General features: G+C 54.5%; 59 protein-coding genes and 4 tRNA genes. 55 read left to right on the top strand and 8 right to left on the bottom strand.

What is annotated here, in order from left to right; all coding sequences use genetic code 11:
• Positions 1–287 precede the first annotated feature (287 nt).
• From birA to bfr, 49 genes are all read left to right on the top strand, one after another.
• Entirely contained in the window at positions 288–1250 is a 963-nt protein-coding gene (birA, locus tag ACYASS_RS04120) for a bifunctional biotin--[acetyl-CoA-carboxylase] ligase/biotin operon repressor BirA (RefSeq protein ID WP_463585201.1), read from the top strand.
• Positions 1240–1989 carry a pantothenate kinase gene (locus ACYASS_RS04125; RefSeq protein WP_463585202.1) on the top strand — a complete coding sequence of 250 codons (750 nt, stop codon included), beginning with the start codon at positions 1240–1242 and terminating at the stop codon, positions 1987–1989. The genes birA and ACYASS_RS04125 overlap by 11 nt, the downstream gene beginning before the upstream one ends.
• A 7-nt stretch (positions 1990–1996) precedes the next feature.
• Positions 1997–2434, top strand: coding sequence for a hypothetical protein (locus tag ACYASS_RS04130; RefSeq protein WP_463585203.1), 438 nt, complete (start codon positions 1997–1999; stop codon positions 2432–2434).
• 143 nt (positions 2435–2577) lie between these two features.
• A tRNA-Tyr gene (locus ACYASS_RS04135) sits at positions 2578–2662 on the top strand.
• A gap of 25 nt (positions 2663–2687) precedes the next feature.
• A tRNA-Gly gene (locus tag ACYASS_RS04140) sits at positions 2688–2761 on the top strand.
• Between the two features lie 25 nt (positions 2762–2786).
• A tRNA-Thr gene (locus ACYASS_RS04145) sits at positions 2787–2862 on the top strand.
• 187 nt (positions 2863–3049) lie between these two features.
• A tRNA-Trp gene (locus tag ACYASS_RS04150) sits at positions 3050–3125 on the top strand.
• A 46-nt stretch (positions 3126–3171) separates the two neighbouring features.
• The gene (gene secE, locus ACYASS_RS04155; RefSeq protein ID WP_032626526.1) at positions 3172–3540 is read left to right on the top strand and encodes a preprotein translocase subunit SecE; all 369 of its coding nucleotides are present in this window, start codon (positions 3172–3174) and stop codon (positions 3538–3540) included.
• A 9-nt stretch (positions 3541–3549) separates the two neighbouring features.
• A complete protein-coding gene (gene nusG, locus ACYASS_RS04160; protein ID WP_020290714.1) occupies positions 3550–4083 on the top strand; it encodes a transcription termination/antitermination protein NusG in 534 nt (177 codons plus the stop codon).
• Positions 4084–4201: 118 nt separating this feature from the next.
• Positions 4202–4633 carry a 50S ribosomal protein L11 gene (gene rplK / locus ACYASS_RS04165; RefSeq protein ID WP_020290713.1) on the top strand — a complete coding sequence of 144 codons (432 nt, stop codon included), beginning with the start codon at positions 4202–4204 and terminating at the stop codon, positions 4631–4633.
• Positions 4633–5328 (top strand): 50S ribosomal protein L1, encoded by a 696-nt coding sequence (gene rplA, locus ACYASS_RS04170; RefSeq protein ID WP_032626524.1) that lies wholly within the window; start codon positions 4633–4635, stop codon positions 5326–5328. The genes rplK and rplA overlap by 1 nt, the downstream gene beginning before the upstream one ends.
• 195 nt (positions 5329–5523) lie before the next feature.
• Positions 5524–6024, top strand: coding sequence for a 50S ribosomal protein L10 (rplJ, locus tag ACYASS_RS04175; RefSeq protein ID WP_122662257.1), 501 nt, complete (start codon positions 5524–5526; stop codon positions 6022–6024).
• Between the two features lie 78 nt (positions 6025–6102).
• Entirely contained in the window at positions 6103–6468 is a 366-nt protein-coding gene (gene rplL / locus ACYASS_RS04180) for a 50S ribosomal protein L7/L12 (protein ID WP_122662259.1), read from the top strand.
• Positions 6469–6688: 220 nt separating this feature from the next.
• Positions 6689–10762: a DNA-directed RNA polymerase subunit beta gene (rpoB, locus tag ACYASS_RS04185; RefSeq protein ID WP_463585204.1), complete on the top strand. Its 4074-nt coding sequence runs from the start codon at positions 6689–6691 to the stop codon at positions 10760–10762.
• Positions 10763–10825: 63 nt separating this feature from the next.
• Positions 10826–15025, top strand: coding sequence for a DNA-directed RNA polymerase subunit beta' (gene rpoC / locus ACYASS_RS04190; RefSeq protein WP_122662263.1), 4200 nt, complete (start codon positions 10826–10828; stop codon positions 15023–15025).
• A 201-nt stretch (positions 15026–15226) separates the two neighbouring features.
• Positions 15227–15598: a 30S ribosomal protein S12 gene (rpsL, locus tag ACYASS_RS04195; RefSeq protein ID WP_002555494.1), complete on the top strand. Its 372-nt coding sequence runs from the start codon at positions 15227–15229 to the stop codon at positions 15596–15598.
• Positions 15599–15720: 122 nt separating this feature from the next.
• Positions 15721–16191: a 30S ribosomal protein S7 gene (gene rpsG / locus ACYASS_RS04200; RefSeq protein WP_002555493.1), complete on the top strand. Its 471-nt coding sequence runs from the start codon at positions 15721–15723 to the stop codon at positions 16189–16191.
• 30 nt (positions 16192–16221) lie between these two features.
• On the top strand, positions 16222–18324 hold the full coding sequence (fusA, locus tag ACYASS_RS04205; protein WP_122662265.1) for an elongation factor G: 2103 nt from the start codon (positions 16222–16224) through the stop codon (positions 18322–18324).
• Between the two features lie 32 nt (positions 18325–18356).
• Positions 18357–19550, top strand: coding sequence for an elongation factor Tu (gene tuf, locus ACYASS_RS04210; RefSeq protein WP_463585205.1), 1194 nt, complete (start codon positions 18357–18359; stop codon positions 19548–19550).
• A gap of 139 nt (positions 19551–19689) precedes the next feature.
• On the top strand, positions 19690–20001 hold the full coding sequence (rpsJ, locus tag ACYASS_RS04215) for a 30S ribosomal protein S10 (RefSeq protein WP_003186070.1): 312 nt from the start codon (positions 19690–19692) through the stop codon (positions 19999–20001).
• Between the two features lie 81 nt (positions 20002–20082).
• Positions 20083–20718: a 50S ribosomal protein L3 gene (rplC, locus tag ACYASS_RS04220; RefSeq protein ID WP_027898301.1), complete on the top strand. Its 636-nt coding sequence runs from the start codon at positions 20083–20085 to the stop codon at positions 20716–20718.
• Positions 20719–20730: 12 nt separating this feature from the next.
• Positions 20731–21333, top strand: a complete 603-nt coding sequence (gene rplD / locus ACYASS_RS04225) for a 50S ribosomal protein L4 (protein WP_020290705.1) — start codon at positions 20731–20733, stop codon at positions 21331–21333.
• The gene (gene rplW, locus ACYASS_RS04230) at positions 21330–21629 is read left to right on the top strand and encodes a 50S ribosomal protein L23 (protein WP_002555488.1); all 300 of its coding nucleotides are present in this window, start codon (positions 21330–21332) and stop codon (positions 21627–21629) included. The genes rplD and rplW overlap by 4 nt, the downstream gene beginning before the upstream one ends.
• 14 nt (positions 21630–21643) lie before the next feature.
• Positions 21644–22468, top strand: a complete 825-nt coding sequence (rplB, locus tag ACYASS_RS04235) for a 50S ribosomal protein L2 (RefSeq protein WP_003317104.1) — start codon at positions 21644–21646, stop codon at positions 22466–22468.
• Positions 22469–22484: 16 nt separating this feature from the next.
• On the top strand, positions 22485–22760 hold the full coding sequence (gene rpsS / locus ACYASS_RS04240) for a 30S ribosomal protein S19 (protein WP_002555486.1): 276 nt from the start codon (positions 22485–22487) through the stop codon (positions 22758–22760).
• A gap of 13 nt (positions 22761–22773) precedes the next feature.
• Positions 22774–23106, top strand: a complete 333-nt coding sequence (gene rplV / locus ACYASS_RS04245) for a 50S ribosomal protein L22 (protein ID WP_027898302.1) — start codon at positions 22774–22776, stop codon at positions 23104–23106.
• Between the two features lie 13 nt (positions 23107–23119).
• The gene (gene rpsC, locus ACYASS_RS04250) at positions 23120–23806 is read left to right on the top strand and encodes a 30S ribosomal protein S3 (RefSeq protein WP_003176422.1); all 687 of its coding nucleotides are present in this window, start codon (positions 23120–23122) and stop codon (positions 23804–23806) included.
• A 12-nt stretch (positions 23807–23818) separates the two neighbouring features.
• Entirely contained in the window at positions 23819–24232 is a 414-nt protein-coding gene (gene rplP / locus ACYASS_RS04255) for a 50S ribosomal protein L16 (protein WP_003186052.1), read from the top strand.
• Complete coding sequence (gene rpmC, locus ACYASS_RS04260) at positions 24232–24423, top strand: 50S ribosomal protein L29 (RefSeq protein ID WP_002555481.1); 192 nt, start codon at positions 24232–24234, stop codon at positions 24421–24423. Before rplP ends, rpmC begins: the two co-directional genes overlap by 1 nt.
• Before the next feature lie 2 nt (positions 24424–24425).
• Positions 24426–24692, top strand: coding sequence for a 30S ribosomal protein S17 (gene rpsQ / locus ACYASS_RS04265; RefSeq protein WP_002555480.1), 267 nt, complete (start codon positions 24426–24428; stop codon positions 24690–24692).
• Positions 24693–24715: 23 nt separating this feature from the next.
• Positions 24716–25084, top strand: coding sequence for a 50S ribosomal protein L14 (gene rplN, locus ACYASS_RS04270; protein ID WP_002555479.1), 369 nt, complete (start codon positions 24716–24718; stop codon positions 25082–25084).
• Between the two features lie 11 nt (positions 25085–25095).
• Positions 25096–25410: a 50S ribosomal protein L24 gene (gene rplX, locus ACYASS_RS04275; protein WP_002555478.1), complete on the top strand. Its 315-nt coding sequence runs from the start codon at positions 25096–25098 to the stop codon at positions 25408–25410.
• Between the two features lie 20 nt (positions 25411–25430).
• A complete protein-coding gene (gene rplE, locus ACYASS_RS04280) occupies positions 25431–25970 on the top strand; it encodes a 50S ribosomal protein L5 (RefSeq protein ID WP_003210069.1) in 540 nt (179 codons plus the stop codon).
• 13 nt (positions 25971–25983) lie between these two features.
• Positions 25984–26289 (top strand): 30S ribosomal protein S14, encoded by a 306-nt coding sequence (gene rpsN, locus ACYASS_RS04285; protein WP_027898304.1) that lies wholly within the window; start codon positions 25984–25986, stop codon positions 26287–26289.
• A gap of 214 nt (positions 26290–26503) precedes the next feature.
• On the top strand, positions 26504–26896 hold the full coding sequence (gene rpsH, locus ACYASS_RS04290) for a 30S ribosomal protein S8 (RefSeq protein WP_020290698.1): 393 nt from the start codon (positions 26504–26506) through the stop codon (positions 26894–26896).
• Positions 26897–26908: 12 nt separating this feature from the next.
• A complete protein-coding gene (gene rplF / locus ACYASS_RS04295; protein WP_020290697.1) occupies positions 26909–27442 on the top strand; it encodes a 50S ribosomal protein L6 in 534 nt (177 codons plus the stop codon).
• Positions 27443–27452: 10 nt separating this feature from the next.
• Positions 27453–27803: a 50S ribosomal protein L18 gene (rplR, locus tag ACYASS_RS04300; protein WP_087267435.1), complete on the top strand. Its 351-nt coding sequence runs from the start codon at positions 27453–27455 to the stop codon at positions 27801–27803.
• Between the two features lie 3 nt (positions 27804–27806).
• Positions 27807–28307, top strand: a complete 501-nt coding sequence (gene rpsE, locus ACYASS_RS04305) for a 30S ribosomal protein S5 (protein ID WP_003186035.1) — start codon at positions 27807–27809, stop codon at positions 28305–28307.
• A 2-nt stretch (positions 28308–28309) separates the two neighbouring features.
• A complete protein-coding gene (gene rpmD, locus ACYASS_RS04310) occupies positions 28310–28486 on the top strand; it encodes a 50S ribosomal protein L30 (protein ID WP_003186033.1) in 177 nt (58 codons plus the stop codon).
• 3 nt (positions 28487–28489) lie between these two features.
• Positions 28490–28924, top strand: coding sequence for a 50S ribosomal protein L15 (gene rplO / locus ACYASS_RS04315; RefSeq protein ID WP_027898308.1), 435 nt, complete (start codon positions 28490–28492; stop codon positions 28922–28924).
• The gene (gene secY, locus ACYASS_RS04320; RefSeq protein ID WP_027898309.1) at positions 28925–30253 is read left to right on the top strand and encodes a preprotein translocase subunit SecY; all 1329 of its coding nucleotides are present in this window, start codon (positions 28925–28927) and stop codon (positions 30251–30253) included.
• Between the two features lie 28 nt (positions 30254–30281).
• Positions 30282–30398 (top strand): 50S ribosomal protein L36, encoded by a 117-nt coding sequence (gene rpmJ, locus ACYASS_RS04325; RefSeq protein ID WP_002555468.1) that lies wholly within the window; start codon positions 30282–30284, stop codon positions 30396–30398.
• 130 nt (positions 30399–30528) lie between these two features.
• A complete protein-coding gene (gene rpsM, locus ACYASS_RS04330) occupies positions 30529–30885 on the top strand; it encodes a 30S ribosomal protein S13 (RefSeq protein ID WP_004883692.1) in 357 nt (118 codons plus the stop codon).
• A 30-nt stretch (positions 30886–30915) separates the two neighbouring features.
• On the top strand, positions 30916–31305 hold the full coding sequence (gene rpsK / locus ACYASS_RS04335; RefSeq protein WP_002555466.1) for a 30S ribosomal protein S11: 390 nt from the start codon (positions 30916–30918) through the stop codon (positions 31303–31305).
• Between the two features lie 18 nt (positions 31306–31323).
• On the top strand, positions 31324–31944 hold the full coding sequence (gene rpsD / locus ACYASS_RS04340; protein WP_025262045.1) for a 30S ribosomal protein S4: 621 nt from the start codon (positions 31324–31326) through the stop codon (positions 31942–31944).
• Positions 31945–31966: 22 nt separating this feature from the next.
• Complete coding sequence (locus ACYASS_RS04345; protein WP_003176403.1) at positions 31967–32968, top strand: DNA-directed RNA polymerase subunit alpha; 1002 nt, start codon at positions 31967–31969, stop codon at positions 32966–32968.
• Between the two features lie 42 nt (positions 32969–33010).
• A complete protein-coding gene (gene rplQ, locus ACYASS_RS04350) occupies positions 33011–33397 on the top strand; it encodes a 50S ribosomal protein L17 (protein ID WP_008145500.1) in 387 nt (128 codons plus the stop codon).
• Positions 33398–33578: 181 nt separating this feature from the next.
• Positions 33579–35027, top strand: a complete 1449-nt coding sequence (locus ACYASS_RS04355; RefSeq protein ID WP_463585206.1) for a catalase — start codon at positions 33579–33581, stop codon at positions 35025–35027.
• A gap of 154 nt (positions 35028–35181) precedes the next feature.
• Positions 35182–35646 (top strand): bacterioferritin, encoded by a 465-nt coding sequence (gene bfr / locus ACYASS_RS04360; RefSeq protein WP_122662271.1) that lies wholly within the window; start codon positions 35182–35184, stop codon positions 35644–35646.
• Between the two features lie 75 nt (positions 35647–35721).
• Here the strand turns inward: bfr and uvrA are convergent, their stop codons facing one another.
• On the bottom strand, positions 35722–38556 hold the full coding sequence (gene uvrA / locus ACYASS_RS04365; RefSeq protein ID WP_243248904.1) for an excinuclease ABC subunit UvrA: 2835 nt from the start codon (positions 38554–38556) through the stop codon (positions 35722–35724).
• Positions 38557–38746: 190 nt separating this feature from the next.
• Here uvrA and ACYASS_RS04370 point away from each other — a divergent pair, with 190 nt between their 5' ends.
• The 4 genes from ACYASS_RS04370 (at position 38747) to ACYASS_RS04385 (ending at position 42904) form a co-directional block, all read left to right on the top strand.
• Entirely contained in the window at positions 38747–40141 is a 1395-nt protein-coding gene (locus tag ACYASS_RS04370; RefSeq protein ID WP_463585207.1) for an MFS transporter, read from the top strand.
• 9 nt (positions 40142–40150) lie between these two features.
• Positions 40151–40684 carry a single-stranded DNA-binding protein gene (locus ACYASS_RS04375; RefSeq protein ID WP_463585208.1) on the top strand — a complete coding sequence of 178 codons (534 nt, stop codon included), beginning with the start codon at positions 40151–40153 and terminating at the stop codon, positions 40682–40684.
• A gap of 784 nt (positions 40685–41468) precedes the next feature.
• Positions 41469–41741 carry a hypothetical protein gene (locus ACYASS_RS04380; RefSeq protein ID WP_463585209.1) on the top strand — a complete coding sequence of 91 codons (273 nt, stop codon included), beginning with the start codon at positions 41469–41471 and terminating at the stop codon, positions 41739–41741.
• A 476-nt stretch (positions 41742–42217) separates the two neighbouring features.
• The gene (locus tag ACYASS_RS04385) at positions 42218–42904 is read left to right on the top strand and encodes a DNA adenine methylase (protein ID WP_463585210.1); all 687 of its coding nucleotides are present in this window, start codon (positions 42218–42220) and stop codon (positions 42902–42904) included.
• Here ACYASS_RS04385 and ACYASS_RS04390 read toward each other — a convergent pair.
• From ACYASS_RS04390 to ACYASS_RS04405, 4 genes are all read right to left on the bottom strand, one after another.
• Positions 42901–43569 (bottom strand): hypothetical protein, encoded by a 669-nt coding sequence (locus ACYASS_RS04390; protein WP_463585211.1) that lies wholly within the window; start codon positions 43567–43569, stop codon positions 42901–42903. The two genes, ACYASS_RS04385 and ACYASS_RS04390, sit on opposite strands and share 4 nt — an antisense overlap.
• The gene (locus ACYASS_RS04395) at positions 43550–43792 is read right to left on the bottom strand and encodes a helix-turn-helix domain-containing protein (RefSeq protein ID WP_463585212.1); all 243 of its coding nucleotides are present in this window, start codon (positions 43790–43792) and stop codon (positions 43550–43552) included. The genes ACYASS_RS04390 and ACYASS_RS04395 overlap by 20 nt, the downstream gene beginning before the upstream one ends.
• Positions 43793–44487: 695 nt before the next feature.
• A complete protein-coding gene (locus tag ACYASS_RS04400; RefSeq protein WP_463585213.1) occupies positions 44488–45852 on the bottom strand; it encodes an NTP/NDP exchange transporter in 1365 nt (454 codons plus the stop codon).
• A gap of 55 nt (positions 45853–45907) precedes the next feature.
• A complete protein-coding gene (locus ACYASS_RS04405; RefSeq protein WP_463585314.1) occupies positions 45908–46900 on the bottom strand; it encodes an SDR family oxidoreductase in 993 nt (330 codons plus the stop codon).
• A gap of 223 nt (positions 46901–47123) precedes the next feature.
• Between ACYASS_RS04405 and ACYASS_RS04410 the strand changes: the two genes are divergently transcribed.
• Positions 47124–48050 carry a LysR family transcriptional regulator gene (locus ACYASS_RS04410; RefSeq protein WP_463585214.1) on the top strand — a complete coding sequence of 309 codons (927 nt, stop codon included), beginning with the start codon at positions 47124–47126 and terminating at the stop codon, positions 48048–48050.
• Here ACYASS_RS04410 and ACYASS_RS04415 read toward each other — a convergent pair whose 3' ends face one another.
• Positions 48051–48530, bottom strand: coding sequence for a nuclear transport factor 2 family protein (locus tag ACYASS_RS04415; RefSeq protein WP_463585215.1), 480 nt, complete (start codon positions 48528–48530; stop codon positions 48051–48053).
• A 29-nt stretch (positions 48531–48559) separates the two neighbouring features.
• Positions 48560–49153: a TetR/AcrR family transcriptional regulator gene (locus ACYASS_RS04420; RefSeq protein ID WP_463585216.1), complete on the bottom strand. Its 594-nt coding sequence runs from the start codon at positions 49151–49153 to the stop codon at positions 48560–48562.
• A gap of 126 nt (positions 49154–49279) precedes the next feature.
• On the opposite strand from ACYASS_RS04420, the gene ACYASS_RS04425 reads away from it, so the two are divergent.
• A complete protein-coding gene (locus ACYASS_RS04425) occupies positions 49280–51454 on the top strand; it encodes a mechanosensitive ion channel family protein (RefSeq protein ID WP_463585217.1) in 2175 nt (724 codons plus the stop codon).
• 195 nt (positions 51455–51649) lie between these two features.
• On the opposite strand, the gene ACYASS_RS04430 is transcribed toward ACYASS_RS04425, so the two are convergent.
• Positions 51650–55972: a DNA glycosylase AlkZ-like family protein gene (locus tag ACYASS_RS04430; protein WP_463585218.1), complete on the bottom strand. Its 4323-nt coding sequence runs from the start codon at positions 55970–55972 to the stop codon at positions 51650–51652.
• Between the last annotated feature and the right edge of the window lie 108 nt (positions 55973–56080).

A 56080-nucleotide genomic window follows, 5' to 3' on the forward strand; every position in this document is an offset into this window, starting at 1 on the left:
CATCGTCAAGATTAAATTCCAGAACCCCTGATCGCTTACGCGTTCAGGGGTTTTGTTTATGCGCGAAGAAAAAAGAATTAGCGGTGGGAGCGCGCTTGCCCGCGATGGACGGTCACGCTTTTAGCCTGACACACCGCCTCGCAGCCTTCGGCAGCTCCTACCGTCCAGCGTGGACTCCGTTATCCCCATATGTCGCTTCTGCTATCGCTGAATTAACGATCAGTCGTTTCTATGCATCTTCGCCTTGCGTGGCTATGATGCGAGCCTTATTGCATGGCGATCTCTAAATGCTGACGTTGTTGAAGCTCCTTGAGGATGGAAAATTCCATTCGGGGCAGGCTCTGGGTGAGGCTCTCGGAGTTAGTCGTACCTCTGTGTGGAAGCAGCTGCAGTTGTTGGAGTCTGAGCTGCATATTGGCGTCCATAAAGTCAGGGGGCGTGGATATAAACTCGAGAGTCCTCTATCTCTTCTGCAGGCTGGCGAAATATCTGCGGCAGCAGGGGAGGCTAGCGGCTGGCCGGTTGTTGTCTACGACTCTATAGGGTCAACCAATGCGGCTGCTGTAAAGCTGATCGGCGACAACTCTCCTACGCCTTTTGTGGTAACTGCAGAGCGTCAGACTGCTGGGCGTGGTCGCAGGGGGAGAAAGTGGGTCAGTCCCTTTGGTGAAAACATCTATTACAGCCTGGCCCTTCGTATTGATGGTGGGATGCGTCAGCTTGAAGGTATGAGTCTTTTGATTGGGCTCGCCGTCCTGAAGACTTTGCGAGAAATGGGTGTGCAGAGTGCTGGATTGAAGTGGCCAAATGACGTCCTTGTGGGGCAGCGCAAAATCGCCGGAATACTCCTGGAGCTGGTTGGTGATCCCGCTGATGTCTGTCACGTGGTCATTGGGGTTGGAATAAACGTGAATATGCGCGCGACAGAGGAAGTCGATCAGTTATGGACCTCGCTGAGATTGGAAACTGGTGCTCTGTCCAGTCGTAATGTATTGGCTGGCAAATTAACCAGTAATATCCAAGAGTATTTATCTGCTCATCAAGCCTCCGGTTTTGCTGCGTTCAGGTCTGAGTGGGAGCGTAATCACCTATGGCAGGGATGTGCTGTCAGTTTACTTGCTGGTGTTCAGATGATTGAGGGCACTGTGTTGGGTATTGATTCGCAAGGAGCGCTGCGATTGCAGGTTGGAGATGAAGAGAAGGTGTTTAGCGGTGGAGAGCTCAGCTTGAGGTTGCGTGATGATACTTGAGCTGGATTGTGGGAATAGCTTCATAAAATGGCGTGTTATTCGCCAGGGGTTGCCAGGGCTTGTATTGGGGGGCGTCGTTGACTCCGATGAGAAGCTTATTGAGGTTCTTGCGGCTACCTCTGGTTTAAGTCTCCGTCATAGCCGGATGGTTAGCGTGCGTAGTGCCGAGGAGACCCAGAAGCTGGTTGCGCTGATCGCTGAAGAGTTCGGCGTTGAAACTCAGTGTGCGAGCTCGGCCAGAATATTGGCTGGCGTAGCGAATGGTTACGAGGCTTATGAGCGCCTGGGGCTTGATCGTTGGCTGGCTTTGGTGGGGGCCTATGCAACTGTTGGTAAGGCGTGTCTGGTGCTTGATTTGGGTACCGCGATTACCTCGGATTTTGTTAGCGCAAAGGGGGAGCACCTGGGTGGCTACATATGCCCAGGAATGCCGTTGATGCGCGGCCAGCTGCGCACTCATACCCGACGTATTCGATACGATGATGCGGCTGCTGAGGAGGCGCAATCCAGCTTCGCTCCGGGGCGGTCGACCGCTGAGGCTGTTGAGCGTGGATGCACGCTGATGCTAAGGGGGTTTGCAGCTTCTCAGTTAACGCTTGCGCAGCAGTATCTCGGGGATGATTTCATCGTGTTTGTGACGGGTGGAGATGCTGAGTTGATCAGGGATGTCACGCCGGGTGCGAGGCACATGCCTGATCTGGTATTCGTCGGTCTCGCGTTAGCCTGTCCTTTGGCTTGAGGTTTTTATGCGGTGGTTATTTCTTTTGCTGCTTATGCTCAATGGTCTCTATTACGTGTGGCATCAGCAAGAGGCTCCGTTAAGGGCAAAAGAAGTTTTGCCGCTGTCTCTTTATCGGGCTGAGCAGCAAAACATACATCTCCTCAGTGAGACCGAGGGTAGTGCGGAGTCGTTGGATGAGCGCGAAGCTCCGGGCAGATGTCTCTACCTGGGCGGTTTTGCGCGACAGGAGGAGGCGCGCACGGTTGAGCAGCGTCTAATGAGTCTTGATGTGCAGACTCAATTCCGTGAGATCCATCTTGATGGTGCCAGTGCGTACTGGATTAAAATAGAACCTGCCAGCCGTCGTCTTGTCGGAGATGCTCTTTTGAGAGGGTTGGCTCAGGATTTCCCCGATCTGAAAAATAAAATAATGTTGTGCGAAGGCATTGCAACCGCGCAGTAGTTTGCATAGAATGGCGCCCGCTTCGCAGTGCTTGATAATTTTTAAAAGGCTCTGCAGCTGCGGTCAACGTTTGTAACCTCAGGTTTTTACTGAGAAAAAGGTTGACAGAAGGGTGGCATGAGTTGAGAATGCTGCCTCGTTCAGGAGGGGTTCCCGAGCGGCCAAAGGGATCAGACTGTAAATCTGACGTCTACGACTTCGAAGGTTCGAATCCTTCTCCCTCCACCATATTTAAGGCTGTGCAGCAAGTTAGGCGGGTATAGTTTAGTGGTAGAACCTCAGCCTTCCAAGCTGATGATGCGGGTTCGATTCCCGCTACCCGCTCCAGGTTTGCTGTATGTCCGAAGAGTTTGCTCTTGTAGCTCAGTTGGTAGAGCACACCCTTGGTAAGGGTGAGGTCAGCGGTTCAAATCCGCTCAAGAGCTCCATTATAAAGGCAGATATGAAAATATCTGCCTTTGCTTTACTAGTCATTTCGGTGTCGTTTGGAGTGGCTTGCTTCTAGTCTTTTTGCCTTAGCGTTTCCTTATCTTGGGTCTCGTAGGTTGGTTGGGTTGGAAGGCTGTTGAAAAAATATTGTTGGGCTGGCATATTGGTCGGCCTGATTTTGCTTTTAGGTCAGTAGCTCAATTGGCAGAGCGACGGTCTCCAAAACCGTAGGTTGGGGGTTCGATTCCCTCCTGACCTGCCAGATTCACTAGATTGTATCTGGCTTTCTTTTCACAGGATTATCGTAGATGACTCTCAAGGCTGAAGCCCAAGAATCTCGCTTCGATCTGCTCAAGTGGCTGGTTGTGGTCGCTCTGGTAGTGGTTGGGGTTGTCGGTAATCAATACTACTCAGCTCAGCCTATTTTGTATCGCGTCCTGGTCCTGCTTGTGCTGGCTGGGGTTGCTGCGTTTGTGGGCTTGCAGACTGGTAGGGGCAAGGCTTTCTTTGTTCTGGCTAAGGAAGCTCGTGCTGAAATTCGCAAAGTCGTTTGGCCGACTCGCCAAGAAACCACACAGACCACTTTGATTGTTGTGGCTGTTGTTCTGGTTATGGCGTTGCTGTTGTGGGGGCTTGATTCCCTCCTCGGCTGGCTTGTTTCCTTGATTGTTGGCTAAGGGTGTCCCGTGGCTAAGCGTTGGTACGTAGTGCATGCTTATTCGGGTTACGAAAAGCATGTAATGCGCTCGTTGATCGAGCGTGTGAAGCTGGCTGGCATGGAAGATGGCTTCGGCGAAATTCTGGTTCCCACTGAAGAAGTGGTGGAAATGCGTAACGGCCAGAAGCGCAAAAGTGAGCGTAAATTCTTCCCTGGCTATGTGTTGGTCCAAATGGACATGAATGAAGGGACTTGGCACTTGGTCAAGGATACCCCTCGTGTCATGGGCTTTATTGGTGGTACGGCCGACAAGCCTGCACCGATCACAGATAAAGAAGCCGATGCGATTCTTCGTCGCGTTGCTGATGGTAGCGATAAGCCCAAGCCTAAGACTCTGTTCGAGCCGGGTGAAGTGGTTCGCGTCACTGATGGTCCATTTGCAGATTTTAATGGCACTGTCGAAGAAGTTAACTACGAGAAGAGCCGCATTCAAGTTGCAGTGCTCATTTTCGGTCGTTCCACTCCGGTGGAGCTGGAGTTCAGTCAGGTCGAAAAGGTCTAGCTGGGCGAGAATCCCATACCCCGTAGCCGTAGGCTGTGGGGTTTTTTCGTCACTGGGATAAACGTGCAAGTAACCGGGGAGCCTTTATTGGCGTTTGAACCCGTAATTGGAGTGCCTCATGGCCAAGAAAATTACCGCTTACATCAAGCTGCAAGTGAAAGCTGCTCAAGCTAACCCAAGCCCGCCAGTTGGTCCGGCCCTGGGTCAGCACGGCGTGAACATCATGGAATTCTGCAAGGCTTTCAACGCCCGTACTCAGGGGCTTGAGCCAGGTCTGCCGACTCCAGTGATCATTACTGTCTACAGCGACCGTAGCTTCACTTTCGAAACAAAGAGCACCCCTGCTTCGGTTCTGCTGAAGAAAGCTGCTGGTCTGACTAGCGGCTCGGCACGTCCGAACACCGTTAAAGTTGGCACCGTGACTCGTGCACAGCTGGAAGATATCGCTAAAGCAAAAAATGCGGATCTGACTGCTGCTGACATGGAAGCGGCCGTGCGTACTATCGCCGGTTCCGCTCGTAGCATGGGCCTTAACGTGGAGGGTGTGTAATGGCTAAGCTGACTAAGCGCCAAAAAGCTATCGCGGCTAAAATCGAGCCGGGCAAATCTTACAGCTTCACCGACGCAGCTACGCTGCTGGCCGAGCTGTCGACCGTTAAGTTCAGTGAGTCTGTAGACGTTGCTGTAAACCTCGGTGTTGACCCGCGTAAATCTGACCAGGTTGTTCGTAGCGCTACTGTGCTGCCGCACGGCACTGGCAAGACTGTTCGCGTTGCTGTGTTCACCCAGGGTCCTGCTGCAGAAGCCGCTCTGGCTGCTGGCGCTGATCGTGTTGGTATGGACGATCTGGCTGCCGAAATGAAAGGCGGCGACCTGAACTACGACGTAGTTATCGCTTCCCCGGACGCGATGCGTGTTGTTGGTCAGTTGGGTCAGATTCTCGGTCCTCGCGGCCTGATGCCTAACCCTAAAGTCGGCACTGTTACTCCTGACGTGGCTAACGCCGTCAAGAATGCCAAGGCTGGTCAGGTTCGTTATCGCACCGACAAAAACGGCATCATCCACACTTCAGTTGGCAAGGTCGGTTTCGACGCAGTCAAGCTGAAAGAAAACGTTGAAGCCCTGATCGCTGATCTTAAGCGTATCAAGCCAGCTTCTTCGAAAGGCATCTACGTTAAGCGCGTAACCTTGAGCACCACTATGGGCCCAGGCTTGGTGATCGACCAGGGTTCCCTGGACGCGTAAGACGTGTTGGTGCGCTTGTCGCACCAGCAAAAAAATTGGGGTCCCTGCCTGGCGGGGGCTATCCAAGACCGTAGGCGGCGCGAGTCTTAAAACACAAGCCTACGCAGATGGTGCTCCCGGTTCCTTACCGAATCAGACACCAAAACGACATCCGGCTTAGGTCAGATGAAACGGTAACAAGCAGGAGTTAAACCCGTGGCAATTAAACTCGAAGACAAGAAGGCCATCGTCGCTGAAGTCAACGAGGCTGCCAAAGTCGCTCTGTCTGCTGTCGTGGCTGATGCCCGTGGCGTGACAGTTGGCGCAATGACCGGACTCCGTAAAGAGGCTCGTGAAGCTGGCGTTTATGTACGCGTTGTACGTAACACTCTGCTCAAGCGCGCTGTTGAAGGAACTGATTACAGTGTCCTCAACGACGCGTTCACTGGCCCGACCCTGATCGCTTTCTCTAACGAACATCCTGGCGCTGCTGCCCGTTTGTTCAAAGAGTTTGCCAAGGGTCAGGATAAGTTCGAGATCAAGGCAGCTGCGTTCGAGGGCAAGTTCCTCGCAGCTAATCAGATCGACGTGCTGGCAACCTTGCCGACCCGTGACGAAGCAATCTCCCAGCTGATGAGCGTGATTCAAGGCGCTACCAGCAAATTGGCTCGTACTCTGGCGGCTATTCGCGACCAAAAAGAAGCTACCGCAGCCTAAGGCTCCGTACCTCCTTTCGCGTATTTTTGTTTATTTCGATGGTCGCGTAGGCCGTCCCCCAATTCAGGAATTAGATTCATGTCTATCTCTCAAGACGATATCCTCAACGCAGTTGGCGAAATGTCCGTTCTGCAGGTTGTTGAGCTGATCAAAGCATTCGAAGAAAAGTTCGGCGTAACTGCTGCAGCTGCTTCGGCTGGTCCAGCTGCTGCTGCCGCTGTTGTTGAAGAGCAAACTGAATTCAACGTCATGCTGCTGGAAGCTGGCGAGAAGAAAGTTAACGTGATCAAGGCTGTACGTGAACTGACTGGTCTGGGCTTGAAAGAAGCCAAGGCTGTAGTTGACGGCGCCCCAGCACTGGTTCTGGAAGCAGTTGCGAAAGACGCTGCTGACAAAGCCAAAGCTGCGCTGGAAGAAGCAGGCGCTAAAGTCGAGCTGAAATAAGTATCGACTTTGAGTGTCCAGCCCAAGCGTTAAGCGAAAGGCTGATGGCTGGTGGCTCTTGCCACCGGCCTTTTTCCGTTATAGATGACTGGCTCGGCCGGTATCCATAGCGCGTAAAAACCACCGGTGATGGTGGCGCAAACCAAGGGGTTTGCACGATTTTCTGGCTGTTCCCGTCGGGAGGAGCCAAACAAGCAGGTGACCAAGCTGGGGAACGCTGATGGCTTACTCATATACTGAGAAAAAACGTATCCGCAAGGACTTTAGCAAGTTGCCGGACGTAATGGATGTGCCGTATCTCCTGGCCATCCAGCTGGATTCGTATCGCGAATTCCTGCAAGCGGGAGCGACCAAAGATCAGTTCCGCGACGTCGGTCTGCATGCAGCCTTCAAATCCGTTTTCCCGATCATCAGCTACTCCGGCAATGCTGCGCTGGAGTATGTAGGTTATCGCTTGGGCGAACCGGCATTTGATGTCAAAGAGTGTGTGCTGCGCGGTGTGACTTACGCTGTACCTCTGCGAGTAAAAGTCCGTCTGATCATTTTCGACAAAGAGTCGTCGAACAAAGCGATCAAGGACATCAAAGAGCAAGAAGTCTACATGGGTGAAATCCCCCTGATGACTGAAAACGGTACCTTCGTTATCAATGGTACCGAGCGCGTTATCGTTTCCCAGCTGCACCGTTCCCCGGGCGTGTTCTTTGACCACGACCGCGGTAAGACGCACAGCTCCGGCAAGCTGCTTTACTCCGCTCGTATCATTCCTTACCGCGGTTCGTGGCTGGACTTCGAGTTCGATCCAAAGGACTGTGTATTCGTCCGTATCGACCGTCGTCGCAAGCTGCCTGCGTCAGTATTGCTGCGCGCGCTGGGTTATACGACCGAACAGGTTCTGGATGCGTTCTACACCACCAACGTTTTCCATGTGCAGGGTGAAAACCTTAGCCTGGAACTGGTGCCTCAGCGCCTGCGCGGTGAAATTGCAGTCCTGGACATCCTGGATGACAAGGGCAAGGTTATTGTTGAACAGGGCCGCCGTATCACGGCTCGTCACATTAATCAGCTGGAAAAAGCCGGCATCAAACAGCTGGAAGTTCCTTTGGACTACGTCCTGGGTCGCACCACTGCCAAAGTCGTTGTGCATCCAGCCACTGGTGAAATCATTGCCGAGTGCAACACCGAGCTGAACACTGAAATCCTGGCCAAAATCGCCAAGGCTCAGGTTGTTCGCATCGAAACGTTGTACACCAACGATATCGACTGTGGTCCGTTCGTATCCGACACGCTGAAGATCGATTCCACCAGCAATCAACTCGAAGCGCTGGTTGAGATCTACCGCATGATGCGTCCAGGCGAGCCGCCTACCAAGGACGCAGCAGAGACTCTGTTCAACAACCTGTTCTTCAGTCCAGAGCGCTATGACCTCTCTGCTGTTGGCCGGATGAAGTTCAACCGTCGTATCGGTCGTACCGAGATCGAAGGTTCTGGTGTCCTGTGCAAAGAGGATATCGTTGCCGTTCTCAAGACGCTGGTTGATATCCGTAACGGTAAAGGCATCGTCGACGACATCGACCACTTGGGTAACCGTCGTGTTCGTTGTGTTGGCGAGATGGCTGAAAACCAGTTCCGCGTTGGCTTGGTGCGTGTTGAACGTGCGGTCAAAGAGCGTCTGTCGATGGCAGAAAGCGAAGGCCTGATGCCTCAGGACCTGATCAATGCCAAACCAGTTGCTGCCGCAGTCAAAGAGTTCTTCGGCTCCAGCCAGCTTTCCCAGTTCATGGACCAGAACAACCCGCTTTCCGAGATCACTCACAAGCGTCGTGTCTCCGCACTCGGCCCTGGTGGTTTGACTCGTGAGCGTGCTGGCTTTGAAGTGCGTGACGTACACCCGACTCACTACGGTCGTGTATGCCCGATTGAAACGCCGGAAGGTCCGAACATCGGTCTGATCAACTCCTTGGCGGCTTATGCGCGCACCAACCAGTACGGCTTCCTGGAAAGCCCGTACCGTGTTGTTAAAGACGCGTTGGTCACTGACGAGATCGTGTTCCTGTCGGCTATTGAAGAAGCGGATCACGTCATCGCCCAGGCATCTGCGGCAATGAACGACAAGAAGATCCTGATCGACGAACTGGTTGCTGTACGTCACTTGAACGAGTTCACCGTCAAGGCTCCAGAAGACGTGACGCTGATGGACGTATCGCCGAAGCAGGTAGTTTCGGTCGCGGCTTCGCTGATCCCGTTCCTCGAGCACGACGACGCCAACCGTGCGTTGATGGGTTCGAACATGCAGCGTCAAGCTGTGCCAACCCTGCGTGCTGACAAGCCGCTGGTAGGTACTGGCATGGAGCGCAACGTGGCTCGCGACTCCGGCGTTTGCGTCGTGGCTCGTCGTGGCGGCGTGATCGACTCTGTTGATGCAAGCCGTATCGTGGTTCGTGTTGCTGATGACGAAGTTGAAACCGGTGAAGCTGGTGTCGACATCTACAACCTGACCAAGTACACCCGTTCCAACCAGAACACCTGCATCAACCAGCGTCCGCTGGTGAGCAAAGGCGATCGGGTTGAACGTAGCGACATCATGGCTGACGGCCCGTCCACCGATATGGGTGAGCTGGCTCTGGGTCAGAACATGCGCATCGCGTTCATGGCGTGGAACGGCTTCAACTTCGAAGACTCCATCTGCCTTTCCGAGCGTGTGGTTCAGGAAGATCGTTTCACCACGATCCACATTCAGGAACTGACCTGTGTGGCGCGTGACACCAAGCTTGGGCCTGAAGAGATCACTGCAGACATCCCTAACGTGGGTGAAGCTGCACTGAACAAGCTGGACGAAGCCGGTATCGTTTACGTAGGTGCTGAAGTTGGCGCTGGCGACATTCTGGTAGGTAAGGTCACTCCAAAAGGCGAGACCCAGCTCACTCCAGAAGAAAAACTGCTGCGCGCTATCTTCGGTGAGAAGGCAAGCGACGTTAAAGACACCTCCCTGCGCGTACCTACCGGTACCAAGGGTACTGTCATCGACGTTCAGGTCTTCACTCGTGATGGTGTAGAGCGTGACGCCCGTGCACTTTCCATCGAGAAAACTCAGCTCGACGAGATCCGTAAGGACTTGAACGAAGAGTTCCGTATCGTTGAAGGCGCTACTTTTGAGCGTCTGCGTTCCGCTTTGGTTGGCCGTAAGGTCGAAGGCGGCGCTGGCTTGAAGAAAGGTCAGGACATCACCGACGAAGTTCTCGACGGTCTTGAACATGGTCAGTGGTTCAAACTGCGCATGGCTGAAGATGCTCTGAACGAGCAGCTCGAGAAGGCTCAGGCTTACATCGTTGATCGTCGCCGTCTTCTGGATGACAAGTTCGAAGATAAGAAGCGCAAGCTGCAGCAAGGCGATGACCTGGCTCCAGGCGTTCTGAAGATCGTTAAGGTTTACCTGGCAATCCGTCGTCGCATCCAGCCGGGCGACAAGATGGCCGGTCGTCACGGTAACAAAGGTGTGGTCTCCGTGATCATGCCGGTTGAAGATATGCCGCACGATGCCAACGGCACGCCGGTCGATATCGTGCTCAACCCGTTGGGCGTACCTTCGCGTATGAACGTTGGTCAGATTCTCGAAACTCACCTGGGTCTAGCGGCCAAAGGTTTGGGCGAGAAGATCAACCGCATGCTCGAAGAGCAGCGTAAAGTTGTTGAACTGCGCAAGTTCCTGACCGAAATCTACAACGAGATCGGCGGCCGTCAAGAAAGCCTGGAAGACTTTAGCGATAAAGAAATCCTGGATCTGGCGAAGAACCTGCGTAACGGCGTGCCGATGGCCACCCCGGTGTTCGACGGTGCCAAAGAAGTTGAAATCAAGGCAATGCTCAAACTGGCAGATATGCCAGAAAGCGGCCAGATGCAGCTGTTCGATGGTCGTACCGGCAACAAGTTCGAGCGTCCGGTTACCGTTGGCTACATGTACATGCTGAAGCTGAACCACTTGGTGGACGACAAGATGCATGCGCGTTCCACTGGTTCTTACAGCCTGGTTACCCAGCAGCCGCTGGGTGGTAAGGCTCAGTTCGGTGGTCAGCGTTTCGGGGAGATGGAGGTGTGGGCGCTGGAAGCATACGGCGCGGCCTACACTCTGCAGGAAATGCTCACAGTGAAGTCGGACGATGTGAACGGCCGTACCAAGATGTACAAAAACATCGTGGATGGCGATCACCGCATGGAGCCGGGCATGCCCGAGTCTTTCAACGTGTTGATCAAAGAAATCCGTTCGCTCGGCATCGATATCGATCTGGAAACCGAATAACACGTGACGCGAATCGAGGGTGGGTCGTTATGACCGCCCTCTGCTCCGCCAGGAGGAAAGGCCTTGAAAGACCTACTGAATTTGCTGAAAAACCAGGGTCAAGTCGAAGAGTTCGACGCCATCCGTATTGGATTGGCATCGCCTGAGATGATCCGTTCGTGGTCGTTCGGTGAAGTTAAAAAGCCGGAAACCATCAACTACCGTACGTTCAAACCTGAACGTGACGGCTTGTTCTGCGCCAAGATCTTTGGCCCGGTCAAGGATTACGAGTGCCTGTGCGGTAAGTACAAGCGCCTGAAGCACCGTGGTGTGATCTGTGAAAAGTGCGGCGTTGAAGTTGCGCTGGCCAAAGTCCGTCGTGAGCGTATGGCTCACATCGAACTGGCATCGCCTGTCGCCCACATCTGGTTCCTGAAGTCCCTGCCGTCCCGTATCGGCTTGCTGATGGACATGACCCTGCGTGATATCGAACGCGTTCTCTACTTCGAGAGCTACGTCGTTATCGATCCAGGTATGACCACCCTTGAAAAAGGTCAGCTGCTGAACGATGAGCAGTACTTCGAAGCTTTGGAAGAGTTCGGTGATGACTTCGACGCCCGTATGGGTGCTGAAGCCGTCCGTGAGCTCCTGCACGCTATCGATCTGGAACACGAGATTGGCCGTCTGCGTGAAGAAATTCCGCAAACCAACTCCGAAACCAAAATCAAGAAGCTGTCCAAGCGTCTGAAGCTGATGGAAGCCTTCCAGGGTTCGGGCAACCTGCCTGAGTGGATGGTTCTGACCGTTCTGCCGGTTCTGCCGCCAGATCTGCGTCCATTGGTTCCGCTGGATGGTGGTCGCTTCGCGACTTCTGACCTCAACGATCTGTATCGTCGAGTGATCAACCGTAACAACCGTTTGAAGCGCCTGCTTGATCTGTCCGCTCCGGACATCATCGTGCGCAACGAAAAGCGTATGTTGCAGGAAGCTGTCGATGCTCTGCTCGACAACGGCCGTCGCGGTCGCGCCATTACCGGTTCGAACAAGCGTCCTCTGAAATCCCTGGCTGACATGATCAAGGGTAAGCAGGGTCGTTTCCGTCAGAACTTGCTCGGTAAGCGTGTTGACTACTCGGGTCGTTCGGTAATTACCGTTGGTCCGACCCTGCGTCTGCACCAGTGCGGTCTGCCGAAGAAAATGGCTCTCGAGCTGTTCAAACCGTTCATTTTTGGCAAGCTGGAAATGCGTGGCCTCGCCACGACCATCAAAGCTGCCAAGAAAATGGTTGAGCGCGAATTGCCAGAGGTTTGGGACGTTCTCGCGGAAGTTATCCGTGAACACCCAGTGCTTCTTAACCGTGCACCAACCCTTCACCGTCTGGGTATTCAGGCTTTTGAACCGGTACTGATCGAAGGTAAGGCTATTCAGCTGCACCCTCTGGTCTGTGCTGCGTACAACGCCGACTTCGACGGCGACCAGATGGCTGTACACGTACCGTTGACGCTGGAAGCCCAGCTCGAAGCGCGTGCGTTGATGATGTCGACCAACAACATTCTGTCGCCAGCCAACGGTGAGCCAATCATCGTTCCTTCGCAGGACGTTGTATTGGGTCTGTACTACATGACTCGTGAAGCGATCAACGCCAAGGGCGAAGGTCGTGTGTTTGCGGATCTGCAGGAAGTTGACCGTGTATTCCGTGCCGGCGAAGCCGCGCTGCATGCCAAGGTTAAAGTCCGCATCCACGAAACGATCAACGATCGTGATGGTGGCAGCGTCAAGAACACCCGTATCGTCGACACCACTGTCGGCCGTGCGCTGTTGTTCCAGGTGGTTCCGGCCGGCCTGTCGTATGACGTGGTCAACCAGCCAATGAAGAAAAAGGCGATCTCCAAGCTGATCAACCAGTGCTACCGCGTGGTTGGTTTGAAAGAGACCGTTATCTTCGCTGACCAGTTGATGTACACCGGTTTTGCTTACTCAACGATTTCGGGTGTTTCCATCGGTGTTAACGACTTCGTTATCCCTGATGAAAAAGCTCGCATCATTGACGCGGCTACCGAAGAAGTTAAAGAGATCGAGAGTCAGTACGCCTCGGGCCTGGTAACTCAGGGCGAGAAGTACAACAAGGTAATCGACCTTTGGTCCAAGGCGAACGACGAAGTCTCGAAAGCGATGATGTCGAACCTGTCCAAAGAGCGCGTTATCGACCGTCACGGCGTCGAAGTTGATCAAGAGTCCTTCAACTCGATGTACATGATGGCTGACTCCGGCGCACGGGGTTCGGCTGCACAGATTCGTCAGCTGGCGGGTATGCGTGGTCTGATGGCCAAGCCAGACGGCTCGATCATCGAGACGCCGATCACTGCGAACTTCCGTGAAGGTTTGAGCGTACTTCAGTACTTCATCTCTACTCACGGTGCTCGTAAGGGTCTTGCGGATACCGCGTTGAAAACCGCTAACTCCGGTTATCTGACCCGTCGTCTGGTTGACGTCGCTCAGGATCTGGTCGTTACCGAAGTTGACTGCGGTACCGAGCACGGTCTGCTGATGACGCCGCACATTGAGGGCGGCGACGTTGTTGAGCCATTGGGTGAGCGCGTACTGGGTCGAGTTATCGCCCGTGACGTATTCAAGCCTGGCACCGACGAAGTCATCGTGCCTGCCGGTACTCTGGTAGACGAGAAGTGGGTTGAGTTCATCGAGCTGAACAGCATCGACGAAGTAATCGTTCGCTCGCCAATCAGCTGCGAAACCCGTTACGGCATCTGCGCCAAGTGCTACGGCCGTGATCTGGCTCGTGGTCACCAGGTAAACATCGGTGAAGCGGTCGGCGTAATTGCTGCCCAATCCATCGGTGAGCCGGGTACCCAGTTGACCATGCGTACGTTCCACATCGGTGGTGCGGCAAGCCGGACATCCGCTGCGGACAGCGTTCAGGTGAAGAATGGCGGTACTGTCCGTCTGCACAACCTGAAGCACGTTGAGCGAGTAGATGGCCACCTGGTTGCTGTATCGCGTTCCGGTGAGCTGGCGATCGCTGATGACTACGGTCGTGAGCGTGAGCGTTACAAGCTGCCTTACGGTGCAGTGATTTCGGTGAAGGAAGGCGACAAGGTCGACGCTGGTTCAATCGTGGCCAAGTGGGATCCGCACACTCACCCAATCGTTACCGAAATGAAAGGTACCGTGACCTACGTGGGCATGGAAGAAGGCATCACGATCAAGCGTCAGACAGACGAATTGACCGGTATGACCAACATTGAAGTTCTGGATGCCAAAGACCGTCCTGCTGCCGGTAAGGACATCCGTCCAGCCGTGAAGATGGTAGGTCTGGATGGCAAGGATCTGCTGTTGCCAGGTACCGATGTGCCTGCACAGTATTTCCTGCCAGCTAACGCCTTGGTTGGTGTGGCTGACGGTGCTCAGATCGCGATCGGTGATGTTATCGCCCGTATCCCGCAAGAAACTTCGAAAACTCGAGACATCACCGGTGGTCTGCCGCGTGTTGCCGACTTGTTCGAAGCTCGTCGTCCGAAAGAGGCGTCGATCCTTGCAGAGGTCAGCGGTACCATTGCTTTCGGTAAAGAAACCAAAGGCAAGCGTCGTCTGGTTATCACGCCTAACGACGGTAGCGATCCATACGAAGAGCTGATTCCGAAGTGGCGTCACCTGAACGTTTTCGAAGGCGAACAGGTTAACCGCGGCGAAGTTATCTCTGACGGTCCTAGCGATCCACACGACATCCTGCGTCTGCTGGGTGTGAGTGCGCTGGCCAAGTACATCGTGAACGAGATTCAAGACGTTTACCGTCTGCAGGGCGTGAAGATCAACGATAAGCACATCGAGACCATTCTGCGTCAGATGCTGCGTAAAGTTGAAATCTCCGAATCTGGCGATTCCACCTTCATCAAAGGTGATCAGATGGAGTTGACTCACGTTCTCGTAGAAAACGAGCGCTTGAACACCGACGAGAAGTTTGTCGCCAAGTTCACCCGTGTACTGCTGGGTATCACCAAGGCTTCGTTGTCCACTGAGTCGTTCATCTCCGCGGCGTCTTTCCAAGAGACAACTCGCGTACTGACCGAAGCAGCAGTTACAGGCAAGCGCGATTATCTGCGCGGCTTGAAAGAGAACGTGGTTGTAGGTCGTCTGATCCCTGCCGGTACCGGTCTGGCTTATCACAGCGAGCGCAAGCGTCGTCGTGATGTTGACAAGCCGTTGCGTGTCAGCGCTAGCGAAGTCGAAGCAGCATTGACTGAAGCGTTGAACTCCAGCGGTAATTAAAGAGTAAGGCCTCGGTCTCCTTTCTCACCGAACGACAGGTAAATCCTGTTGTTCGGCGAGAAAGGAGGTCGGGGCTTTGTCTTGACTGGGGGCAAGATCCTCTTTAGACTCTTGTACCCCTAAATTTGGCGGGACTCGCGTCCTGCCATTTTGCTTTTCTTGCAAGACAATAGCGTCGCAAGACAACAGTGGAGCTAGTAGATGGCAACTATCAACCAGCTGGTACGTCAGCCGCGTAAGCGTATCGTCGAGAAATCCGACGTGCCTGCGCTGCAGAACTGCCCGCAACGTCGTGGCGTATGCACTCGTGTGTATACCACCACGCCGAAAAAACCTAACTCGGCACTGCGTAAAGTATGCCGTGTGCGCCTGACCAACGGTTTCGAGGTTTCCTCGTACATCGGTGGTGAAGGTCACAACCTGCAAGAGCACAGCGTGGTACTGATCCGTGGCGGTCGTGTAAAAGACTTGCCAGGTGTTCGTTATCACACCGTTCGCGGTTCTTTGGATACTTCCGGCGTTAAAGGTCGTAACCAGGGTCGTTCGAAATACGGTACCAAGAAGCCTAAGTAGTATTTGGCTTCCTGTGACAAATTGCAGATTTCTATTTTTCTGAGTCGATAAGAGTAAGGTCGGGCGCGCCCCTGATGGGTGATGGTCCCGAGCTAACCTGAAGACCGTTTGAGGGCTTATCCATGCCAAGAAGACGCGTAGCAGCCAAGCGCGAAGTGCTTGACGATCCAAAATACGGAAGCCAAATTCTGGCCAAGTTCATGAACCACGTGATGGAAAGCGGTAAAAAAGCCGTTGCCGAGCGTATCGTTTATGGCGCGCTGGAAAAGGTTAAAGAACGCAAGAACAGCGATCCCCTGGAAATCTTCGAGAAAGCTCTCGACGCCATCGCTCCGCTGGTCGAAGTGAAGTCGCGCCGTGTAGGTGGTGCTACTTACCAGGTTCCGGTCGAAGTTCGTCCGTCCCGTCGTAATGCGTTGGCAATGCGCTGGCTGGTAGACTTCGCGCGCAAGCGCGGTGAGAAGTCTATGGCTCTGCGTTTGGCTGGCGAACTGTTGGACGCCGCCGAAGGTAAAGGTGCTGCAGTTAAGAAGCGTGAAGACGTGCACCGTATGGCTGAAGCTAACAAAGCTTTCTCGCACTACCGCTTCTAATTTCAGCGTCACTAATTTTGCGAGGGCTTTATGGCTCGTACTACTCCGATTAACCGCTACCGTAACATCGGTATTGTTGCTCACGTGGATGCTGGTAAAACCACTACCACGGAGCGCGTCCTTTTTTACACTGGCGTAAACCACAAAATGGGCGAGGTGCATGATGGCGCCGCGACCATGGACTGGATGGTGCAAGAGCAGGAGCGGGGTATTACCATTACTTCCGCTGCTACGACTGCATTCTGGGCTGGCTCCGTTAAGCAGTTCGAGAAGCACCGCTTCAATATCATCGATACTCCGGGTCACGTTGACTTCACTATTGAAGTAGAGCGCTCTTTGCGCGTACTCGATGGCGCGGTCGTTGTGTTCTGTGGTACTTCGGGTGTTGAGCCTCAGTCCGAAACCGTATGGCGTCAAGCCAACAAGTACGGTGTTCCGCGTCTTGTTTATGTAAACAAGATGGACCGGGCTGGTGCAAACTTCCTGCGCGTGATCGGTCAGATCAAGCAGCGCCTGGGCCACACTCCGGTGCCAATCCAGTTGGCTATCGGCTCTGAAGACAACTTCCAGGGTCAGATCGATCTGATGACCATGGAAGCGGTTTATTGGGATGACGCCGACAAGGGCATGGCCCCTCGTCGCGAAGCTATTCCTGCTGAGCTGCAAGAGTTGGCTGATGAGTGGCGTAGCAACATGGTTGAAGCTGCTGCTGAAGCCAGTGAAGAGCTGATGAACAAGTATCTCGAGGGTGAAGAGCTCACCAACGAGGAAATCGAAGGCGCTCTGCGTCAGCGTACTATCGCTGGTGAAATCGTTCTCGCTGTTTGCGGTTCTTCCTTCAAGAACAAGGGTGTTCCCCTGGTTCTCGATGCTGTGATCAAGTACCTGCCTGCGCCTGTGGACATTCCTGCCATCAAGGGTTCCGATCCGGATGACGAGACTGTCGAAATGGAGCGTCATGCAGACGACAACGAGCCGTTCTCGGCTCTGGCGTTCAAGATCGCTACCGACCCATTCGTGGGTACTTTGACCTTTGCTCGCGTTTATTCGGGTGTGTTGAGCTCCGGCGACGGCGTGATCAACTCGGTAAAAGGCAAGAAAGAGCGCGTTGGTCGTATGGTGCAAATGCATGCGAACACCCGTGAAGAGATCAAAGAGGTTCGCGCTGGTGACATCGCGGCTCTGATCGGTATGAAGGACGTCACTACTGGTGACACCCTCTGCTCGGCTGACAAGCCAATCATCCTGGTTCGCATGGACTTCCCGGAGCCGGTTATTTCGGTTGCCGTTGAGCCGAAAACCAAGGATGACCAGGAAAAAATGGGTATCGCTCTGGGCAAACTTGCTCAGGAAGACCCTTCTTTCCGCGTTAAGACTGATGAAGAGACTGGTCAAACGATCATCTCTGGCATGGGCGAATTGCACCTGGACATCCTGGTTGACCGGATGCGCCGTGAGTTCAACGTCGAAGCCAACATCGGCAAGCCACAGGTTTCCTATCGTGAGAAAATCACGAAGGCTTGTGAGATCGAAGGCAAGTTCGTTCGTCAGTCCGGCGGTCGTGGCCAGTTCGGTCATTGCTGGATCCGTTTTGCTCCTGCTGACGAAGGTCAGGAAGGTCTGCAGTTCGTGAACGAAGTGGTTGGTGGTGTTGTTCCTAAGGAATACATCCCGGCTATCCAGAAGGGTATCGAAGAGCAGATGAAGAACGGTGTTGTTGCCGGCTATCCGCTGATCGGCCTGAAGGCTACCGTTTTCGATGGTTCTTACCACGACGTCGACTCCAACGAGATGGCGTTTAAGGTGGCAGCCTCCATGGCGACCAAGCAACTCGCTACCAAAGGTGGTGGTGTTGTTCTTGAGCCGATCATGAAGGTTGAAGTTGTTACACCTGAGGACTACATGGGTGACGTGATGGGTGACCTGAACCGTCGTCGTGGTCTGATCCAGGGTATGGAAGATACGGTTTCTGGCAAAGTGATTCGCGCCGAAGTACCGTTGGGTGAGATGTTCGGTTATGCGACCGACGTTCGCTCCATGTCTCAGGGTCGCGCGAGCTACTCCATGGAATTCTCCAAATACTCCGAAGCTCCGTCGAATGTCGTCGAAGCTATCGTTAAAAAACAAGGCTGATTTCAGCCCCTTTAGGCTAGGAGTTCACTGTCGTGGCTAAAGAAAAATTTGAACGTAACAAACCGCACGTCAACGTTGGCACTATCGGTCACGTTGACCACGGTAAAACCACTCTGACTGCTGCTCTGACTCGCGTCTGCTCCGAAGTTTTCGGTTCGGCTAAAGTCGACTTCGATAAAATCGATAGCGCACCAGAAGAAAAAGCTCGCGGTATCACCATCAACACCGCTCACGTTGAATATGATTCGGCCGTTCGCCACTACGCGCACGTTGACTGCCCAGGTCACGCCGACTACGTAAAAAACATGATCACCGGTGCTGCTCAGATGGACGGCGCTATCCTGGTTTGTTCCGCTGCTGACGGTCCGATGCCTCAGACTCGTGAGCACATCCTGCTGTCCCGTCAGGTAGGCGTTCCGTACATCGTTGTCTTCCTGAACAAGGCTGACATGGTTGACGACGCAGAGCTGCTGGAACTGGTTGAAATGGAAGTTCGTGATCTGCTGAGCACTTACGAGTTCCCAGGTGATGACACTCCGATCATCATCGGTTCTGCTCTGATGGCTCTGAACGGCCAAGACGACAACGAAATGGGCACCACTGCCGTTAAGAGACTGGTTGAGACTCTGGACAGCTACATCCCAGAACCAGTTCGTGCTATCGACAAGCCGTTCCTGATGCCTATCGAAGACGTATTCTCGATCTCTGGTCGCGGTACTGTTGTAACTGGCCGTGTTGAGCGTGGCATCATCAAGATCCAGGAAGAAGTAGAGATCGTGGGTCTGCGTGACACCACTAAAACTACTTGCACTGGCGTTGAGATGTTCCGCAAGCTGCTGGACGAAGGTCGTGCTGGTGAGAACTGTGGCGTTCTGCTGCGTGGCACCAAGCGTGACGACGTTGAGCGTGGTCAGGTTCTGGTTAAGCCAGGTACCGTTAAGCCGCACACTCAGTTCGAAGCTGAAATCTACGTTCTGAGCAAAGAAGAAGGTGGTCGTCACACTCCTTTCTTCAAGGGTTATCGTCCACAGTTCTACTTCCGTACTACCGACGTAACTGGTAGCTGCGAACTGCCGGAAGGCACCGAAATGGTTATGCCAGGTGATAACGTTAAAGTTTCCGTTACCCTGATCAAGCCAATCGCAATGGAAGATGGTCTGCGTTTCGCAATTCGTGAAGGCGGTCGTACCGTCGGCGCTGGCGTCGTAGCCAAAATCATCGCGTAAGCAATGATTTGATAAAAAGCCTCCGCTTGCGGGGGCTTTTTTATTGGGTTGACACCCTGTCAGCCCATCTATAGAATTGCGCCTCCTTTTAACGGGCGTATTGCGCTCGGTGGGAACAGCAATCTGGAGTCTGAATCCAATGCAAAACCAGCAAATCCGTATCAGGTTGAAGGCTTTTGACCATCGCCTGATCGACCAATCCACCCAGGAAATCGTGGAAACCGCGAAACGTACTGGTGCTCAGGTGCGTGGTCCAATTCCACTGCCGACCCGTAAAGAGCGGTTCACTGTTCTGGTTTCTCCGCACGTCAACAAAGACGCGCGCGACCAGTACGAGATCCGTACTCATAAACGCGTTCTGGACATCGTTCAGCCAACGGATAAAACCGTTGATGCGCTTATGAAGCTTGATCTTGCGGCCGGTGTGGAAGTGCAGATCAGCCTCGGCTAAGACTTGGGTCTTAGTCGTGTAACGCTCTGAAATGGGCGGCCATAGCGGGTGAAAGCCCCGTACACTCATGAGGTTTACAACATGACTATTGGTGTAGTCGGTCGTAAATGCGGTATGACCCGTATTTTCACCGAAGAAGGTGTCTCCATTCCGGTTACGGTCATTGAGATCGAGCCGAATCGCGTCACCCAGTTCAAAACTGAAGAAACCGATGGCTATCGTGCAGTGCAAGTCACTGTCGGCGAGCGTCGTGCTTCGCGTGTTACAGCTGCTCAAGCTGGCCACTTCGCTAAAGCGAATGTTGCCGCTGGTCGTGCCGTGATGGAGTTCCGCCTTGAAGAAGGCGAATACCAAGCAGGCGATCTGATCAACGCTGAAATCTTCGCTGCTGGTCAACTGGTTGATGTAACCGGTCAGTCCAAAGGTAAAGGCTTCCAGGGTACGATCAAGCGTTGGAATTTCCGCGGGCAAGATAACACCCACGGTAACTCCGTATCCCACCGCGTCCCAGGCTCTATCGGCCAGTGCCAGACTCCTGGTCGTGTATTCAAGGGCAAAAAAATGTCCGGTCATATGGGCGCTGAGCGCGTGACCGTGCAGTCCCTGGAAGTAGTGCGCGTGGACGCTGAACGCAATCTGTTGTTGGTCAAGGGCGCTGTTCCTGGCGCTACTGGCGGCAACCTGGTTGTACGTCCAGCAGCCAAGGCTCGCGGTTAAGGGGAAGCTGACATGCAATTAAATGTAAATGACGCTCAGGCAATCGAAGTTTCCGAACTGACATTTGGCGGCGAGTTCAACGAGACACTGGTTCACCAGGCAGTCGTGGCCTACATGGCTGGCGGTCGTCAGGGTACCAAGCAGCAAAAGACCCGTTCTGATGTCCGTGGTGGCGGTAAGCGCCCTTGGCGTCAAAAGGGTACTGGCCGTGCTCGTGCCGGTACAATCCGTAGCCCAATCTGGCGTGGCGGTGGTACCACTTTCGCAGCACGTCCACAGGATCACTCTCAGAAGCTCAACAAGAAGATGTATCGCGCAGCTCTGCGCTCCATCCTTGCTGAACTGGTTCGTACTGATCGTCTGGTCGTGGTTCAGGACTTCGCTGTTGAAGCACCGAAAACCAAAGATCTGCTGAACAAGCTGACCGGTATGGGCCTGACTGATGTCTTGATCGTATCTGATGCTGTTGACCAGAATCTGTACCTGGCTGCTCGCAACCTGCCGCACGTAGATGTACGTGATGTTCAAGGTTCCGATCCAGTTAGTCTGATCGCATACGACAAAGTGTTGATCACTGTGTCGGCCGTGAAGAAATTCGAGGAGCTGCTGGGATGAACCAGGAACGCGTATTTAAAGTTCTGCTTGGCCCGCACGTTTCCGAAAAGGCTACGGTTCTTGCAGACAAGAAAGGTCAGTTCGTTTTCAAGGTTGCTACTGACGCAACCAAGCTGGAAATCAAGAAGGCCGTCGAAAGCCTGTTCAGCGTGAAAGTAGAGCGTGTTACTACCCTGAATGTTCTGGGTAAGAGCAAGCGCACTGCTCGCGGTCTGGGCAAGCGTAATGACTGGAAGAAGGCAGTTATCTCCCTTCAGCCAGGCCAAGATCTCGATTTCAGCAGCAGTGCTGAGTAAGGAAGGGGTGCATCATGGCAATCGTTAAATGCAAACCGACTTCCCCTGGCCGCCGTTTTGTGGTCAAGGTGGTCAACCAGGAGCTGCATAAAGGCGCTCCTCACGCACCGCTGCTCGAGAAAAAATCGAAGTCTGGTGGTCGTAACAACAATGGCCGTATTACTACCCGTCATATCGGTGGTGGTCATAAACAGCATTATCGTCTGGTCGACTTCCGTCGCAACGACAAAGATGGCATCGCTGCCACTGTCGAGCGTATCGAATACGATCCAAACCGTACTGCTCACATCGCATTGCTGCTGTACGCAGACGGCGAGCGTCGCTACATCATCGCCCCTAAAGGCGTGAGTGCTGGCGATCAGCTGATTGCAGGCGCTTTGGCTCCAATCAAGCCGGGTAACGCTCTTCAACTGCGTAACATTCCAGTTGGTAGCACCGTTCACGGTATCGAACTGAAGCCAGGTAAAGGTGCACAGATCGCTCGTTCCGCTGGTGCTTCTGCTCAGCTGATCGCTCGTGAAGGTGTCTACGTGACCCTGCGTCTGCGTTCGGGCGAAATGCGTAAAGTGCTTTCCGAGTGCCGTGCAACGCTGGGTGAGGTCTCGAACTCCGAGCACAGCCTGCGTTCCTTGGGTAAAGCTGGTGCCAAGCGCTGGCGTGGCGTTCGCCCAACCGTTCGTGGTGTTGCCATGAACCCGGTTGATCACCCACATGGTGGTGGTGAAGGTCGTACCTCTGGTGGTCGTCATCCGGTATCGCCGTGGGGCTTCCCGACTAAGGGCGCGAAGACTCGTGGTAATAAGCGTACCGACAAAATGATCGTCCGTCGTCGCAAGTAAATAGAGGGATACGACAGTGCCACGTTCTCTGAAAAAAGGTCCTTTTATTGATCTTCACCTACTGAAGAAGATCGAAGTGGCGGCGGAAAAGAACGATCGCAAACCGGTGAAAACCTGGTCGCGTCGTTCGATGATCCTGCCACAAATGGTCGGTTTGACCATTGCTGTGCATAACGGTCGCCAACATGTTCCAGTTCTCGTGAACGAAGACATGGTCGGCCATAAACTGGGCGAGTTTGCCGGTACCCGCACTTATCGTGGGCACGTGGCAGACAAGAAAGCCAAGCGTTAAGGGGTAAGGAACGATGGAAGTAGCCGCTAAGTTGTCGGGCGCTCGAATCTCCGCCCAGAAAACCCGCTTGGTCGCCGACCAGATCCGCGGGAAGAAGGTGGGCGAAGCGCTCAACCTGTTGGCTTTCAGCAACAAGAAAGCTGCCGAGATCCTGAAGAAAGTGCTGGAGTCGGCTGTAGCCAACGCCGAGCACAACGAAGGCGCAGACGTTGATGACCTTCGGGTCTCTACTGTTTTCGTCAACGAAGGGCGTTCGCTGAAGCGCATCATGCCACGTGCCAAAGGCCGTGCTGATCGCATCGTCAAGCGGTCTTGCCATATCACTGTCAAGGTTGCTGACAAGTAACGGAGTCGAAGAGATGGGTCAGAAAGTACATCCCATTGGCATTCGCCTGGGAATCGTCAAGGAGCACACCTCCGTCTGGTACGCAGACGGTCGGACTTATGCGGACTATTTGTTCGCTGATCTGAAAGTGCGTGAGTATCTCCAAGACAAACTAAAAAGCGCGTCCGTAAGCCGTATCGATATCCATCGTCCGGCTCAGACAGCACGTATCACCATCCACACTGCTCGTCCAGGTATCGTTATCGGGAAGAAAGGTGAAGATGTTGAGAAACTGCGTCAGGACCTGACCAAGCAAATGGGTGTGCCTGTGCACATCAATATCGAAGAGATCCGTAAGCCGGAGCTCGACGGTATGCTGGTTGCGCAGAGCGTAGCTCAGCAGCTGGAGCGTCGTGTAATGTTCCGTCGCGCTATGAAGCGCGCTGTACAGAACGCAATGCGCATTGGTGCCAAAGGCATCAAAATCCAAGTGAGCGGTCGTCTCGGCGGTGCTGAAATTGCACGTACTGAATGGTATCGCGAAGGTCGTGTGCCTTTGCACACCCTGCGTGCCGACATCGACTATGCCAACTACGAAGCTCACACCACTTACGGTGTGATCGGTGTAAAGGTTTGGATCTTCAAGGGCGAAGTAATTGGTGGTCGCCAAGAAGAACTGAAACCACAAGCACCTGCGCCTCGTAAAAAAGCTGCTAAGTAAGGGGTACGCCAAATGTTGCAACCAAAGCGTACGAAGTTCCGCAAGCAGATGACAGGCCACAACCGTGGTCTGGCATTGCGCGGTAGCAAAGTCAGCTTCGGCGAGTTCGCGCTGAAGTCTGTTGCTCGTGGTCGTCTCACTGCCCGTCAGATTGAGTCAGCGCGTCGTGCACTGACCCGTCACGTTAAGCGTGGCGGTAAAATCTGGATCCGTGTATTCCCGGACAAGCCTGTAACCAAAAAGCCCCTCGAAGTTCGTATGGGTAAAGGTAAGGGTAACGTGGAGTACTGGGTTGCCCAGATTCAGCCAGGCAAAGTCCTGTATGAAATCGAGGGTGTTTCTGAAGAGCTGGCGCGTGAGGCTTTCGCCCTGGCTGCTGCAAAGCTGCCGCTCGCCACCTCCTTTGTTAAACGGACGGTGATGTGATGAAAGCGAATGAACTTCGTGAAAAATCAGCACAGCAGCTGAACGAGCAACTGCTCGGCCTGCTGCGCGACCAGTTCAATCTGCGTATGCAGAAAGCAACTGGCCAGTTGGGGCAGTCTCACCTGCTCTCGCAAGTTAAGCGTGACATCGCTCGCGTGAAGACTGTGCTCAACCAGCAGGCAGGTAAGTAATCATGGCTGAAGCCGAAAAAACCGTCCGTACGCTGACTGGCCGTGTTGTCAGCGACAAGATGGACAAGACCATCACCGTTCTGATCGAGCGTCGCGTTAAGCACCCGATCTACGGTAAATACGTTAAGCGTTCGACTAAGCTGCACGCGCACGACGAAACCAATCAATGCCACATCGGCGACAAAGTCACGATTCGTGAAACTCGTCCTGTAGCCAAGACCAAGTCTTGGGCACTGGTTGATATTCTCGAACGCGCTGTGGAAGTCTAAGGACTAGGGGTCGGAGAAATTATATGATTCAGACTCAATCCATGCTCGATGTGGCCGATAACAGCGGCGCACGCCGCGTTATGTGCATCAAGGTGCTGGGTGGCTCCCATCGTCGTTACGCTGGTATCGGTGACATCATCAAGGTTACCGTCAAGGAAGCAATTCCTCGCGGTAAGGTGAAAAAAGGCCAAGTGATGACTGCTGTTGTAGTCCGCACTCGCCATGGCGTCCGTCGTGCTGACGGCTCCATTATCCGCTTTGATGGCAACGCTGCTGTTCTTTTGAACAACAAGCAAGAGCCGATCGGCACCCGTATCTTTGGGCCAGTGACCCGTGAACTTCGTACTGAGAAGTTCATGAAGATCGTCTCGCTCGCCCCAGAAGTGCTGTAAGGAGATCCGACATGCAAAAGATTCGTCGTGACGACGAGATCATCGTGATCGCCGGCAAAGACAAAGGTAAGCGCGGTAAGGTGCTCAAGGTTCTCGCTGACGACCGTTTGGTCGTTGGTGGGATCAACCTGGTAAAGCGTCATACCAAGCCTAACCCGATGTCGGGCGTACAGGGCGGTATCGTCGAGAAAGAAGCGCCACTGCACGCTTCTAACGTCGCTATTTTCAACGGTGCAACCAACAAGGCTGATCGCGTTGGTTTCAAAGTTGAAGATGGCAAGAAAATTCGTGTCTTCAAGTCGACCCAAAAAGCGGTTGATGCTTGAACACTGCTAGGTAGAAGACCATGGCACGACTAAAAGAGATTTACCGGAAGGAAATCGCTCCGAAGCTTAAAGAAGAACTTAAGCTGTCGAACGTGATGGAAGTTCCGCGCGTTACCAAAATCACCCTGAACATGGGTCTGGGCGAAGCGATCGGTGACAAAAAAGTCATCGAGCACGCTGTTGCTGACCTGGAAAAGATCACCGGTCAAAAAGTCGTTGTGACTTACGCTCGGAAATCCATCGCTGGCTTTAAAGTCCGTGAAGGTTGGCCGATCGGTGTCAAAGTGACTCTGCGCCGTGAGCGTATGTATGAGTTCCTGGATCGTCTGCTGTCGATCTCCCTGCCTCGGGTTCGCGACTTCCGCGGCCTGAATGCCAAGTCCTTCGATGGTCGTGGTAACTACAGCATGGGCGTGAAAGAGCAGATCATTTTCCCGGAAATCGACTACGACAAGATCGATGCTCTCCGCGGTCTGGACATTACCCTGACCACCACTGCCAAGAACGATGATGAAGGCCGCGCTCTGCTGCGTGCTTTCAAATTCCCGTTCCGCAACTGATTGGAGTAGGAAAATGGCCAAGAAGAGCATGAAGAACCGTGAGCTGAAGCGTCAGCTCACCGTTGCCAAGTACGCCACCAAGCGTGCAGCGCTCAAAGCAATCATCGTTGATCTGAACGCAAGTCCAGAAGCGCGTTGGGAAGCTACCGTAGCTCTGCAGAAGCAGCCACGTGACGCAAGCGCTTCGCGCATGCGTAACCGCTGCCGCATCACTGGTCGTCCGCACGGCGTTTACCGCAAGTTCGGCCTTGGCCGTAACAAGCTGCGTGAAGCTGCAATGCGTGGTGATGTACCAGGTCTGGTTAAAGCCAGCTGGTAATACGCCTTTCACGCAGGATTCCGGTCGATCGCGCAGGCGATTGGTCGGAATCAAGCCTGAATTTGAATCAAGCCCCTATTGGGGCTTGATTCATTTCCGGGGTGCGCCTAGAATTGCCGGCTCGCCTGAGCCCGTGTTTTTCATTTGCCCGGAATTTCTCGGCGACAAGCTGTAGCCGCAAGGCTAATTATTTTGTATTAGGAGCGTCTAGCCCATGAGTATGCAGGACCCGTTAGCGGACATGCTAACTCGTATCCGTAATGCCCAGATGGCTGAAAAGCCCGTCGTAAGCATGCCGTCTTCCACGTTGAAGGTTGCTGTAGCCAAAGTCTTGAAAGACGAAGGTTACATTGCGGGTTATCAGATCAGCAGCGAAACAAAACCGCTGTTGTCCATCGAGCTGAAGTACTTCGAAGGCCGTCCAGTCATCGAAGAAGTGAAGCGCGTCAGCCGTCCAGGCTTGCGTCAGTACAAGTCCGTCGATGATCTGCCAAAAGTACGCGGCGGTCTCGGTGTGTCTATCGTCTCCACCAACAAAGGTGTGATGACGGATCGTGCTGCGCGCGCTGCCGGTGTCGGCGGCGAAGTGCTTTGCACAGTGTTCTAAGGGGGGATAAGCATGTCACGCGTAGCTAAGAACCCCGTTAAGTTGCCAGCAGGCGTCGAAGTTAAGCTCGTCGGCCAGCAGCTTTCGGTGAAGGGTGCCAAGGGCACTCTAGATCTGAACATCCATTCGTCCGTTGAGATCGTTGAAGAAGCTGGTGAGCTGCGTTTCGCTGCTCGCAATGGCGATCAACAAACTCGCGCAATGGCCGGCACCACTCGTGCACTGGTTAACAACATGGTCCAAGGCGTAAGCCAAGGCTTCGAGCGTAAGCTCCAGCTGGTCGGTGTTGGTTACAAAGCGCAAGCAAAAGGCACAGTGCTGAACCTGGCTCTTGGCTTCTCGCACCCAGTGGATTACGAACTGCCGGAAGGCATCACCGCTGAGACTCCCAACCAGACCGATATCTTCATCCGAGGTATCGACAAGCAGTTGGTTGGTCAAGTGGCCGCTGAGATCCGCGACTTCCGCCGTCCTGAGCCATACAAAGGCAAAGGTGTGCGTTACGCAGACGAAGTCGTCCGCCGTAAAGAAGCCAAGAAGAAGTAGGGCATAGCAAATGACCGTCAAAAAAGTTACCCGACTGCGTCGCGCTCGCAAAGCACGCCTGAAAATGCACGAGCTAGAAGTCGTGCGTCTCTGCGTGCACCGCTCTTCGCAGCACATTTATGCCCAGGTCATTTCGGCCGACGGCAGCAAAGTCTTGGCGAGCGCCTCGACTTTGGACAAAGAACTGCGTGATGGTGCCACTGGCAACATCGACGCGGCCACTAAGGTTGGCCAGCTGGTCGCTGCGCGTGCGAAAGCCGCCGGTGTATCGCAAGTGGCTTTCGACCGTTCTGGCTTCAAGTACCACGGCCGCGTCAAGGCGCTGGCTGATGCTGCTCGTGAAGGCGGGCTGGAGTTCTAAGTTATGTCAAATAACGACCAAAAACGCGACGAAGGCTACATTGAGAAGCTGGTTCAAGTTAACCGCGTTGCAAAGACTGTAAAAGGCGGCCGTATCTTCACTTTCACCGCGTTGACCGTGGTTGGTGATGGTAAAGGGCGTGTTGGTTTTGGCCGTGGCAAGTCACGTGAAGTGCCTGCTGCGATCCAGAAGGCGATGGAAGCTGCTCGCCGCAACATGATCCAGGTTGATCTGAATGGCACTACTCTGCAGTACGCAATGAAGTCCGCTCATGGCGCTTCGAAGGTGTACATGCAGCCTGCCTCTGAAGGTACCGGTATCATCGCTGGCGGCGCTATGCGCGCAGTGTTGGAAGTTGCCGGTGTTCAGAACGTATTGGCCAAGTGCTATGGCTCGACTAACCCGGTAAACGTGGTTCACGCCACCTTTAAGGGTTTGAAGGCTATGCAATCTCCTGAATCCATTGCTGCCAAGCGCGGCAAAAGTGTCAAGGAGATCTTCTGATCATGGCTACCGTTAAAGTAACGCTGATCAAAAGCATGACCGGTCGCATTCCTAACCACAAATTGTGTGTTAAAGGTCTGGGTCTGCGTCGCATCGGTCACACTGTAGAAGTGCTGGATACTCCCGAGAATCGCGGGATGATCAACAAGGCTTACTACATGCTGCGAGTCGAGGGTTAATCGATGAAACTCAATGATCTGAGTCCAGCGCCGGGTTCCCGTCGCGAAAAGCATCGTCCGGGCCGTGGTATCGGTAGCGGTTTGGGTAAGACTGGTGGCCGTGGTCACAAAGGTCAGACCTCCCGTTCCGGTGGCACTATTGCTCCGGGCTTTGAAGGCGGCCAACAGCCGTTGCATCGTCGTCTGCCAAAATTCGGCTTCGTTTCCCTGAAAGCTATGGACCGTGCAGAAGTGCGTCTGTCCGAACTGGCTAAAGTGGAAGGCGACGTTGTAACTGTGCAGTCCCTGAAGGATGCCAACGTGATCAACCAAAACGTACAGCGCGTGAAAATCATGCTGTCCGGCGAAGTTAATCGCGCTGTCACCATCAAAGGTATCGCAGCCACCAAAGGTGCGCGTGCGGCTATCGAAGCAGCTGGCGGCAAGTTCGAGGAATAAATGGCTAAGCAAGGTGCTCTCTCTGCGCTCGGCAAAGGCGGTATGTCTGAACTCTGGGCTCGTCTGCGTTTTCTGTTCCTGGCGATTATCGTCTACCGAATAGGCGCACACATCCCGGTTCCAGGTATTAACCCGGAGCGACTCGCAGACCTGTTTCGACAGAATGAGGGGACCATTCTTAGCTTGTTCAACATGTTTTCCGGCGGTGCGCTGGAGCGGATGAGCATTTTTGCACTGGGGATCATGCCGTACATCTCGGCATCGATCATCATGCAATTGATGACCGCCGTCAGCCCACAGCTGGAGCAGTTGAAGAAGGAAGGGGAAGCTGGCCGTCGCAAGATCAGCCAGTACACCCGCTACGGCACCGTCGTTCTGGCCTTGGTTCAAGCTATCGGCATGTCCGTTGGCCTGGCCGGTCAGGGCGTTGCGTTCTCTGCAGATATCGGCTTCCACTTCGTGGCTGTCACCACCTTTGTGGCTGGTGCGATGTTCATGATGTGGCTGGGCGAGCAGATTACCGAGCGCGGTGTTGGTAACGGTATCTCGATGTTGATCTTCGCAGGTATCGTGGCCGGTCTTCCGAGAGCGATCGGGCAGTCTTTCGAGTCTGCACGTATGGGTGATATCAATATTTTTGCCCTGGTTGCGATCGGTTTGCTGGCAGTAGCGATTATCGGTTTCGTGGTGTTCATTGAGCGTGGTCAGCGTCGTATTGCTGTTCACTACGCCAAGCGCCAGCAGGGCCGTAAGGTCTTTGCTGCGCAGACTAGCCACTTGCCGCTGAAAGTGAATATGGCCGGTGTTATTCCAGCTATTTTCGCGAGCAGCATTTTGCTGTTTCCAGCGTCGTTGGGTGCCTGGTTCGGTCAGTCTGAAGGTATGGGCTGGTTGCAGGACATCTCGCAGTCGATCGCTCCTGGTCAGCCGTTGAATATTCTGCTGTTTAGTGCAGGGATTATTTTCTTCTGCTTCTTCTATACGGCGTTGATGTTCAATCCGAAAGACGTAGCGGAAAACCTGAAGAAGTCCGGTGCCTTTATTCCGGGCATCCGTCCAGGCGAGCAGTCTGCACGCTATATTGATGGCGTTCTGACTCGCTTGACCATGTTCGGTGCTCTATATATGACGGCCGTCTGCCTGCTGCCTCAGTTTCTGGTGGTTGCAGCAAACGTACCGTTCTACCTTGGCGGGACCTCGTTGCTGATTGTGGTAGTGGTTGTGATGGACTTCATGTCCCAAGTACAATCGCACCTCGTTTCGCACCAGTACGAATCCCTGATGAAGAAAGCCAACCTGAAGGGCTACGGCAGCGGCATGTTGCGCTGAAGTACCCATAAGGTTCGAGGAGCTGGTAATGAAAGTTCGTGCATCGGTGAAAAAGCTGTGCCGTAACTGCAAGATTATTCGCCGCGAAGGTGTTGTTCGAGTAATTTGCAGCGCGGAACCACGTCACAAACAGCGCCAAGGCTGAGTGTGATCTGTGCTTAAGCCCAGCAGCTAGTGCGCTGCTGGGTTGATTATTTGTTATTACAGCGATATTATCTCGCGCCCTATTTCTTGGCTTCCGGGGCGTAGGTAGCTGTCAATTGGAGTCCCACTGAATGGCCCGTATTGCAGGCGTTAACATTCCAGATAACAAGCATACTGTTATCTCGCTGACCTACATCTATGGTGTTGGTCGCACCACTGCACAGAAAATCTGTGCAACCACTGGGGTTAACCCAGCGGCAAAGATCAAAGATCTGAGCGACGAGCAGATTGAACAGCTGCGTGGCGAAGTGGCGAAGTTCACCACTGAAGGTGACCTGCGTCGCGAAATCAACATGAAAATCAAGCGCTTGATGGATTTGGGCTGCTACCGCGGTCTGCGCCATCGTCGTGGTCTTCCAGTGCGCGGTCAGCGTACCAAGACTAACGCGCGTACTCGCAAAGGTCCGCGTAAGCCGATCCGCAAGTAATCGCACCAGCGCAACGACAGGAATTTAGTCATGGCAAAACCTGCTGCTCGTCCTCGTAAAAAAGTTAAAAAGACGGTGGTTGATGGCATCGCCCACATCCACGCTTCTTTTAACAACACAATCGTCACCATCACCGATCGTCAAGGTAACGCGCTGTCCTGGGCTACCTCCGGCGGTTCGGGTTTCCGCGGTTCTCGCAAGTCCACCCCGTTCGCTGCTCAAGTAGCTGCTGAACGTGCTGGTCAAGCTGCGCTGGAATATGGTCTGAAGAACCTCGACGTTAACGTCAAAGGTCCAGGCCCAGGTCGTGAGTCTGCTGTCCGTGCTTTGAACGGCTGTGGCTATAAGATCGCCAGCATCACCGACGTGACGCCAATCCCGCACAACGGGTGCCGTCCGCCGAAGAAGCGCCGCGTGTAATCCAGGAGACTGTAAGAAATGGCTCGTTACATTGGTCCAAAATGCAAGCTTGCTCGTCGTGAAGGCACCGATCTCTTTCTGAAGAGCGGCGTTCGCGCGATCGAATCCAAGTGCAACATCGAAGCAGCTCCAGGTATCCACGGCCAGCGCCGTGGCCGTCAGTCCGACTACGGCACCCAGCTGCGTGAGAAACAAAAAGTTCGTCGTATCTACGGCGTACTCGAGCGTCAATTCAGCGGTTACTACAAAGAAGCTGCCGGCAAGAAAGGCGCTACTGGTGAGAACCTGCTGCAATTGCTCGAATGCCGTCTGGACAACGTTGTATACCGTATGGGCTTCGGCTCGACTCGTGCCGAATCCCGTCAATTGGTTTCGCACAAGTCGATCAGCGTAAACGGCAAAACCGTTAACGTTCCGTCGTATCAGGTTCGTGCTGGTGACGTGGTTGCTATCCGCGAGAAAGCCAAGAACCAACTGCGCATCGTCCAGGCTCTCGATCTGTGTGCCCAACGTGGCCGCGTAGAATGGGTAGAAGTAGACACTGAGAAGAAATCGGGCGTTTTCAAGAACGTTCCAGCTCGCAGTGATCTGTCCGCCGACATCAACGAAAGCCTGATTGTCGAGCTCTACTCCAAGTAAGGGCTAGAAAATAGGTGCATCCATGCAGATTTCGGTAAATGAGTTCCTGACACCCCGCCATATTGATGTGCAGGTTGTCAGTCCAACCCGCGCCAAGATCACACTCGAGCCTCTCGAGCGTGGTTTCGGCCATACCCTGGGCAACGCGCTGCGCCGCATCCTGTTGTCCTCCATGCCCGGCTGTGCAGTAGTCGAGGCCGAGATTGACGGTGTACTCCACGAGTACAGCGCCATCGAAGGTGTACAGGAAGATGTAATTGAAATCCTGTTGAACCTTAAAGGTCTGGCTATCAAGCTGCACGGTCGAGACGAAGTTACGCTGACCTTGTCGAAGAAGGGTTCGGGGGTGGTTACCGCTGCCGATATTCAGCTGGATCATGATGTCGAGATCGTTAACCCCGATCACGTAATCGCTAACCTGGCGTCTAACGGCGCCCTGAACATGAAGCTCACCGTAGCTCGTGGTCGTGGTTATGAACCGGCAGACTCGCGTCAGAGCGATGAAGATGAAAGCCGCAGCATTGGTCGCTTGCAGCTTGACTCTTCGTTCAGCCCGGTTCGCCGTATCGCATACGTGGTGGAAAACGCCCGTGTCGAGCAGCGTACTAACCTGGACAAGCTGGTTATTGATCTGGAAACCAACGGTACTCTGGATCCTGAAGAGGCTATTCGCCGCGCTGCAACCATTCTGCAACAGCAGTTGGCTGCGTTCGTCGACCTCAAAGGTGACAGCGAACCAGTGGTAATCGAACAGGAAGACGAGATCGATCCGATCCTGCTCCGTCCGGTTGACGATCTGGAACTGACTGTACGTTCGGCCAACTGCCTCAAGGCGGAGAACATTTACTACATCGGCGACCTGATTCAGCGCACCGAAGTAGAACTGTTGAAGACTCCAAACCTTGGCAAGAAATCCTTGACTGAGATCAAGGACGTCCTGGCCTCCCGTGGTCTGTCCCTCGGCATGCGCCTCGACAACTGGCCGCCGGCAAGTCTTAAGAAGGACGACAAGGCGACTGCCTGATCGTCGTAATCACCGAACGTTGTGTTTGGTAAGGAATGAACCATGCGTCATCGTAAAAGTGGTCGTCACCTGAGCCGGACTAGCTCGCACCGTAAGGCCATGTTCCAAAACATGGCGGTGTCGCTGTTCGAGCACGAGCTGATCAAAACTACATTGCCGAAAGCTAAAGAACTGCGTCGTGTTGCTGAGCCGCTGATCACTTTGGCTAAAACAGACAGTCTGGCTAACCGCCGTCTGGCTTTCGACCGTACTCGTTCGAAAGCAATCGTTGGTAAGCTGTTCAACGATCTGGGCAAGCGTTATGCAACTCGCGAGGGTGGCTATCTGCGCATCCTGAAGTGCGGTTTCCGCACTGGCGACAACGCGCCTATGGCGTATGTCGAGCTGGTTGATCGTCCTGCTGGCGGTGAAGCTGTATCCGCTGAGTAAGATGTCAGTTTGAACAAGAAACCGGGCTCTGTGCCCGGTTTTTTGTTTTTCGGCTTAGCGTGTGTGGATTGGATATACCTATCGACAATCAAGATTTAATAAATTTTGCCGTGTAACAAAACTGGACAATAATCTCTGCCATGCCGATTAGCCGGTCGTTTTTGCCAGAGGAAAATTATTAATGAGCCAGTCCAAGACTCTTACCACCGCCAGCGGCGCTCCTGTAGCTGATAATCAGAATTCCCGCTCGGCCGGTCCGCGTGGCCCTTTGTTGCTCGATGATTTTCACCTGATCGAGAAGCTTGCTCATTTCAATCGTGAAAACATCCCTGAGCGTCGTGTACACGCGAAAGGCTCGGGCGCTCACGGTACTTTCACGGTCAGCCGTGACATCACCCAATACACCAGTGCCAACCTGTTTAATACAGTGGGTAAACAAACCCCTATATTTCTGCGTTTTTCCACCGTCGGCGGCGAACGCGGTTCGGCTGATACCGAGCGAGATCCGCGTGGGTTTGCTCTCAAGTTCTATACAGAAGAAGGCAACTGGGACATTGTGGGTAACAACACGCCGGTATTCTTCATTCGTGACCCGATGAAGTTTCCTGACTTCATCCACACCCAAAAGCGTCAGCCGCAGACCAACCTCAAAAACGCTCAAATGATGTGGGATTTCTGGTCGCATTCCCCTGAGGCTCTGCATCAGGTGACGATTCTGTTCTCGGACCGTGGCATCCCGGATGGCTATCGCCACATGCACGGTTTCGGCAGCCACACCTACAGTCTGATTAGCGCCACTGGTGAACGTCACTGGGTCAAATGGCACTACAAGACCCAGCAGGGTATCAAGAACCTCACGCCTGCCGATGCTGCGCGTATCGCCGGGACCGATCCGGACTACGCTCAGCGCGACCTGTTCACGTCTATTGAGAAAGGCGAGTTTCCGAAGTGGACCGTCTGCATTCAGTTGATGACTGAGGCGCAGGCTGCAACCCATCACGAGAACCCTTTCGACGTGACCAAGACGTGGTCGCAGAAAGAGTACCCGCTGATCGAGGTCGGTGAGATTGAGCTCAATCGCAACCCGCTTAACTACTTCGCCGAGGTAGAGCAGGCGGCGTTCGGCCCAAGCAACATGGTCCCTGGCGTCGGCCTGTCTCCAGATCGTATGCTTCAAGGGCGTGTTTTCGCTTACGCTGATGCTCACCGCTACCGTGTAGGTACAAATCACCAGCAGTTGCCAATCAATGCACCAAAGAATCCGGTACATAGCTATCAGCGTGACGGTGCAATGGCTTTCGGTAGCAACGGCGGTTCCGCGCCCAACTACGAGCCAAATAGCTACCTGGATGCGCCAAAGCAAGCGCCGCACTATGCTGAGCCGGGCTTGGCCCTTAGCGGGGCTGCTGATCGCTACGATCACCGCGAAGATGGCGATTACTACAGCCAGGCGGGGAAGTTGTTCAACCTCATGAGCGCGGAACAAAAGGCTCTGTTGATCGAGAACATTGCTGGCACGATGGCAGGTGTTTCCAGTGATGTGGTGCAGCGTCAGCTGCAGCATTTTTACAAGGCTGACGCCGCTTACGGTGAAGGTATTGCCAAAGCACTGGGCGTATCGTTGATGTAAGTCTAAGTGATAAACGGAACCGCCCTCATTTGGGCGGTTTTTCGTATCTGATCGCGGGTTTTTCGCTACTTTTTGTCGCTTTTTATCGCTTTGGCCAGTGACCTTCGCAGGCGGTTGGTTCAGACTATGCACTTTCAGGCAGGAGACGTGGGCGATGCTAGGCCACCCGGAAGTAATCGATTATCTCAATACGCTGCTGGTGGGCGAATTGGCAGCGCGTGACCAATATTTCGTTCATTCGCGTATGTACGAAGACTGGGGCTTTACCAAGCTCTACGAGCGTATCAATCACGAGATGGAAGAAGAGGCACAGCACGCCGATGCTCTGATGCGTCGTATCTTGATGCTCGAGGGTACTCCGCGGATGCGTCCTGATGACCTGGAGGTTGGTACTACGGTGCCCGAGATGTTCGCCGCTGATCTGCGTCTGGAATACAAGGTCCGTGCTGCTCTGTGCAAAGGCATTGAGCTTTGCGAGCTGCACAAGGACTACGTCAGCCGGGACATTTTACGTGTTCAGCTTGCCGATACCGAAGAAGATCACACGTATTGGCTCGAAAAGCAGCTGGGTCTCATCAAGACCATAGGCCTGGAAAACTACCTGCAATCGCAGTTCTGATTCCTCGCCAAGCTGCAAAAAAAGCCCCTGCACTTCAAGTGACAGGGGCTTTTTCGTTCCAGCGGTCAAACAGCGTCAGGCTTTATCTCTAAGCAGTAGCGGCTTGAGGTAGTGACCGGTGTAGGATTGCTCCATTTCAGACACTTGCTCAGGTGTTCCTACTGCAATGATCTGTCCGCCTTTGGAGCCGCCTTCCGGACCAAGGTCCACAAGCCAGTCGGCAGTCTTGATCACGTCCAGGTTGTGCTCGATAACCACCACGGTGTTGCCGTGGTCGCGCAGGCGATGCAGTACGTCCAGCAACTGCTGAATATCCGCGAAGTGCAACCCTGTGGTCGGCTCGTCGAGGATGTACAGGGTCTTGCCGGTGTCGCGCTTGGACAGTTCGCGGGACAGCTTCACTCGCTGCGCTTCACCGCCAGATAGCGTTGTCGCCGATTGACCCAGTTTGATGTACGAAAGGCCCACATCCATCAAAGTCTGTAGCTTGCGCGCCAGGGCTGGAACCGCATCGAAGAACTCGCGCGCTTCTTCAATGGTCATTTCCAGCACTTCGTGGATGCTTTTACCCTTGTATTTGATCTCGAGGGTTTCACGGTTGTAGCGCTTGCTCTTACACACGTCGCACGGCACGTAGATGTCTGGCAGGAAGTGCATCTCGACCTTGATCAGGCCATCACCCTGGCAGGCCTCGCAGCGACCGCCTTTGACGTTAAAGGAGAAGCGTCCTGGGCCATATCCCCGGGACCGTGACTCTGGTACGCCAGAGAACAGCTCGCGGATTGGCGTGAACAGCCCGGTGTAAGTTGCGGGATTGGAGCGCGGCGTACGACCGATCGGGCTTTGGTCAATATCGACGACTTTGTCCAGGTGCTCAAGACCTTTGATGCTGTCGTGGGTCGCCGCCTCCAGCGTGGTTGCGCCATTCAGTGCTGTCGCGCTGAGCGGAAACAGCGTGTTGTTGATCAGCGTTGATTTGCCCGAGCCGGAAACGCCAGTCACACAGGTCAACAGGCCAATTGGAATTTCCAGATCGACGTTGCGCAAGTTGTTGCCACGGGCGCCCTTGAGGGTCAGTGACAGCTTTTTGTTGCGCGGCGTGCGTTTGGCTGGCACTGCGATCTTCACGCGGCCGGAGAGGTACTTACCGGTGAGTGAGTCGGGGTGTGACATGACTTGGTCCGGTGTACCTTCTGCAACGATGTGCCCACCGTGCACACCAGCACCTGGACCGATGTCGACCACGTAATCGGCAAGGCGAATAGCATCTTCGTCATGCTCCACCACAATCACCGTGTTGCCGATATCGCGCAGATGCTTGAGTGTGCCCAACAACCGGTCGTTGTCTCGTTGGTGCAGCCCGATCGAAGGCTCATCGAGGATGTACATCACGCCGACGAGGCCGGCACCAATCTGGCTGGCCAGACGAATACGCTGAGCCTCACCGCCCGACAGGGTGTCAGCGCTACGATCAAGCGTCAGGTAATCAAGGCCGACGTTGACCAGAAACTGCAGGCGCTCGCGAATCTCTTTAAGGATTTTGTCAGCGATTTCGCCACGACGTCCGGTCAGCTTCAGCACACCGAAATATTCGGTGGCATCGCCGATTGGCATGTTCGTGACGGCTGGCAACGTCTTTTCACCCACCCACACGTGACGAGCCTCGCGACGCAGGCGAGTACCGCGGCAATCCGGGCAAGGTTGCGTGCCAAGAAACTTGGCCAGCTCTTCGCGAACGGTCGCCGACTCGGTTTCCCGATAGCGACGTTCCAGATTGGGCACGATGCCTTCGAAGGGGTGAGCGCGTTTGACGATGTCGCCACGATCATTCAGATAGCGGAAGTCAACATTCTGCGAGCCGCTGCCGTTAAGTAAAGTCTTCTGAATGTCGGCAGGCAGTTCCTTGAACGGTACTTCCAGGCTGAAATCGTAATGCTTGGCCAAAGAGCCGAGCATCTGGAAGTAATACACGTTGCGCCGGTCCCAGCCGCGTATCGCGCCTTCCGCCAGCGTCAATTCGGCATTCACCAGTCGTTTGATGTCGAAGAACTGCTTCACACCCAGGCCGTCGCAAGTCGGACAGGCACCAGCCGGGTTGTTGAAGGAGAACAGCTTGGGCTCCAGCTCGCTGATCGCGTGGCCGCAGATCGGGCAGGCGAAGCGGGCAGAGAAAATCATTTCTTCGCCGGGCTCGTCATCCATCGGCGCGACCCAGGCGATACCGTCGGCGAGCTTCAGAGCAGTCTCAAAAGACTCTGCCAAACGCTGCTGCAAGTCGGCTCGCACTTTAAAGCGGTCGACCACCACATCGATAGAGTGCTTCTTCTGTTTATCCAGTTTTGGCAGCTCATCGAGCTCACAGAGACGGCCATCAACCCGGGCGCGTACGAAACCCTGGGCGCGTAATTCTTCGAACACCGACAAGTGCTCGCCCTTGCGTTCACGAACAACCGGGGCCAACAGCATCAATTTGCTGCCTTCAGGTTGCGCCATAACCAGGTCAACCATCTGGCTAACAGTTTGCGCTTCCAGCGGAATGTCGTGATCCGGGCAACGAGGCTGACCTACACGTGCGTATAAAAGACGCAGATAGTCGTAGATCTCTGTGATCGTGCCCACGGTCGAGCGAGGGTTGTGAGAAGTGGATTTCTGCTCAATGGAAATTGCCGGCGACAGACCTTCAATCGTGTCGACGTCCGGCTTTTCCATCATCGAAAGGAATTGCCGGGCATACGCTGAAAGTGATTCGACATAGCGCCGTTGCCCTTCGGCATACAGCGTGTCAAAAGCCAACGACGATTTGCCAGAGCCGGAAAGCCCGGTAATTACGATCAGCTTGTCGCGTGGCAGGGTCAGGTCAATATTTTTCAGGTTGTGGGTTCGGGCCCCACGAATCAGGATCTTGTCCAAAGTGGCCTCGCACGGCGGGCGTCGAAAACGTAGGAGTATACGGATAAATACTGGATGGATGCACACTATCTGGTCGGCTCTTGTAGCCTTAAATGAAGACTGTGTCATCTAGGCGTGTCATAGCGTCGCGATATACCCCGTCAATCGATGGGACTGGTAGAATCGCCGCCGGTTCACACGAGGTTTTTCCATGCACGATCCCCACAGCGAGCGAATGAGCGGCGGCGAGACCCGCGCGGCAGGCGGTCTTGCACTGGTTTTTGCGTTTCGCATGCTCGGCATGTTCATGGTGTTGCCCGTGCTGGCCACCTATGGCATGGATCTGGCGGGGGCGAGCCCTGCGCTGATCGGTCTGGCAATCGGTGCCTACGGCCTGACCCAAGCCTTCCTGCAAATCCCTTTCGGGATCATTTCCGACCGCATCGGCCGTCGCCCGGTGATCTATTTCGGCTTGATCATTTTTGCCTTGGGCAGCGTGTTGGCGGCCAGCGCCGATTCGATCTGGGGAATCATCGCAGGGCGCATCCTGCAAGGCGCAGGTGCGATATCCGCGGCGGTCATGGCGCTACTCTCGGATCTGACCCGCGAACAGCACCGCACGAAAGCGATGGCCATGATTGGCATGACCATCGGCCTGTCGTTTGCCATCGCTATGGTTGTTGGCCCGATCCTGACCAGCGCCTTCGGTTTGTCCGGTCTGTTTCTTGCGACCGGTGGCATGGCTTTGCTCGGCGTTGGCATTGTCGCTTTCGTGGTGCCGAAAAATACCGGCACCTTGCAGCATCGTGAATCCGGTGTAGCACGTCAGGCATTGGGCCCAACGTTGCGCCACCCGGATCTGCTGCGTCTGGATTTGGGTATCTTTGTGTTGCACGCGATGCTCATGTCAAGCTTCGTCGCCTTGCCGCTCGCGCTGGTCGAAAAAGCCGGTTTGCCCAAGGAGCAGCACTGGTGGGTCTACCTTACGGCGCTGCTGATCTCATTTTTCGCAATGATTCCATTCATCATTTATGGTGAGAAAAAGCGTCAGATGAAGCGTGTGCTCATTGGTGCGGTCGCCGTACTGATGCTCACTGAACTATTCTTCTGGGAGTTTGGGGACACGTTGCGAGCACTGGTCATCGGGACAGTGGTATTCTTCATCGCGTTCAACCTGCTGGAAGCGTCTTTGCCGTCATTGATCAGCAAAGTGTCACCGGCTGGCGGAAAAGGTACGGCGATGGGGGTTTATTCCACCAGCCAGTTCCTTGGTTCGGCCGCAGGTGGGATACTCGGCGGCTGGTTGTTCCAGCATGGCGGGCTCGACGTGGTGTTCCTTGGTGGTGCTGCGATGGCCGCCATCTGGCTGGCAGTTGCAGTGACCATGCGTGAACCGCCTTACGTGACGAGCCTGCGTCTGCCCTTGTCGCCTGAAGCCCTGCGTGATGCGGGCCTGGCAGACAGGCTCAAGGCCGTAGAAGGCGTAACGGATGCAGTGGTGGTTGCGGAAGAAGCAGCCATTTACATCAAATTAGACACAGAACTATTGGATCGCGCGACTCTGGAGCGGATGGTCAACCCAGCCACTCAAGCGTGCGAAGCCTAGGAGAACGTTATGGCCCGTGGGGTTAACAAAGTTATATTGGTCGGCACATGCGGCCAGGATCCCGAAGTTCGCTACCTGCCTAACGGTAATGCCGTGACCAACCTGAGTCTGGCAACCAGCGAACAATGGACTGACAAACAAACCGGTCAGAAAGTCGAAAAGACTGAATGGCACCGTGTGTCGATGTTCGGCAAAGTCGCCGAAATCGCTGGCGAGTACCTGCGTAAGGGCTCCCAGGTTTACATCGAAGGCAAGCTGCAAACCCGTGAGTGGGAAAAAGACGGTATCAAGCGTTACACGACTGAAATCGTCGTCGACATGCAAGGCACCATGCAGTTGTTGGGCGGCCGTCCACAAAACGACGGCGCTCCACAGGGCCAAGGCGGCAATTACCAGAACTCCGTTCCACGTCCTCAGCAGTCGCGTCCACAGCAGTCCGCGCCTCAGCAACAGCCACAACGCGAGTCCCGCCCGGCTCCGCAACAACAAGCGCCACAGCCAGCTGCTGATTTCGACAGCTTTGATGACGATATTCCGTTCTAATGTGGACCTAGGGCACTTTGTAAAGTAAATACAGAGGACCAACCCCTGTTTTTACATAGAGTTAGCCCCAAAAAAGAACCATAAAAAGCCCCACGTTTTTGTAAAGAAACGTGGGGCTTTTGCTTTACACCCGTTTGAAGGGCTCTTCCGCCTGTGGGCTGTTTGCCTTTGCCAGCGCCCAAAAGGCGCTGGCCTGCTTTGCGTTAAAAAATAAAGTGCGGGCCATCTGAAGGTCTGTACCTGCGAGTGGCACGGTCTGTCTGACGATGCAAGCCTTCAGTGTGAGGAACCAGAAAGAGAGCGTGTGCTTGTCTGCTCGCCTAAGGCCGCTTTTGCTCGTTTCAAGGGTGTGGGTTGATGGTTGCCGTTGATAACGTCAGCAGAATAGTTACCGCGTGCCTAGAGATGTGACATGCCCCGTGACGCCCCTTCAATAATAAAGCAACTACAAGCCATCGAGCCTGATGCTCCAGGCGTGCCTCGCTGGTGAGAGGGTCTTGCAGCATGTTGTTACTGTGAGCATGTCCACCGGGGGGCTTTGCGATCACAAAGCCGTCAGGCCATCAGTAGACACCATGGTGGCAAAACAGTAGCTTGCTGCGCAGGCGTCTCGAAAACCTTTCGTGGAGCGCGCCGAACAGGACAAGGCGATAGGCCGAGAGACAGGAGGTTGAATGTTTGAGCCCATAGAAGCACTGGATATCTACAACAAAAACGTCAATATTCTGATCGGCTCGGGCGCATCGGCGGATTTTTTTCCCACCCTGGGGTTGCAGATGGTGATGTGCATGGCAACTGGGAGACGATTGAAACGCTATCGACCAAGTATGCGCTGCGCCCCGAAAAGAACGCGGCGCTGTTCATGCACTACTACAACACGTGCATCCATCCGGTAAAGACCTTTACTCCGGCAGCGATTGCTACGCCTGAGGGACTGGAGATCCTTCAACACTACGAAGTGCTTTTGCGTACGTTATTAGGGTTTCTAGACAGGAGAAAGGACGCCAAGCTTGAGCATTGCAGAGCGACGCATCAAACGCTTGGGAAGCGAAAATGACCGTTTTAAAGCCGAGAATGCCAGTCTCTTGGAGAGATTTCTCAAATGGCAGTACAACGCTTACCAGCATGGTGTATCAAAGGAGAAGCTTGATGCGAAGCTGCCAGCGAGTGATCGCGACTCGTCAGAAATTAGGTCGCCGTTAATCGCGACTCCTCAGAAAAGATGTTTAATAAGTAGCAGGCAGCAAATAACAGGAGCGAACTTTTTCACAGTCCATTCGACTTCGAAGTAAGACGAATTATTTTCGTGACTACTGTGCATCGTGGCACGTTCAAATTTTGCGGGATTGTGGCTGTTAGTCCCCCAAAAAATCTTTATATTTAGAAAGAATTGACCAAGATTCTTCTGCCTTGGACTGGGCATAATTAATGTACTTCGGCAAATGAGCTGAAATTATGACTACTATAGTATTCGCTTTGCTGGCGGGATTGTGGTAGAATCGACTTGGGTGTAAGTTATTTGGAGTGTCCGGTTTGTTTTACTACTATGGTCGAAAAAAACAGATAGCGAAATATTATCCTCAGCCCAGTCATGAGATGATTATCGAGCCGTTTGCAGGGGCGGCTGCATATTCATTTCATGGGGATAATTGGAGGAAAGAAGTTCTTCTTATCGAGAAAGATAAGAGGGTGGCAGATATTTGGGATTGGCTGATCAACGAAGCTACTGCTCAAGAGATCAAATGTCTTCCGGATCTTAAGCCAGGTGAGAAAAGCTCTGAGTTCCTTCATATTATCCATGCTGCAACTAAGCAGGCTTTTAAATATAAGAACATCAAAGTGACTCCGGTTTTGGCGAGGAATTGGGAAATTAGTAAGCGGATTATGGCCGAAAATCTTGACAAGGTCTCGCATTGGAAAGTTGTTTGTGGGGATTTTTCTTCGGCGCCAGATGTAGAAGCTACTTGGTTTATAGATCCACCTTATAAAAGTGAGCCTGGTATGGGGTATCACTATTCTAGTGCTCTACTAAATTATGAAGAATTGGCCAGGTGGGCTCAAGGTAGGAAGGGAGAGGTGATATTTTGTGAGGGGCTTTTTGGTGATTACCTACCTTTCAAGTCTCTTCTGGACTTGAAAGGAGTTGCAGGTAAGGTCAGCAAGGAAGTGATTTATTATCAGGGGGAGTTGAAAAAAGGACAGCTTGAAATTTTCAGTTAGTCAGCTTTGAATTTTAAAAGGCGCTGATATCGTGTCACGTATTTTGGATCGTCTATTAACGTGACCCAGCCATTACCCATTTTTTCTTTGCCGCTACTGCTCATGCCTGTAACTTTCGTATTTCGGCCAGTTGTTCCGCTAATGGCTCCCCAATCATCCTCTGATAGGTCTGAGCTATAAAAAGCACCCGTGATGGCTGGGTGGTTGAAATTCTGCCCATCCTCTACAAAGTCCCAGACTATTCCTAAAAGTTCTTGGACCTCTCTATGGTGAGCCTGCCAGGTAATTCCGGTCAGGTTATCTATACGCGTTACGCCCGCCCTTAAATTTGCACCTGTGGTGATGTTTCCCACCGTGCATTTTATTTCAAGCCCTTCTGGATAGTTTCTAAGTTTCTCTTCTGAAGAGTCTGCCGCCGAAGCGGGAACTATGTCAGGGTGCCCTTTTTCAATCGGGTTTACAATACCGCCCGTAAGGTTCGCTACGGTATTGCAAAATATTGCTCCAATCATCGCACTTGTTGTTTTGTAATCTATGCTTTTAAATAGATTTGACGGTAAGTCGGAAAGAATGGTGTTTGTTTGTTCGACTGCTTGCGTAATGTTTTCAGCGTCTACGGAAAAACCTACTTCAATAGCGAAGTTTTCATTGCTTTTGTAGTTCATGAATTTCCTTTTCGATCTCTAATATAATATCGCTGGCGTTGATGTTTAATGCGGCGGCAATTTTGAACAGGACCGGGAGTGTCGGTGATTTTAATCCGCGCTCAATTTGACTCACATAAGTTCGGTGGATTCCCGCCATAGCTGCTAGCTCTTCTTGTGAAAAGTTAGTAAGTTTTCGTTGGCGAGTTACTACTAGCGCAAGCGCCTGATTTATTTTGCTCATCTAGTAATGGTTGCATGGTCGAGTCTGTCGGTCTACAGACTATAGTATTCGCTCTACGCGTATTTTCGCGGCTACTGTGCCTGTATGGCAGCTTAGTAGAGATTTGAGGGGGGCAAGATATTAGTGGAGATTGATGTATATCTGGAGAGACTAACCGTGGGAACCAAGATGATTAGGTAGGATCTTTCAAAAATTTTCCAGCAATCCAGCGCTTGTTACGTTACTTGCAGTCCTGAAGCTGAGCCGTGGCTGGTAATATAGTTGTATTAGCTTGGTTGGTTCTGTCTAGATTTATACGAGGGCTGACTATGTAGGTTATAGGCAGGCTATGGGGGAGGCCATATAAGGAAAATCGACGTGTAACAGGAAGTGAGCCCCACTATGGGGAAGGGGCTACAGGATGGTTGCTGTTTCCAGAGCAGTGACTTTTTTATTTGCCGATGGGGAGTTTCCGCTCATTATTTGTAAAATTTAGTCCGCGTTGCCCGGCAAAAATTTACAAAATATTTAAGTTTTTATTTTGTTTGTTTCATAAAAGATTGATTTTAATGATTTTATGCATGGGTTTAATTGGTTTTAGTATTAATAACCATTCTAGGATATCTCTGGCTTAGCCTGTACCGGTTGCCTAAAAACCCCGAGAGCGTTGCTCTCGGGGTTTTTTATGGGGTATGAATCAGGCGTCTTGCAGATTTCTACTCGATCGAGCTGCTCTGCCTGCGAGTCGCTCTTGAAAGTGCGGGTCTAAGTAAATCCGTGTCCGTTTGTGCTGGCCGCTGCATTCGCCCATCGGCCTCCTTGCCAAGTCTCCATCCCAGATAGCCCCACAGCAGAGCGCAGACGGCACCGACCACTGCCACCAGTCCGGCTCCCTGGCCGAGCATGTCCAACACGCTTTTGGCCCAGCCGCTGAGGGCGTCACCGGCGCGATAGACAATCGTATCGATGACATTTTTTGCCTTGTACTTACTCTCGGCGTCCAGGGGCGCAAACAGCATTTCCCGACCGGGCCTAACAAAGGCGTACTCGCCGATACGACGCACAATCATCAGCGTTGCGAGCATGGCGAAACTCGGCGCCAGCGCCAGGCCGACGAAGCCGATGCACATCAACAATGGCACGATCGCCAGCAGGACTCGCACACCGAGCCGTTGCGCGATGCGACCGGTTAGAAATATCTGTGAGAGAAGTGCCCCAGCCTGGACTATCAGGTCAATGGTGCCGAACACCCGGATCTGCTCTTGCCTATTCGGAAACAGCTCGGCCACCAAACGTGCCTGCTCGAAATAGAGAAACGTGGTAACGGTAGCCAACAGAATCACGAAGCCCGCAATTCCCAGCAGGTAGGGCGATTGCAGCACGCGGGTGATGCCACTAAAGGGATTGCCGGGCAATGGCTTGCGTGTGCTTTCAGATGCTGTTGCGCCGGGTCTGCCTGCGCCGCCGGTTTCCCGCCAGCGCATCAGTGAAAACTTGAGGGTTAGCGCGATGCCCAGTAACAGCCCAGCCAGGAGTATCAGACCCGACTCGCCGATGCTGTTGACCAGTAATGCACTGAGGCCTGGCCCAATCAGGCCGCCGACACTCGCACCCGCAGCAATGAAGGCAAACAAGCGCTTGGCCTGGGCGCCGTCGAACACATCAGCCATCAGGCTCCACGCGACCGAGACGACAAACAGGTTGTAGACCGATATCCATACGTAGAACAGGCGAGCCATCCAGATACTTTCGCCATATGACTGAAACAGCGCGGCGAAAATCAGCAGGTTTACGCAGAAGAATCCGTAAACCCAGTCGATGAAATGCAGGCGCGGAACCCTGGAACTGAGCCATGCGAATAGAGGAACAGCGGCGAGCATGACGAAGAATGTCGCGGTAAATAACCATTGCAGATTTTCCACGCCCGCCGAAATACCCATGGACTCGCGAATGGGGCGCAGCATGAAGTAGCCGGTAAACAGGCAGAAAAATAAGAGAAAGCCAGACAGGGCAGGGCGCAGTTCCTGATCCTCGGCATTGATGGTGGCGCTCAGACGGTGCAAGACAGAGGGCGTGCTCATAGAGGCTCCTGAAAAGTGAGAGGCGAGACACGGACGCATGTCCGTGTCGCTGCATTCAGGGGTAGGTGACGCCGGTGAGGCGTTCCGAGAGTTGCCAAAATTTTTCTACGTCGTCTTGCGCTACAGCGGCCGGAGGGACTGTCGCAAATCCCAAGGGGCCGCGTTTTTCCTCTTCGCCGATCGGGCCGTAATACGCGCCGCCGACGGCTTCAGGCGCGGTAGCTGCATACAGGGACGACAATGCACCTTGCGCCGCTGAATGGTATTTTTCGCGATCCTGGGCCCATTCCTGGCCGAATTTACTGTCCAGGCCAGGGCCGCGCGCAATCAACTCAGTGACCGCAACACCGGGGTGCACCGCTATGCTGCGAACACCCCAATGATTGATATCACTGCGACGCTGCAGCTCAAAAGCCCACTTGAGTACGGCCAATTTGGATTGTGCATAATTAGCAAAGGGGTTGTAGCTCTGTTCGGCCTGCAGGTCCTGGTAGTTCATCTGGCCACGAGCGGCGGCGATGCTCGACAGACTCACGACTCGGGCGTCATCGCTCTGCCGTAGCAAAGGCATCAACAAGCCTGTCAGGGTAAAGGGCCCTAGATAGTTAGTTGCCAGTTGCAGTTCAAGGCCATTTGCAGATGTGCCCCGTTGCGGTGGCGACATGATGGCGGCGTTGTTGATTAATACGTCGAGCCGCGACAACCGGCCTTTGAGACGATCGGCAAGGCTGCGAACCGAGTCCAGGTTGGCCAGATCCACCGTTTCGAACTGTACGCTGGCACCTGGGACTTCCTGACGTATGCGGGTGATCGTTTCTTTGCCGCGCTCAGGATTACGCGCGGCAATGATCACTTGAGCGCCAGCACGGGACAGGGCCAGTGCGTCCTCGTAGCCCATGCCGCTGGTGCCGCCTGTGATCAGGATGATTCGGCCTCTCTGCGAGGGAATATCGCCCGCCGTCCAGTCAGGTTTCGGCGGGATTCGGCTGGCAGCTTCAACAGTGACTGCGCCTGTCAGAGCCAGTCCCGCCACCAGCGTTTTGGTCATCGTCATGAGTTGACGCGCGATGCTCGCGGTGCCGGTTTCAAGAGCGTTGGTTGTGCTCCGCATATCGGTGTCCTGATCGTCGTTTAAAGGGATGACCGGCCTCCAGGTGGGCAGTCGGTCGACGCAGACGATTATCACCGTACGGTCTGATCCCGATAATCCAGGCAGAGGTGGACGGCTCGTACGGGCAGCCGTACAGTTGGCCACCAATAATGGAGGCGTCATGCGTCAACCCAACCTGAGTGATGTGGCGGTTTTTGCCACTGTGGTCGAGTTCGGAGGTTTCAGGGCGGCAGCACAGAAATGCGGGATTTCTGCGTCGTCTCTGAGTGATTGCATGCGTCGCCTGGAGCGCGAGGTGGGGGTGCGTTTGCTCAACCGAACGACTCGCAGTGTTACCCCAACTGCCGCTGGTGAGCGCTTGCTTGAGCGCTTGCGTCCAGCGCTTGATGAGATTGGTGCCGCGTTCAACGATCTGGATGATGAATCGCAGCGTCCAGTGGGCAACTTGAAGCTGAATGTGCCGGTCCCGGTAGCGCGTTATTTGATGCCCGATCTGCTGACTCGCTTTCTCAGGCTTTATCCTGGCGTGAACGTCGAGGTGACCATGGAGAACACCTTCATCGATGTCATTGCGGCAGGGTATGACGCCGGTGTGCGTTATGAGGAGAGTCTGGCCAAAGACATGATTGCGATACCCATAGGCCCGCGTCGGCAGCGCTTCGTCGCGGCGGCTGCACCGGCCTATCTGGCTGCCCGTGGAACGCCTCTACATCCCTCGCAACTGACGGATCATGACTTGCTTGGCCACCGTTTTGAAAGCGGTAAAGTCGGGATCTTCGAGTTTGAAAAAGAAGGCAAGACGTTGCGTATTCCACCCAATGGGCAGCTGTTGACCTCTTCTCATGATCTCAAGATCAGCGCCGCCATCAATGGATTTGGCATCGTCTATACCTTCGAGGATTTCATCCGCGAGCCTCTTTCGGATGGCCGCTTGACGCCTGTTCTTCAAGATTGGTGGCAGTCTTTCGATGGCCCCTATCTTTATTATCACGGGCGTCGCCATATGCCCTCACCGCTAAGGGCCTTCGTCGATTTTATAAAGGAGCAGGCCCCCGCTGAAATGTCGGGCAATAGCGGGATCGACTGATTACAACCCCAACTCCGACAACCCCGGGTGATCATCCGGGCGGCGTCCCAGCGGCCAGTGAAATTTGCGCTCGGACTCCTTGATCGGCATGTCGTTGATGCAGGCGAAACGGTTGGCCATCAGACCGTTTGCGTCGAACTCCCAGTTCTCGTTGCCGTATGAGCGGAACCAGTTGCCCGAGTCATCGTGCCATTCATAGGCGTAGCGCACCGCGATACGGTTATCGGTGAAGGCCCACAATTCTTTGATCAACCGGTAATCCAGCTCTTTGGCCCATTTACGGGTCAGGAAAGCTTTAGCTTCCTCGCGGTTACTTGCGAACTCGGCGCGGTTACGCCACCGGGTATCGAGCGTATAGGCCAGTGCGACTTTTTCAGGATCTCGACCATTCCAGCCATCTTCAGCCAGGCGGACTTTCTGGATCGCGGATTCCCGGGTGAAGGGCGGCAAAGGCGGACGGGTTTCAGTGCTGGATGACATGGCATAACCTCTGGACGAAGAGTGGATGATCAGCTTGCAGCGGGAGCAGGATTTTGCAGGGCAGACTTCAAGAGTAATTGCGCCATGTCCCTGGCACTGTCGGCGGCGCTGTGGTCGCCCATGACCAATGCGAGGGTGATGGCGCCGTCGATCAGGATCAGCAGTTGTTTGGCCAGCGTTTCGGGTTGATCAATGTTCAACTCCTGACAAAGCTCCAGGGCGTAGTCAAAGAGCTTCTGTTTGTGCGTTTTTGCCAACTGCCGGATCGGGTCTTCAGGGTTGCCGATCTCACCCGCAGTATTGATAAACGCGCAGCCACGAAAACCTTCAGACTTGAACCAGCCCTTGAGCACCGTGAACATTTCAAGAATGCGCGCTTCGGGGGTGGCTGCCTTTTCGGTTTCGCATCGAAACCATTGCATCCAGCGCACGTCACGAGCGCTGAGTGCTTTCACGGCCACGTCTTCTTTGGTGGCGTAATATCGATAGATGCTTTTGCGCGCAACGCCGGACGTTCGCACCAGCAAGTCCATGCCCATGGCATGAATCCCGTTGGTGTAGATGAGTTGTTCGGCGGTTTGCAGGATTTTGTCCTGCACGGCTGTGGTCGATGTCTTATTCATGGCTAAAGAGTAGAACGATCATTCTACTCTGGTCAAGAGGTCGAGGTTTTCATGGTCCAACACCGAACTTGTCCGACGTATACGGATCAGTTCCTATTGCCTGATTACCAGAGGAGCGCCCCGCGCTTGTTGAACTTCAAGTCGTCCATCGTCCTGCTTTGCGCGCTGCTCTTTGCTGGCAGCTTCAACTTGCAGGCTGCCGAGCAAGTGGCGGCTGCTCCCGCTGCTCCTGCAGATGCGGCACCTGATGCTCCAGCAACGCCTGCTGCGCCGGAAATTCTCGTGCGGGGCGGGCTGTTGGGTGTAATCAGTTCCAGCATTGATGATGTACAGGACACCCTGTCGCTGGATGGCCGACTGCTCGACAGCTGGCGCCTGCGCGCTGACCGGGCAGCCGATGAGCTGGACAAGCTGGTCAACAAGCCGACCTCGCGTTCCAAGTGGGGCGTTGTCGGCGACTTCCTGATGCTCTCGGTGGTGTGGATCGGCGCTTTTGCCGCATTGACCACCCTAGGCAGCTTCGTTGTCATGCGTCTGAGCCGCCGTCCGTTTTTCCAGGTACGTGAACGCAGCCAGGCGTTGCTTGGCTATGTATTGCCCTACACCTTGCCCGCGTTGATCAGCCTGCCGCTGACGCTGTATGCCAGCCACTTCCTGACGGCTTCGGTAGGACGTGCGTTGGCGCTGTGTCTGGCTTACTCCACCAGTAGCGGCATCGTCTCCACCTCCGTGTTGTTGTGCGTGATCGTCATGTTCAACTACGGTCACAAGCGTGCTGCTGTGCGAATGATTCGCCGTTTCAGCCCCAAACCGCTGTTCGTTATCGGTTTCATGGCGGCGCTCAGCGACGCGTTGACCAGCCCGCAGATCGCTCGCCAGATCGGTAATAACGTCACTACCAGCGTTGCAGTGTTTACCGGGCTGTTTGCGTCAGTCGTGTTCTGCATGTTGGTGATCAAGGTGCGTCGGCCTATCGCGCATCTGATACGCAACCGCTCGCTAAGCAGCCGCTTGGCTCGACCCGCGTTGCAAGAGTCTCTGAAGGTATTCTCAAACCTTTGGTATCTGCCGATTCTGCTGATGATCCTTGTCTCGGCTGTGAGTTTGATCGGCGCTGGAGAAGACAGCCAGAAGGCTTTGCGCTGTGCGTTGTTCACCACAGTGCTGCTGATTGCCACAGTGTTCCTGAGCACGGTATTCCAGCACCTGTTCAAGCCAGCCAACGTTGAGGGGCGCGGCGGGCATATCTACAAAGCGCGGTTGTTGAATCTGGCACATGGGCTGACGCGGATTATTCTGGCGGTGGCGTTTATTGAAATCCTCGGCCAGATCTGGGGCTTTTCGCTGTTCGAGTTTGCTCAGAGCAACAGCTTGGGGAGAGCGATCGGTGAGTCGCTCAGCAGCATCGGTCTGATCTTCATGGTCACCTGGATGCTATGGGTGGTGCTGGACACGGCCATTCAGGAAGCGCTGAAAACGCCGCTCAATCATCGTTCGTCGCGTCAGCCCAGTACGCGAGTCAAGACCATCCTGCCGCTGCTGCGTAACGCGATAAAAATCATTCTGGTGGTGATCTGTGCCATTACCACTATGGCGAATCTGGGCATCAACGTCGCGCCGTTGCTGGCCGGTGCCGGTGTCGTAGGTCTGGCGATTGGTTTCGGTTCGCAGCAATTGGTACAGGACGTGATCACCGGGCTGTTCATCATCATTGAAGACACCTTTTCCATCGGTGATTGGGTGGTGCTGAGCACCGGGCATTCCGGAACCGTTGAAAGCCTGACCATTCGTACTGTGCGCTTGCGCGACGGTAAAGGTTTTGTGCATTCGGTTCCGTTTGGGCAGATCAAAGCAGTGACCAATCAATCGCGGCAGTTTGCTTATGCGTTCTTCTCCGTGCAGTTCACTTACGACTCCAACATCGACAGCGCGCTCTCACTGATTCGCGAAGTGGGGCAGTCGATCACTGAAGACATTTTGCTCAAGAGCAATCTGCAAGGGCCGCTGGAGGTATTTGGCGTGGATCGAATGGATCTCAACGGCGTGGTGCTCACCGCGCAGTTCCGGACATCCTCCGGCGGGCAATACAGTGTTGGCCGTGCGTTCAATGAGCGGCTGAAAAAGCTTGTGGATAAGTCCGATGACGTGCGCTTCGCGCAAACTTATCCACAGACCGTGATCAGCCCGAGTGCCGGACACGTGCAGCAGCTTTCAGTCGACAGAGATGCGCAACCGGCATCGGGCAAAGGCAATGTGGTGAACGTCGATGGCTCGGAGAGCCCGCCGGTCAAACCCGCTTAACTTATGACTTGTGGGCGCTGGCCAAGTGTCCATCACACCGTGCGGCCTCGCGCCAAACGGTGGACCTGTAGGAGCGCACGAGCACCGCGAGGCCGCGATAGCGATGTATCAGACAGACCGCCATCACGGCCTCGCGGTGCTCGTGCGCTCCAGGTTTGATAGTCGCAGAGCTTGCTCGCGATGAGGCCTTCACGTTCAGCGCAACAACCTGTCGCGTACCTGCGCCATCGCTTCCTGATTCAGCTCCAGCCAGTACTGCGGCTTGCCCGCAATAATTGCCGCAGCCGGAATGCCGTCTCGGTACACCAGTCTGTTGCCTGCCAGCGCCGGGACTTTGCTGCCCGGCAATAGCGTACCGACGAGATTCAAAGGGTCCACAGCGCTCAGGCTGATCAGGCTGCCGTCCAAGGGTTGCTTGCGGATTTCCCGAAGCACTGGAATCGCTTCCGCCAAAGCAAATTGCTCACCTGCCAGGCCACTGACAAACCTTCCGCCCCGTATTTCGCCTCGGGCTTCAAGGCGATGAAAGGTGCGCAGTAATTCTCGCCAACTCGGTAACCAATCAGCTTCACGCTCCAGCAATCGCCAGAACACCACGCCATAGCGCCGCAACAAGGTCATCGCAACGTGTTCCAGTATTTCTGGGGAGGTGGACTGAGGGCGCATGTTCGTGGGAGTGGCGGGGCGCGAAGAGCGCTTCAGCAACGCCCAGCGTCCGGCATCGTCCATCCCGCCGATAAACGCCCCGCGATTGCGTCTGCTGGTGTGCGCAGACCGTTTGCTGGCAGGCGTGATCAAGGCGCGCAGTCCGGCAAAGCTGTCGGCATTGACCAGTCCGGCCGCCACCAGTTCTTGCAGGGCGATTTCCAGTTCGGCTCGCAGCAAGTGTGCTTCGCTCACCAACTCGTCAAAAAACATCGCGCCGTGGCTGAGCAGCGCTGCATGGACTTTCTGTGCTTTAGGCGAGAGTTCGTCAGGTTCCGGCTGTGCGGCCAGGCCGCTCCACACACTGACCTGGCTGCGGGGGAGCAGCACAATCGGCGTACTGCGTAATGCCACCCCTCCGGTTTTGCTGTTGGCCGCCAATCGCGTCCAGACGACTTTGCCGGAGCGGCAGATTTCATCCAGCCATGTGGGCGAGTAATCCTTGATCCGTGCGGACAACAAGTCGCTGTCCCAAGCCCCGGCAGCAGCGCTGAAGCCCTCAAGCTGGGCAATGATTTCCGGGAGTGCGGCGCGGCCCTCGCTGCGAGTGGCTGTGGACAAATGCTGCCAGTCGAACAGGAAACGCATGAAGTCCTGCAGCGAAATCGGCTCGATCTCGCGCCGTAGACGCCGCACCGTGTAGCGATGAATCCTTGCCAGCAGATGCCGCTCGCACCACTGGTCCTCGCTGGCGCCAGGGCTGAAGCGGCCACGCAGCACGTAGCCTTCGCTTTCCAGGCGTGCCAACGCCTGACTGATCTGGCTGGCGCTTAACGCCAGCGGTTGAGCAATATCTCGCGTTGGCAGTGGACCGAAACCGCTCAAGCGAGCACGCACCACCTCGACAATCGCTTCGTCGCGATCCCAATCCTCATCGAAGCCTGACAAGGCGCTCAGACGCGGATGCATTTGCGCGTGTGGATAAATTGCCCGAAAACAATTCAGGCGTTCCACGGGTATCCACAACGCCTGATCGACGCCAACTTGCAAGCGCGTGACACGTCCGGAGCGAGCCAGGGTTTCCAGCCATCTCTGCCAGTCCCCATTTGCCGCAGACTCGGCGCTGGCCACACAACTGAGGCTCATCAACGCTTCGTGCATTTCATCAAGGTTCTGCGGTTGGGGCCACGCCTCTTCGTTGACGGCCGCAATGGCGTCTGCATCCAGCGCACCCAGATCGTCCGAAGATTGCGGATCACTCCAGCGCCGGTTGAGCACGGCTTGGGTCCGTCGCTCTTCCAGAGGCGCGTCGTCCAGAAAGGCGTAAGGCCGGGCGTTGAGAATTTCAGCGGCCAGCGGCGACGGTGCGGGCAAGTCACGAGCGATCAACCGGACTTCGCCACTTTCCATACGTCGCAACAGGTGCAGCCAGCCTTCAGCGTCCATTGCTTCGTGCAGGCAATCGTCGAGGGTTTGTTCCACCAATGGATGATTGGGCACCTCGCGCTCGCCAACGATATTTTCCAGGCAGGCAATCTGGTCTGGAAATACCGTCGCGATCAGGTCCTCGCTTTTCATGCGTTGCAGCTGTGGCGCGACTTTTCGTCCGCCGGTATAGCGGGGGAGGGCCAGCGCTGTGCCCGCATTCCAGCGCCAGCGCACGCCAAACAACGGAGCGTCCAGCACCGCCTGGATCAGCAGATGTTCTGCCGTGCCGGAATTCAGAAAGCGCCAGACCTCCGCAAGCTCAAAGCTGTGGCTGGTGGACAGCGACAAGACAATTGCGTCTTCGCTGGCAGCCGCTTGCAGCTCGAAGTTGAACGTTCGACAAAAACGCTTGCGCAATGCCAGCCCCCAGGCGCGGTTGAGCCGACTGCCGAAAGGGGGGTGGATTATCAGTTGGGTACCGCCAGATTCATCGAAAAAACGCTCCATGATCAGCGTGTCTTGCGACGGTAATGCACTCAAGACCGAGCGGGTGCGGGCCAGGTAATCTACCAGTTGCTCGGCACTGGCCAGGTTCAACCCAAGCGTGTCGATCAGCCAGTCGATGCAGGGCTGGAGATCCCCGGGGTGGGCGCCCAGCAGTTCATCAATCTGACCTTGAAGGCGTGCTACAGCGAACGATAGTTCATCACTTCTGCCCGGGGCTTCCCCCAGCCAGAAAGGAATATTGGGCGGTTGACCGTGGGCGTCTTCTACGCGTACCCGGCCGGTTTCAATCCGCAGGATGCGATAAGACGTGTTGCCTAACTGGAAGATATCGCCCGCGATGCTTTCGACAGCAAAATCTTCGTTGACCGTGCCGATATTCAGGGTCTGAGGCTCGAGAATCACGCTGTAATCGGCGTTGTCCGGGATCGTGCCGCCACTGGTCACCGCCGTCAGTTTGCTGCCTCTGCGGCCACGCAATGTTCGGTTCAGAGCATCGCGATGCACGTAAGCGCTGCGCACACCCTGCCGTCCGCTGTACCCGTCGGCCAGCATGCCGAGCAAGGCCTGGTAGTGATCGGTGTCGAGTTCGGCGTAAGGCGAAGCCCGACGGAACATATCCAGCAGCGCTTGCTCAGGCCATTCCTGGAGGCTGACTTCCGCAACAATCTGCTGCGCGAGTACGTCCAGCGGTGCTTTGGGGATCTGCAAAATATCCAGCTCGCCACGCCGCACGCAATCGAGCAATGCCGCGCATTCGATCAGGTCATCCCGGGAGGTCGCAAACAGCCGGCCTTTGGGCGTGCCACCGACGTGGTGGCCGGAGCGTCCGACCCGCTGTAAAAATGCCGAAATGGAACGAGGCGATGCAATCTGGCAGACCAGGTCCACGTCGCCAATATCGATACCCAATTCCAGCGAGGCGGTCGCGATCAGCACCTGCAAGTCGCCGCGCTTGAGGCGCTGTTCTGCATCCAGTCGCTGTTCTTTTGCCAGGCTGCCATGGTGCGCAGCCACCGCTTCTTTACTCAGTCGCTCGCTCAAATGACGGGCCATGCGCTCGGCCATGCGTCGTGTGTTGACGAAAATCAGCGTAGTGCGGTGCTCGCGGGCCAGTTCAGCGAGGCGATCGTAAACCAGTTCCCATACGTCATTGGACATGACCGGGCCCAAGGGCACAGGCGGCACTTCGATCCCCAAGTCGCGAGGGCGAGCGTGGCCGATATCGACAATGGAGCAGGGTCGTTTGAGTGGGTCAGCGCCCACCAGAAAGCGCGACACCAACTCGATGGGCTTTTGCGTGGCCGATAAGCCAACACGTAGCAACGGTTCGCTGCACAACGCTTGCAGACGTTCCAGCGTTAGCGCCAGATGGCTGCCGCGTTTGCTGGCAGCGATGGCGTGGATTTCATCGACGATCACTGTGCGAGTACTTGCCAGCATGCGCCGCCCGGAATCCGAACCCAGCAGCACATACAGCGATTCGGGGGTGGTCACCAGAATGTGCGGTGCCGTTTTGCGCATCGCCGAGCGTTCTTTTTGCGGTGTGTCGCCGGTGCGCACGGCGGTGCTTATGCGAAGTGGCGGCAGATGCATGCGCTGCAACTGCTCGGTAATGCCCGCCAGCGGGTTTTGCAGATTGATCTGAATGTCGTTGGACAGCGCTTTGAGCGGCGAGACATAAACCACGAAGGTTTGCTCGGGCAGTTCCCCGCCTTGCTCAAGGCCCTGATGGACCAGATCGTCGAGTACCGCAAGAAACGCCGTCAGGGTTTTCCCTGAACCGGTGGGCGCGGCAATCAGTGTCGAGCGTCGAGCCTTGATCAGCGGCCACGCTTGAGCCTGGGCGGGTGTCACCGCCGGGAATGTACTGCGAAACCAGGCGCTGACTGCCGGGTGAAAGCCATCGAGCGCCGGGTCTGGGATAAGCGGTAGGTTCATGGGCAAATTAATGAGGGGGGCGAGGGGAAGATGCAAGCGCCTTTGATCGGTGGTTGTAAGGCGGGCCGCAGAAGATCTTGAACTGAGGTGCTATCCCTGTGGAAGCTG

The organism is Pseudomonas sp. HP_14, from assembly GCF_055283875.1.

Excerpts from the sequence above, each read along its gene's own strand:
- birA (WP_463585201.1), top strand. The coding sequence starts at position 288 with ATGCTGACGTTGTTGAAGCTCCTTGAGGATGGAAAATTCCATTCGGGG.
- ACYASS_RS04125 (WP_463585202.1), top strand. The coding sequence starts at position 1,240 with ATGATACTTGAGCTGGATTGTGGGAATAGCTTCATAAAATGGCGTGTT.
- ACYASS_RS04130 (WP_463585203.1), top strand. The coding sequence starts at position 1,997 with ATGCGGTGGTTATTTCTTTTGCTGCTTATGCTCAATGGTCTCTATTAC.
- secE (WP_032626526.1), top strand. The coding sequence starts at position 3,172 with ATGACTCTCAAGGCTGAAGCCCAAGAATCTCGCTTCGATCTGCTCAAG.
- rplK (WP_020290713.1), top strand. The coding sequence starts at position 4,202 with ATGGCCAAGAAAATTACCGCTTACATCAAGCTGCAAGTGAAAGCTGCT.
- rplA (WP_032626524.1), top strand. The coding sequence starts at position 4,633 with ATGGCTAAGCTGACTAAGCGCCAAAAAGCTATCGCGGCTAAAATCGAG.
- rplL (WP_122662259.1), top strand. The coding sequence starts at position 6,103 with ATGTCTATCTCTCAAGACGATATCCTCAACGCAGTTGGCGAAATGTCC.
- rpoB (WP_463585204.1), top strand. The coding sequence starts at position 6,689 with ATGGCTTACTCATATACTGAGAAAAAACGTATCCGCAAGGACTTTAGC.
- rpsL (WP_002555494.1), top strand. The coding sequence starts at position 15,227 with ATGGCAACTATCAACCAGCTGGTACGTCAGCCGCGTAAGCGTATCGTC.
- rpsG (WP_002555493.1), top strand. The coding sequence starts at position 15,721 with ATGCCAAGAAGACGCGTAGCAGCCAAGCGCGAAGTGCTTGACGATCCA.
- fusA (WP_122662265.1), top strand. The coding sequence starts at position 16,222 with ATGGCTCGTACTACTCCGATTAACCGCTACCGTAACATCGGTATTGTT.
- rpsJ (WP_003186070.1), top strand. The coding sequence starts at position 19,690 with ATGCAAAACCAGCAAATCCGTATCAGGTTGAAGGCTTTTGACCATCGC.
- rplC (WP_027898301.1), top strand. The coding sequence starts at position 20,083 with ATGACTATTGGTGTAGTCGGTCGTAAATGCGGTATGACCCGTATTTTC.
- rplD (WP_020290705.1), top strand. The coding sequence starts at position 20,731 with ATGCAATTAAATGTAAATGACGCTCAGGCAATCGAAGTTTCCGAACTG.
- rplW (WP_002555488.1), top strand. The coding sequence starts at position 21,330 with ATGAACCAGGAACGCGTATTTAAAGTTCTGCTTGGCCCGCACGTTTCC.
- rplB (WP_003317104.1), top strand. The coding sequence starts at position 21,644 with ATGGCAATCGTTAAATGCAAACCGACTTCCCCTGGCCGCCGTTTTGTG.
- rplV (WP_027898302.1), top strand. The coding sequence starts at position 22,774 with ATGGAAGTAGCCGCTAAGTTGTCGGGCGCTCGAATCTCCGCCCAGAAA.
- rpsC (WP_003176422.1), top strand. The coding sequence starts at position 23,120 with ATGGGTCAGAAAGTACATCCCATTGGCATTCGCCTGGGAATCGTCAAG.
- rplP (WP_003186052.1), top strand. The coding sequence starts at position 23,819 with ATGTTGCAACCAAAGCGTACGAAGTTCCGCAAGCAGATGACAGGCCAC.
- rpmC (WP_002555481.1), top strand. The coding sequence starts at position 24,232 with ATGAAAGCGAATGAACTTCGTGAAAAATCAGCACAGCAGCTGAACGAG.
- rpsQ (WP_002555480.1), top strand. The coding sequence starts at position 24,426 with ATGGCTGAAGCCGAAAAAACCGTCCGTACGCTGACTGGCCGTGTTGTC.
- rplN (WP_002555479.1), top strand. The coding sequence starts at position 24,716 with ATGATTCAGACTCAATCCATGCTCGATGTGGCCGATAACAGCGGCGCA.
- rplX (WP_002555478.1), top strand. The coding sequence starts at position 25,096 with ATGCAAAAGATTCGTCGTGACGACGAGATCATCGTGATCGCCGGCAAA.
- rplE (WP_003210069.1), top strand. The coding sequence starts at position 25,431 with ATGGCACGACTAAAAGAGATTTACCGGAAGGAAATCGCTCCGAAGCTT.
- rpsN (WP_027898304.1), top strand. The coding sequence starts at position 25,984 with ATGGCCAAGAAGAGCATGAAGAACCGTGAGCTGAAGCGTCAGCTCACC.
- rpsH (WP_020290698.1), top strand. The coding sequence starts at position 26,504 with ATGAGTATGCAGGACCCGTTAGCGGACATGCTAACTCGTATCCGTAAT.
- rplF (WP_020290697.1), top strand. The coding sequence starts at position 26,909 with ATGTCACGCGTAGCTAAGAACCCCGTTAAGTTGCCAGCAGGCGTCGAA.
- rplR (WP_087267435.1), top strand. The coding sequence starts at position 27,453 with ATGACCGTCAAAAAAGTTACCCGACTGCGTCGCGCTCGCAAAGCACGC.
- rpsE (WP_003186035.1), top strand. The coding sequence starts at position 27,807 with ATGTCAAATAACGACCAAAAACGCGACGAAGGCTACATTGAGAAGCTG.
- rpmD (WP_003186033.1), top strand. The coding sequence starts at position 28,310 with ATGGCTACCGTTAAAGTAACGCTGATCAAAAGCATGACCGGTCGCATT.
- rplO (WP_027898308.1), top strand. The coding sequence starts at position 28,490 with ATGAAACTCAATGATCTGAGTCCAGCGCCGGGTTCCCGTCGCGAAAAG.
- secY (WP_027898309.1), top strand. The coding sequence starts at position 28,925 with ATGGCTAAGCAAGGTGCTCTCTCTGCGCTCGGCAAAGGCGGTATGTCT.
- rpmJ (WP_002555468.1), top strand. The coding sequence starts at position 30,282 with ATGAAAGTTCGTGCATCGGTGAAAAAGCTGTGCCGTAACTGCAAGATT.
- rpsM (WP_004883692.1), top strand. The coding sequence starts at position 30,529 with ATGGCCCGTATTGCAGGCGTTAACATTCCAGATAACAAGCATACTGTT.
- rpsK (WP_002555466.1), top strand. The coding sequence starts at position 30,916 with ATGGCAAAACCTGCTGCTCGTCCTCGTAAAAAAGTTAAAAAGACGGTG.
- rpsD (WP_025262045.1), top strand. The coding sequence starts at position 31,324 with ATGGCTCGTTACATTGGTCCAAAATGCAAGCTTGCTCGTCGTGAAGGC.
- ACYASS_RS04345 (WP_003176403.1), top strand. The coding sequence starts at position 31,967 with ATGCAGATTTCGGTAAATGAGTTCCTGACACCCCGCCATATTGATGTG.
- rplQ (WP_008145500.1), top strand. The coding sequence starts at position 33,011 with ATGCGTCATCGTAAAAGTGGTCGTCACCTGAGCCGGACTAGCTCGCAC.
- ACYASS_RS04355 (WP_463585206.1), top strand. The coding sequence starts at position 33,579 with ATGAGCCAGTCCAAGACTCTTACCACCGCCAGCGGCGCTCCTGTAGCT.
- bfr (WP_122662271.1), top strand. The coding sequence starts at position 35,182 with ATGCTAGGCCACCCGGAAGTAATCGATTATCTCAATACGCTGCTGGTG.
- ACYASS_RS04370 (WP_463585207.1), top strand. The coding sequence starts at position 38,747 with ATGCACGATCCCCACAGCGAGCGAATGAGCGGCGGCGAGACCCGCGCG.
- ACYASS_RS04375 (WP_463585208.1), top strand. The coding sequence starts at position 40,151 with ATGGCCCGTGGGGTTAACAAAGTTATATTGGTCGGCACATGCGGCCAG.
- ACYASS_RS04390 (WP_463585211.1), bottom strand. The coding sequence starts at position 43,569 with ATGAACTACAAAAGCAATGAAAACTTCGCTATTGAAGTAGGTTTTTCC.
- ACYASS_RS04395 (WP_463585212.1), bottom strand. The coding sequence starts at position 43,792 with ATGAGCAAAATAAATCAGGCGCTTGCGCTAGTAGTAACTCGCCAACGA.
- ACYASS_RS04400 (WP_463585213.1), bottom strand. The coding sequence starts at position 45,852 with ATGAGCACGCCCTCTGTCTTGCACCGTCTGAGCGCCACCATCAATGCC.
- ACYASS_RS04405 (WP_463585314.1), bottom strand. The coding sequence starts at position 46,900 with ATGACCAAAACGCTGGTGGCGGGACTGGCTCTGACAGGCGCAGTCACT.
- ACYASS_RS04410 (WP_463585214.1), top strand. The coding sequence starts at position 47,124 with ATGCGTCAACCCAACCTGAGTGATGTGGCGGTTTTTGCCACTGTGGTC.
- ACYASS_RS04415 (WP_463585215.1), bottom strand. The coding sequence starts at position 48,530 with ATGTCATCCAGCACTGAAACCCGTCCGCCTTTGCCGCCCTTCACCCGG.
- ACYASS_RS04420 (WP_463585216.1), bottom strand. The coding sequence starts at position 49,153 with ATGAATAAGACATCGACCACAGCCGTGCAGGACAAAATCCTGCAAACC.
- ACYASS_RS04430 (WP_463585218.1), bottom strand. The coding sequence starts at position 55,972 with ATGAACCTACCGCTTATCCCAGACCCGGCGCTCGATGGCTTTCACCCG.